Source organism: Streptomyces sp. NPDC032822 (assembly GCF_055578825.1).
Genome location: NZ_JBVIOL010000002.1, coordinates 149,539 through 203,651, shown reverse-complemented (window position 1 = coordinate 203,651; position 54,113 = coordinate 149,539). Strand labels below are relative to the sequence as shown.

Here is a 54,113-nt window from a genome sequence, read left to right as displayed (position 1 = left end):
CTTCAGCCCCGTTCCCTGCCGGAGCCACCCGCAGGGTCCGCGTCCTCACCGTTCCCCGATCGGAAGGCCCCCGATGTCCGGCGCCGACACCACCAGCGAAGAGATCCCCGTCCACGTCCACGGCGGCCCGACCACCCTGATCGAGTACGGCGGGCTCAGGTTCGTCACCGACCCCACCTTCGACCCGCCCGGCGCGTACCCCATGCCTCTTCCCGGCGACCACCAGCTCGTCAAGACCGACCCGTCGCCCGTCACCGCCGCCGACCTGGGCGTCATCGACGCCGTCCTGCTCTCCCACGACACGCACGACGACAACCTCGACATCGCCGGCCGCGCCTTCCTGCCCGAGGTCCCCGTCGTCTTCACCACCGAGAGCGGCGCCGGCCGCCTCGGCGGCAACGCTCACGGCCTCGCCTTCTGGGAGACCGCCGAACTCCGGCGGCCCCACGGCGGCACCGTGACCGTCACGGGCGTACCCGCCCGGCACGGCCCCGTCGGCTGCGAGCCGGTCACCGGCGACGTCGTCGGCTTCGTCCTCACCGCCGACGACCTGCCCTCGGTGTACGTCAGTGGCGACAACGCCGCCCTGGAACACGTCAAGGAGATCGCCGGGAAGTTCGCCCCCCTCGACACCGCGATCCTCTTCCTCGGCGGCGCCCGCATGGCCTTCGCCCTCGACAACGCCCTGCTCACCCTCGACAGCGCCCAGGGCGCCGAGGCCGCGCGGATGCTCGGCGCCCGCCGGGTCGTCCCCGCCCACTTCGACAGCTGGGCCCACTTCAAGGAAGGCCGGAACGAGATCGAGGCCGCGTTCACCGAAGCCGGCCTCGCCGACCGCCTCGACTTCACCCGATAGCCACCACCCCGCCCGAGAAGCCCAAGGAGCAAACGACATGAGCAGCGCGAACATCGACCTCGCCCGCACCTACTTCCAGGCCGTCCAGACCGGAGACATGGCCGCTCTCAGCGAACTCCTCGACGCCGACATCGTCTGGCACCAGCCAGGCGCCCACCGGTTCTCCGGCGAGCACAAGGGCCAGGGCGCCGTCTTCCAGCTGCTCGGCGGCATGATGGAGGCCAGCCAGGGCACCTTCGCCATCGACGAGATCCACACCCTCATGGGCAACGGCGACCTGGTCGCCGCGACCATCCACTTCACCGGCCGCCACGGCGACGCGTCGATGAGCATGGACGGCGTCGACCTCCTGCGCGTCGAGAACGGCAGGATCACCGAGATGTGGCTCTTCTCCGCCGACCAGGCCGCCGAAGACGCCTTCTGGGGCTAGAACCCGTCGTGCCCGGGGCCGACTCGGTCCCGGGCGCCCATGAGCCGATCCGTGCGCCCGCGACAGGCACACCCACGCGGAAGACGACCGAGCGGCCGACCGAGCGGCAGTGGCGAAGGTCCGGGGCCGCGGGCTGTGTCCGTCCGGCCCCGGCCGGTCACCCGGCGGGCACCGCGGAGCCGTCGCGGCTCACGAAGCCGGTCGGCCGGGCCGCTTCGGCGCGCGCCCCGCCGGCGCGGGCGTCCGCGCGGCGGCCTTCCGCTCCGCGTTCAGGGCGCGTCCGGCCGCCCGCAGCGTGCCGAGGACCGCGGTCACCTCGCGGACGGACTGCTCGGAGATCACCGACCCGATCCGCAGGTCCAGCTCCTCCTCGAAGACCTTCAGTGCCCCGTCCACCAGCTTCCGCCCTTCGGGTGTCAGCTCGACGATGGAGGAGCGGCGGTCGTTCGGATTGGCCCGCCGCGCACACAGGCCCGCCGCCTCCAGGCGGTCGACCACCTTGCTCGTGCCACCCACCGTGATCGAGAACTCCTCCGCGATGTCCTGGATCCGCCGCCCGGGCCGCCGCAGCAGCAGGTGCAGCACCTCGAACGAGGTCAGCGGCAGGTCGTACTCGGCCCGCAAGCGCCCCTCGACGCCATCCCACAGCTCGATCTCCAGCGAGACCAACTCCCGGTACAGCAGCTTCAGGTCGGCGTCAGCCATCACTCGTCTTCCGGAGAATCATCTTCCATGGATGGTTGATCGTAGGCCACGGCCCTTCCCGTCGCACGGACCGGAGCCGTCACCCCGTCGGGCTCCCGGGCCTCTCCGCCATGATGTCCGCGTCCCAGTCCAGGAGGCGGGTGAGGGTCTCGTCCTCGCTCCGGGGCGGGGGCGCGCCCGGGGCGGGACGGGCCGGCGCCCGGGTGCCGCGGGAGATGTTTCCGCTGACGGTGGTGTTGTGCTCGGTGCGCGGCCGGCGGAGTGACTCGTAGTGGGCGAGCGCACTGTCGGTGTCGGGTGCGTCGCGCAGCGACTTGGCGAGGACCACGGAGTCCTCCAGCGCCATGGAGGCCCCCTGTCCGGTCGCGGGCGACGCCGCGTGGGCCGCGTCACCGATGAGCAGGACCCTGCCGGTGCGCCAGAGGGACCCGGTCGGGATCTCGGCGGCGTTGGTGACCATGATGCCGTCGGAGGTGGCCGCGACGATGTCCGCGGCCGGGGTGGGGTCCTTGCGCAGCAACGGCACGAGCAGGTCGCGCCACCCGGTGGAGGTGCCCCGCGTGAGCTCGTCGGCGGACAGGGGATCGCCGTTCACCCGGGCGAACCAGTAGGTCTCCCCCTCGGGCGACGCCGTGCAGCCGAAGGCGGCCGTGCTGCCGCGCACCATGGTGATGCACGCGTCCGGTCCGGTCGGGGGCACGGCGGCGGTGTAGCCGTAGAACACCCGCTGGCCCGCGTGGCGCGGCCGGGTGGCCGGGGCGATGATCCGGCGGACGGTGGAGTTCAGGCCGTCGGCGCCGACGAGGAGGTCACCGCTCGCCGTGCTGCCGTCGGTGAAGTGGGCGGTGACGCCGTCCGGGCCGTCCTGGACGGAGGCGAGTCGGGCGCCGTGCCGGACGGTGATGCCCCGGCGGACCGCCTCCGCCTGGAGCGCGGCGTTCAGCTCGCCGCGCCGCAGACACCGGAAGCGCAGCGGCGGGGTGTCCGCCTCGCCCAGCGGTGTGCGGACCAGCTCGGTGCCCGCCGCGTCCAGGACCCGCATCGAGGTGAGTGCGTAGCCGATCGCGGTGACCGCGGTGGAGGCGTCGATCTCCGCGAGGGCGCGCATGCCGTTGCTCGCCAGGGTGAGGAACGCGCCGATGTCCTCGGCCGAGTCCGGGTGCGCCTCGTACACACCGACCTCGAAGCCCGCCTTGTGCAGGGCCAGAGCCGCCCCTGTGCCGGCGATCCCGCCGCCGATGACCAGAATGCGTGCCACGCCCTGCCCCCTTGTCCGGATACGACCATCCTGGCCGTACCTGCCGGTGGGGAAACGTCGGAGCGGCGGCGGGGGTTCCGCGCGAAAACCGGATGATCGCGCGCCCTCGCCTCACCACAATGGATCCCCCTGGACGGCGGTCGCCGTACGTCCCCCGTCCCGCACCGGAAAGGCGGCCGGCCATGACCGTCCCGAACGTCCTGCTGTCCGGCGTCGTCGGCTCCACCGCCTACGGCCTCGCCCACGCCGGTTCCGACGTCGACCGGCTCGGCCTCTTCGCCGCGCCCACCGAACGACTGCACGGCCTGCACGGTCCCAAGGAGTCCCACGTCACCACGGCCCCGGACCGCACCCTGCACGAGGCCGCCAAGTGGTGCCGCCTCGCCCTCGGCGCCAACCCGACGGCCATGGAACTGGTCTGGCTCCCCGACGACCTGTACGAGGTCCGCACCCCGCCGGGCGAGGAACTCATCGGCATCCGCACCTCGTTCCTCAGCGCCCAGCGGGTCCGGGACGCCTATCTCGGGTACGCCACCCAGCAGTTCCGGCGTCTGCAGAGCCGCGGTGACGGCTCGTACTCCGCGGACAGCCGGAAGCGGAGCGCGAAGCACGCCCGGCACCTGAAGCGGCTGTGCCACCAGGGTCTGGTGCTGTACGGCACCGGTCGGCTGGAGCTCCGCGTCGAGGACCCCGAGGAGTACCACGCCTTCGGCGAGCGCGTCGCCGCCGACCCGTCGGCCGCGCTGCCCGTGCTCCGGCACTACGAGGCCGCCTTCGACGAGACCCGGACCGTCCTGCCCGAGGAGCCCGACGAGATCGCCGTCGAGGCGTGGCTGCGCCGGGTCCGCGGCCTCTTCTACGCGGCGGAGACCTCCACGGCGTGCTCGTGCTCGCACGCCTCGTCGATGCCGTAGGTGTCCCAGTCGGGGAACGGGTCGGTGGGCGGCGGACTCTCGCCGGGTGCCAACAGGCAGTGGGCGAGGGCGTCCTGGAGTGCCGCCGCCTCCAACCGGGTTCCGATGAAGACGAGTTCCTGTGCGTACGGGGCCTCGTGGTCGCGGGCGGTGGACGGTTCGAACCGGGCCACCGAGCCGGCCTGCGACCACAGGCCGGTCACGTGCGGACGGCTGGCCAGGGTGAAGAAGCCCTTCGACCGCAGGATCCGCCCGTAGTCGCCGTCGTCCAGCCGCTCCGTCACGAAGTCCCACAATCGGGCCGGGTGGAAAGGCAGTTCGGAGCGGAAGACGGTGGACGACACCCCGTACTCCTCGGTCTCGGGGACATGCTCCCCGTTGAGCTCCCGCACCCATCCCGGCGCCTGCTGGGCCCGCTCCAGGTCGAACAGGCCGGTGCCCAGCACGTCGTGGAGCGCCACCCGGCCGAACGCCGCCGGGACGATCCGCGCGAGCGGGTTCAGCCGGCCGAGCGCGGCCCGCAGCCGGGCCGCCGACTCCTCGTCGACGAGGTCCAGCTTGTTGAGCACGATGACGTCGGCGAACTCGACCTGGTCCACGAGCAGATCACTGACCGTGCGTTCGTCGTCCTCGAAGGGGGCGAGCCCGCGCTCGGCGAGTTCGTCGCCGCTCGCCAGCTCCGGCAGGAAGCCCACCGCGTCCACGACCGTGACCATCGTGTCCAACCGGGCCACCTCCCCGAGGGTGGCGCCGTCGTCGCGGGCGAAGGCGAACGTGGCCGCGACCGGCATCGGTTCGGAGATTCCGCTGCTCTCGATCAGGAGATGGTCGAAGCGCCCCTCACGGGCCAGCCGGTCGACCTCCTCCAGCAGATCGTCGCGCAGGGTGCAGCAGATGCAGCCGTTGGTCATCTCGACCAGGCGCTCCTCGGTCCTCGACAGCGCCGCCCCGCCGCCGCGCACCAGGGCCGCGTCGATGTTCACCTCGCTCATGTCGTTGACGATCACGGCGACGCGCAGGCCCTCGCGATTGCCGAGGACATGGTTGAGGAGGGTCGTCTTGCCCGCCCCGAGGAACCCGGACAGGACGGTGACGGGCAGGCGGTGGTCCTGCGACGTCGGAGGCATCCGCTCAGCCCCCGGGGCGCAGCAGCCCGCGCTCGTAGGCCCTGACCAGGTTCTGCGGGACGAGATGACGCACGCCGTCGATCGTGAGAGGCACCAGCGCGGGCGTGGTGGCCTTCCACTGGGCGCGACGGTGACGGGTGTTGCTGCGGGACATCTTCCGCTTGGGTACGGCCATGACGGTCCTCCTCGGTGGGTGAGCACCGAGGACGCTACATGAAAATGGATCCCATTAACAATTAGGGTGGCCGTCATCACCGGATCGGCCCGCGGTCAGCGCCGGATCGCCGGCACGCTCAGCGCCGGGACCGTACACGCGCGGCCCGGGGCGGTTTGATGAACTGCATCTCCAGCGCGGGCGGCGGCTCGGCGACACCCGGGCCGCCGGCCGCCGCCCACCGCACGACCTCCTCGGTGCTGTCGTCGTCCCCCACGAACCCGATCCAGGCGGCCCGCCCGCCGGCCCGGCGTCCGGCGGCGGAGGGGCGTACGACGATCACGTTCGCCTGGTCGCAGGGGCCCAGGCAGTCGGTCGTCCGCACCTGGAAACCGTGCTCGGCAGCGCCGGCCCGTAGCAGTTCCAGTTGCCACACCGGGTCGGTGCCGGGCTGCTTGCGGGCGTTGCCGCAGCAGCAGCCCCGGCAGACGACGAGGGTGCAGGAACCGGAACCGGCGCCGGTCAGGGAGGTGCGGGGCGTCGAAGGCATGACAGAAGCATGCGGCCCGGGTCGATCACCGGATGCGCCCGGGGTCGCTTTTCCGCCGCCTCCGCCCTCTGCGCCGCCTCCGCCCTCTGTGCCCCTTCGTCGGGCTCCGCGTCAGAACCGTGCCCCGATGCCCGCCCCGTTGCGGGGGACGAGGAACGCCGGTGCCGACGGCAGGGAACCGTTCGCCGGCCGCGCGCCGGTGAGGGGCCCGGGGTCCGTGCTCAGGACCGAGGCCGCGTTCCAGGTGCCGCCGAGATTCCAGGAGTTGCCGCTGGAGACGGTCGCCGAACCGAGGGCCACGGCACGGGCGTCGGCCACGGACAGGTCGGCGGTGAGGACGGCCCGGCCGCCGGAGGCGTCGACGTCGAAGCCCGTACCCCCGTTGCCGTAGGTGGAGTTGCGGGTCAGGGCGAGGGCTCCGGTGTTCCCGTTGTCGGTGATGCCGTGCGCCGCGTTCTTGAACGAGACGCTGTTCCGCACGGTGTGGGCGACGGCGGGCGCCGGGCTGCCGCCGCCGAGCTTGAAACCGTTGCCGTCGCCCGCGAAGTCGGGGAAGCCCCAGCGATTGAAGCCGTTGCCGTACGCGACGGTGTTCTCGATCACGATCGGCGAGGTGAACTTCCAGTTGTCGAAGCCGTCGTCGACGTTGTTCCACAGCCGGGCCCCGCGCACCACGTTGCCGCTCCCGGTGCCCTCCTTGACGGCGAGGCCGTCCGCGCTCTCGCCGTTCTTGCGCGGGTCCCGGTTGGAGTGACTGTCCAGGTTCAGGATCTGGTTGTGGGCGGAGGCGCCCTGGAGCTGGAACCCGGACTCGTAGTTGTCGTGGGTCCTCAGCCGTGCGAACACGTTGTTGTTGCAGCCGTCGCAGTACACGCCGTACGGGCCGTTCACGATCTCCAGGTCGGAGATCCGCCAGTACGACGCCTCCTGGTGGATCGCCCCGCGGTCGGCCCGCGCGATGCTGCCGCCGACCGGAGTGTGGCTCGCGGGCAGTCGCTCGCCGTCGATGACGACCCGCTCGCCCTGGTAGGCGCCGAGGGTGAGGGGCAGGGCCGCGGTGCCCGAGGTGGTGATCGTGATGTTGTCGGTGAGGGCGTACGTGCCGCCGCGGACGGCGATGGTGTCGCCGGGCGCGGCCAGGTCGACGGCCCGCTGGATCGTGCGCAGGGGCTGGGCGAGGGTGCCCGGCGCGGAGTCGCTGCCGCCCGTGGCCACGATCACGGTCGTCGGGGCGGCGGCTGCCCCGCCCACCGGCCCTCCCACCGTCACCAGTACCGCGCTCGCCAGTGCCGCCGTCCATATCGACGTGTTGCGCATCGGGTCTCCCGCCTTCGCCGTGCATGCCATGTCGCACAGCAGTGGCCGCCCGGGACACGAAGGTTGCCGGGGTGCGGGGCCCGCTTAGGGTGGAGGGCGTGACCGAGAGCAACAGGCGGCCGCTCGCCGTCTTCGACCTGGACAACACCCTCGCCGACACGGCCCACCGGCAGCGGTTCCTGGAGAGCAGACCCCGCGACTGGGACGCCTTCTTCGCGGCCGCGCCCGAGGACCCGCCGATCGCCGAGGGCATCGCGCTGGTCCTGAAGAGCGCACAGGAGTGCGAGGTCGTCTATCTCACCGGGCGGCCCGAGCGCTGCCGGCGCGACACCCTCGCCTGGCTCGCCGCGCAGGGGCTGCCCGAAGGGACCGTGCACATGCGGCGCAACGACGACCGCAGGCCCGCCCGGCGCACCAAGCTGGAGATCCTCGGCCGCCTCGCCCGCACCCGCGGGATCCGGGTGCTCGTGGACGACGACGAGCTGGTGTGCGCGGACGCCGAACGGGCCGGTTTCAGCGTCGTACGGGCGCGCTGGGCGGCCCGGTCCGCCGAACTGAAGGCGGCACAGGAGCGGGAGGGCCGGACCTGAGGCTCCCGGGCACGCCCGGGAGCCTCACCCGGGTCAGTCCGACTCGTCGAGCCGGAAGCCGACCTTCAGACCGACCTGCCAGTGCGCGACCTGTCCGTCCTCGATCTGGCCCCGCACCTGGGTGATCTCGAACCAGTCGAGGTTGCGGAGGGTCTGCGAGGCACGGGAGATGCCGTTGCGGACGGCCTGGTCGACGCTGTCGGGCGAGGTGCCGACGATCTCCGTGACCCGATAGGTGTGGTTCGACATGCGGGACTCCTCTCCGAGGTGACGGCAGTGTCACCTGTGTCGGACGTGCCGGGGCGCGTCACTCCACCGTGCCCCAAGCGGTCGCGGAACGCGAGACGGCCGGGGCACCCGTCACCGCGCCACGCTGAGCGAGAGCGCGAACCGGCCCTCCTGGTCCGTCCACCAGTGGGCCAGTTCGAGGCCCGCCGCGGACAGTTCCGTACGGACGCCCTCCTTGCGGAACTTGGCCGACACCTCGGTGCGCAACTCCTCGTCGGCCGCGAAGTCGACCGCCAGGTCGAGCGCGGGGATCTTCACGGTCTGTGCCGTACGGGAGCGCAGCCGCATCTCGATCCACTCGTTCTCGGCGTCCCACAGCGCCACGTGCGCGAAGGCCCGGGGATCGAAGTCGGCACCGAGTTCACGGTTGACGACACTCAGCACGTTCTTGTTGAACGCGGCCGTCACCCCGGCCGTGTCGTCGTACGCCCTGACCAGCACGTCCTCCTCCTTGACGAGGTCCGTGCCGAGCAGCAGCGCGTCGCCGGGGGAGAGCAGACCCCGGACGGCGGCGAGGAACGCGGCGCGCTCGACCGGCAGCAGGTTGCCGATCGTGCCGCCGAGGAACGCCAGCAGCCGGGGCCCGGGCGTGTCCGGCAGCGTCAGCCGCGCGGTGAAGTCGGCGATGAGGGCGTGCACCTGGAGGCCGGGACGCTCGGCGACGAGGGTGTGCCCGGCCTGGGTGAGCGCGCTCTCGCTGACGTCGACCGGGACGTACGTCCGCAGGTCGGTGAGGGCGTCGAGGAGCAGGCGCGTCTTCTCCGAGGAACCGGAGCCGAGTTCGACCAGGGTGCGGGCGCCCGTCGCCGCGGCGATCTCCGCGGCGCGGTCGGTGAGGATCTCCCGCTCGGCGCGGGTCGGGTAGTACTCGGGCAGCTCGGTGATCTGCTCGAACAGGTCGCTGCCGTGGGCGTCGTAGAACCACTTCGGCGGCAGTGTCTTGGGTGTGTGGGTCAGGCCCCGGAGCACGTCGGCGCGCAGGGCGGCGTCCGTGGCGTCCTCGGGCAGGGTGCGGGTGAGAAGGAACGGACTCACGTGCGGGGCTCCTTCGCGGAGGGGGGTCCCGAGGCGGGGCTCGGTTCCTTGAGCGGGGTGAGCAGCACGTCCGTGCGGCTCGCCGCGAGCAGGGTGCGGTCGGGGACCTCCTGCCAGTGCGGGTCGTCGTCGTAGGGCTCGGACGCCACGACCGTGCGGCGGCCGGGCTCCGAGAGGTACCAGAGGGTGTCGCCCCAGGCGGTCGCCGTGATGCTCTCGCCGTTGGTGAGCAGCAGGTTGAGCCGCGACCCCGGGGCCGCCGCGGCGACCTCGACGACCGTGTCGGCGAGCGCCTGGCCCTCCTGGTCGCCGGCCCTCAGCCGGGCCAGCACCAGGGCCCACAGCAAGGCCGAGTCGTTGCGCGCCTCCAGTGAGAGCACGTCGGTGGCGGGCAGGCCCGCCACCAGCGGGGCCAGCGAGCCCGGCCAGCCGGCGACCGCGCCGTTGTGGCTGAACAGCCAGGCCCCCGCGGCGAACGGTGCCGCCGCGGCCTCGGCGTCGGCACCCGCCAGGGTGGCGTCCCGGACCGCGCCGAGCACCGCCCCCGAACGCACCACGCGCGCCAGGTCGGCGAACGACAGGTCCGCCCAGATCGGCCCGGCCCGCCGGTACCGGGCCGGCACCGGATCGCCCTCGGCATACCAGCCGACGCCGAAACCATCGGCGTTGACCGTCCCGTACCGCTGCCGCCGTGGCGCCCACGACTGGCGGTAGAGACTGTGCGGCGGCTCGGTCAGGACCCGGCCGAGCGGCTCAGGCGGGCCCAGATACGCCAGGTGACGGCACATCAGAGGGCCGCCGAGCGTGCCGTGCGGAACCCGGAGAAGATCTGCCGCCGGATCGGGTAGTCCCAGTTGCGGAACGTGCCCCGGCAGGCCACCGCGTCCACGGCGAACGAACCACCGCGCAGCACCTTGCTGTCGGGGCCGAAGAACACCTCCGAGTACTCCTTGTACGGGAACGCCCGGAAACCCGGGTACGGCAGGAAGTCGCTCGACGTCCACTCCCACACGTCACCGATCAACTGGCGTACCCCGAGCGGCGACTCACCCTCCGGATAGCTGCCCGCCGGTGCCGGGCGCAGATGCCGCTGGCCCAGGTTGGCGTGCTCGGGCGCCGGGTCGGCGTCGCCCCACGGATAGCGCGTCGAGCGGTCGCCGGCCGGGTCGTGGCGGGCGGCCTTCTCCCACTCGGCCTCGGTGGGCAGCCTGCGTCCGGCCCAACGGGCGTACGCGTCGGCCTCGTACCAGCACACGTGCACCACCGGCTCGTCGGCGGGCACCACCTCGGTGACACCGAAGCGGCGCCGCAGCCACTGCCTGCCGTCCCGGCGCCAGTACAGCGGCGCCCGGATGGAGTGCTGCCGGATGTGCGCCCAGCCCGCCTCCGTCCACCAGCGCTCGTCGTCGTAACCGCCGTCCTCGATGAACGCCTGGTAGGCGCCGTTCGTCACCGGGGTCGTGTCGATGTGGAACGGCGCCACCTCACGCCGGTGCGCCGGGCGTTCGTTGTCCAGCGCCCAGGGCTCGGTGGAGGTGCCCATGGTGAACGGGCCGCCGGGGACGAGGACTTCGGCCGGACCGGTGAACAGCGGTACCGGATCCGGGTCCGGGGCGGTCAGGGCCGGCGGGCCCTTGCGGAGCTGATGGGTGATCAACATGGTCTCGTCGTGCTGCTGTTCGTGCTGGGCGATCATCCCGAAGGCGAAGCCCGCCTCCGTCAGGCGCGTCCCGTGGAACGCGGTGCGCTCCAGCACGTCCAGCACCCGGCCGCGCACGTCCGCCGCGTACGAGCGGGCCTCGGCGGGCGCCAGCAGGGGCAGGGACGGCCGCTCGGAGCGCGGGTGCTCGAAGGCGTCGTAGATGCTGTCGATCTCGGGCCGTAGCGCCTCCTGCCCGGCGACGGTCCGCAGCAGCCACTGCTCCTCCTGGTTGCCGATGTGCGCCAGGTCCCACACCAGCGGCGACATCAGCGGGGAGTGCTGCGCGGTGAGGTCCGGTCCCTCCACACAGCTGGTCAGCAGGGTCGTCCTGTCCCGGGCGGTGACCAGCGTGGTCAGCGCCCGGTCGCGGAACGCTTCGGCGTCGACGGCACTGTCGGCAGGGGTGCCGAGGGCGGGGTCGGTCATGTGCGGAGGTCCTTCCCGTGGGCGGTGCGGGTGTCCCCGGCCGGGTGGGGCCGGGACGGGGACAGCTCCGTAGCGCGCAGGTGCTCGAGCAGATCGTCGGCGGGGCAGCGGCCGGGGACGACGTACCGGTCCCGGTACGCCCGGACGGCGTCCGTGACCTCGGGGGTGGCGCCGAGCCGGGGCAGGGCCTCCAGGGCGGCCCGGAAACAGGCGACGGCCGCCTCGTGCAGCTCCGGGTCGGTCAGGCCGTACCGGGCCGCGTCGATCCACAGCGGATTGTGCGGCGCGGGCTGGGGCTGAGCCCGCTCGGCCAGCGGTTTCACGATCCGGTAGGCGGTCTCGGCGGCCTCCGGGTCGTCGAACAGGGCCGTCGTCACCGCCAGCGGGACGATCCAGCCGTCCTCACCGGGCTGGGCGTCGATCATGCGCAGTTCGAGATGGCCACGCGGTCTGACCGGCGGGAACAGGGTGCTCACGTGATAGTCGAGATCCTCCCGGGTCGGCGGCCTCGGCGCCCCCGACCTGGTCCACTCCCGGAACGTCAGCTTCTCGGGCACGTCCCACGGGCCGGCGTCCTGCCGTACGCACATCACCGGGGCGTCCAGCACATGTGTGGCCCAGGCGCTGCGCGGGGCCACGTCCAGCGGGGGAGCGCCCGCGCGGTCGGCGCCGATCTCCATCCACAGCAGCTGCCGGGAGGAGAGCCAGCCGGTGGGCTCGTGCCCGGCCGCCGGGGAGTTCGCGAACGCGGCCACCAGGACCGCGCCCAGCTGGTGCGCCAGCCACCAGCGCCGTCCGAGACCGAGCGGGCCGGGCTCCTCGTACCCCGCGTCCAGGCACACCTGGACGGAGGCGGAGGTGCACATCATGGCGCGGCCGGCCGGACCGGTGCGGTCGAGGCAGGTCTCCATGGCGTCGTAGCGCGGCTCGCGCAGGAAGCGGCGGGGTGTGTGCCAGGGGTCCTGGCCGCAGCCGACGAGTCCGAGGCCGTCCTCGGCCAGGACCGCGCGGACGGCGGCGAGGTCGGCGGAGACGGTACCGATGCACTCCATCAGGGAGGCGGCGGGCGGCGAGCTGAGCTCCAGCTGACCGCCGGGCTCGACGGTGAGCGCCGACCTCAGGGGCACGGTACGCAGTGCGGCGTAGAGCGCTTCGAGTCGTTCGGGTGTCACGGGGAGCTGCGGGGTGCGCAGCTCGTGGACGAGCCATTCGACCTCGACCCCGACGGTGCGGGGTGGTCCGGTCTTGAAGCAGATGCCCCGGACCAGGGCCTCCACCTCGGCTTCGGTGACGGCTGTACGGGGCTCCGTACAGCCGCTCGGTATGTCTGACATGTCGGGGATCCTCCTGAGACTCCACCATGCCACCGGCCCGGGTTCGGATGGCCCGGGCAGGCGTCACTCGTCCCACCCAAACCCCTCACGCCCGTCCGCACAAGGGTACAAATCTGCGCAATCAGTTCCGGGAACCTCCGTTTTCCGGGTGTTCTCATGGTGTTCTCCGGTCACGTCCTGGCCCGGAAAACTCCGTTGCACCGCACCACCAGAATCGCTCAGGATGCGGGTATGAGCACGACGGGGGAGGTCGCGCGGCGCGCGGTCATGGCACGTACGGGGGTCGGGCCATGAGCGCGCGTCTGCGGGGCATCGCACAGCAGACACAGCAGATCGTGGCGGCGGGGCGCTACCGCGCGCCGGACGGCCGCGAGGTGACCGTCGCCGCCGGCATCGAGGCGGCCCGCGAGGGCACCCGGATGTACGGGCCGAGCCCGGTCCCGATCCGGCCGGTCCCGCCGCCGGACCCCCTGTCGGAGCCGCCGACGGGCACGCTGTGCGAGGTGACCGGGGAAAGCAGCCTCCAGGCGGCCCGCCGCCTCGCCGGTCCGGTGGCCGTCCTGAACTTCTCGTCCGCCCGCAACCCCGGCGGCGGTTATCTCAACGGCGCCCAGGCCCAGGAAGAGGCCCTGTGCCGGGCCTCCGCGCTGTACACCTGTCTGGTCGGGGTCCGGCAGTTCTACGACCACCACCGCGCGCACCGCGACCCGTTCTACACGGACCGGGTCATCCACTCGCCGGCCGTGCCCGTCTTCCGCGACGACCGCGCCCGTCTCCTGGACGAGCCGTACACCGCCGGTTTCCTCACGGCGGCGGCACCGAACGCGGGGGTCGTGCTGCGCACGGCACCGGAGCGGGCGGCCGACCTGCCGGGCGCCCTCGCGAGCCGCGCGGAGCGGGTGCTGGAGACGGCCGCCGCGCACGGCTACCGGCGGCTCGTCCTGGGCGCCTGGGGCTGCGGGGTGTTCCAGAACGACCCGGCGCAGGTGGCGGGCGCGTTCCGGACCCTGCTCGGCCCCGGCGGCCGGTTCGCCGGGACCTTCGCGCACGTGGTGTTCGCCATCCTGGACCGCACGACGGGGAACGCGACCCGGGAGGCGTTCGTACGGGCGTTCCCGGAGCGCCAGCTGCGGCCGTGAGGTGACCTCCGGGACGGGCCCGTCCCGGAGTCAGGTCCAGCCGTAGCGCTCCGCCAGCCGGTGGCGGACCAGGTTGAACCGCATCCGGTCCAGCGCGCACGCCTCCCGGCGCATGCCGTCCTCGTACAGCCGCAGGACGCGGTCCACGGCGACCCACGAGTCCCGCCCCGTCCGGTCCCAGGGCCCACTGCCGATCGGCACCCACTCCCGGTCGCCGTCGTGCCGCTTGCTCGACAACTGGACGGCGAGGAAGGTGCCGCCGGCCTCGCGGGCGACGACCAGCACGGGCCGGTCCTTGCCGCGGCCGTCGTTCTCCTCGAAGGGGACCCAGGTCCAGACGATCTCGCCGGGATCCGGGTCCCCGTCGTGCGCGGGCGAGTACTCCGTGCGCACCCGGCCCACCTCGCGGGGGTTCGCCTCGACGGTGGCGGAGGGGCCGAAGCGGCCGGGGACGTTCTCATCGGTAGACGCAGTCACGAAGGCAACGGTAGAGCCCGCGTGCGGCGGCCCGTTCGCCCGGCCCCCGGTCCGCCCGCGTGCCGTCCCCGGCCGGCCGCGGTCTCGGCCGCCGGCCCGCTCCGCTCACCCTCCGTCGTTCTCCGCTCAGCCCCCGTCCTTCTCCACCGGGACCTTCTGCACCGGCGGCGGCGCGACCCCGTTCAGGGGCGAAGTCCCGTTCGGGACCGGCCCGTTCTGGTTCATCGAGGCGAGCAGCTGGCGGGCCAGGCCCAGACCGGTACCGCCCATGGTGAGCGCCTTGGCGAGCATCTCCGCCATGCCGTCGGCGCCGTTGAGGACCACCATGTTGTCGACGCTGCCGAAGGCGGACGCGCCGGCCTTGACGATCTCCGGCCAGTTCTCGGCGAGTTGCTGGGCGACGACCGCTTCCTGGTTCTCGGCGAGCGCGGCGGCCCGGGCCTTGATGGACTCCGCCTCCGCGAGCCCCTTGGCCTTGGCGGCCTCGGCCTCCGCCAGGCCCCTGGCCTGGGTCGCGGCGGCCTCGGCCTCACCGGTGGCGCGGGTGGCCGCCGCGGTGGCGGAGCCCCGGGCCTTGGTCGCCTCCGCCTCGGCGCCCGCGGCCACCTTCACCCGGGTCGCCTCGGCCGCGGCGGCCAGCTCCGTCTCCTGCGCCTTGGCCTGGGCCGCGGAGATCCGGGCGTCGCGCTCGGCCTCCGCCAGCGTCCGCTTCTCGTAGGCCTGGGCGTCCGCGGGCTTGCGGACGTCCACCTGGAGCTGCTGCTCACGCCGTTGGGCCTCCAGCTCGGCGACCCGCGTCTCCTGGACGACGACCTGCTGGCGGGCGCCGGCGTCGGCGAGCGGACCGGCCTGGTGGGCCGTGGCCGCCGCCTTGTCGCGCTCGGCCTGGTAGCCGGCCTGGAGGATCTCGCTGTCCCGGGTGGCCTCGGCCATCCGCGCGGCGGCCTGCTGCTCCGCCTCGGTGGCCAGCCGGTTCGCCTCGGCCTGCGCGATCCGGGCGTCCCGCTGCACGGCCGCGGCGTGCGGCATCGCCAGGTTCTGGATGTATCCGGTGGGATCCTCGATCTCGTGGATCTGCAGCGAGTCCACGATCAGGCCCAGCTTCTCCATCTCCGTACCGCAGGCCGCGCGGGTCTGCCCGGTGAGCTTCTCCCGGTCCCGGATCATGTCCTCGACCGTCAACCCGCCCACGATGGACCGCAGATGACCGGCGAAGACGTTGTGGACGCGCTCCGACATCAGCTTCTGCTGGTCGAGGAAGCGGCGGCCCGCGTTGGCGATCGACACGAAGTCGTCGCCCACCTTGAAGATGACCACGCCCCGCACCTTGAGCGGAATGCCCTGGGTGGTCACGCAGTCCACCTGCAGTTCGGTCTCGTTCAGGTCGAGCGACAGCTTGCGCACCGCCTGCACACCGGGCAGCACGAGCGTGCCGCGCCCGGTGACGATACGGAATCCCATCCCCTCCTCAAGGCCCTCCGTCCGATGCTTGGAACCGGAGATGATCAGAGCCTCGTTGGGTTCGGCGACCCGCCACATCATCTTGAACAGACCGATCACAACGAGCACGGCGAGAACCGCCGCCCCCGCAACGACGCCGACAATCATCGGCATACGCCCCCTTTGCATGGTGCCCTTTCGGCACCGAACGAAAGGGAGTGTGCGCCTGCGCGAGCCGAGGATGAAGAAGCCGGCCGATCCTTGTCGCAAACTTGACGCATACGTCTCTCACCTGCGACGTGGCGTGCTCAACTGTCGTAGGCGGGCTGGACGTAGACCGTCCTGGGCGGCAGGTACTCCACGACCATCACCACCGTGCCGTTCTCGATCCGGTCGCTGCCGGTGGCGGGGTAGGCGAGGAAGTGCTCGGCGCCGCCGCGCACCCGGACGATCACCTCGCCGACCAGCCCGGGCCCGATCGTCCCGGTGACCCGCCCCATGAGCCCGACCATCGACGCGTCGTCCATGGTCACAGGGTACGGGGCGAACGCCCCCCGGAGCGTCCCCGCGACCGCCCTCGTGGACATCGTCCACCCGAACTTCCTCACACGGCCGGGGAATCGGTGACCGCGTGCTCCGGCGGCCACGCCTCGTGCCAGCGCAGCTCCGCCTCCAACTGGGCGGCCAGGGAGATCAGCAGCGGCTCGCCGTGCGCCGGACCGAGCAACTGCGCGCCGACCGGCAGACCACCGCCCACGAAACCGGCGGGGACGTTGACGCCGGGCCAGCCCAGCACGTTCCACGGCCAGGCGTAGGGGCAGGCCGCGATCATCGCGCGGTCGGTGGCCAGCCCGCCCAGCTCCAGCAGCGCCCCGACACGGGGCGGGGGAGCGGCCGTCGTCGGCGCGAGGACCACGTCGTACGTGGTGAAGAACGCGCCGATCCGCCGGTGCAGGACGGCCTCCGCGCGCCGCGCCGCGCGCAGCGGAACCCCGCCGAGCAGCCCGCCGAGCCGGGCGGCGCCGAGGGTGCGGCGGTCGAGGAGGGCGGGGAAGGGGGCCTCGCGGACCCGCTCGGCGAGACCGGCCGTGGCGCGGGGGACGAAGGTCAGCCCGATCTGCCCGTACGGGGGATCGGCCTCCTCGACGAGGTGCCCCAAGTCGCTCAGCGTCTCGGCGAGTTGGAGGATCCGCGCCCGTACCTCCGGCTGGAGCCGGGCGGGCAGGGCGGTGAACGGGGGCTTCAGGGAGAGCGCGACGCGCAGTCGGCCGGGATCACGGCCGGCCGCCTCCCGGGCGCCCACGGCCGGGGGCCGGTGCGGGTCGTGGGCGTGGTTGCCTGCCGCCGCGTCCAGGAGCAGGGCCGCGTCGGCGACCGTACGGGCCAGCGTGCCGTTGACCGTGATGCCCTGGAAGGACTCGCCGCGGGGCCAGGTGGAGATCCGGCCGCGCTGCGGTTTGATCCCGATCAGATGGGTCCAGGAGGCCGGGATCCGCACCGACCCGGCGCCGTCCGAGCCCAGCGCGGCGGGCACCAGACCGGCGGCGACGGCGGCGGCCGAACCGCCGGACGAACCGCCCGGGGTGTGCCCGGTGTGCCACGGATTGCGGGTCGCGCCGAAGGCGGGCCCCTCGGTGAACGGCCACTGTCCGAACTCGCAGGTGTTGGTCTTCCCCACGATCACGGCCCCGGCCGCGCGCAGCCGCCGTACCGCCTCCCCGTCCTCGGCGACCGGCGGGAACTCCCCGCGGCACCCGAACGCGGTCGGCTCGCCCGCCACGTCCATGTCGTCCTTCACCGCCACCGGCACCCCGAGCAGCGGCCGGCGCACTCCGGCGGCCAACTCCCGGTCCGCGGCCTCCGCCTCGGCGAGCGCCGCCTCGGCCCGCACGATCCGGAAGGCGTTCAGCGAGGTCCGGGTGGCCTCGATCCGGTCCAGCGTCCGCTCCACGAGCGTCCGGGACGACACCTCCCCGTCGGCGAGCGCACGGGCGGACTCCGCGAGGCCTGCGGAACGGTCGAGCGTCATGCGGGACACCTCCGGGACGACACTGTCTACCGAACGGTAACGTCCGGTGCCGTCCCGCGGAACGCCCCTGGCCGCAGGGCGGTTTCACAGGGCGCGTCCCTGCACGCCACAGCTTTCCCGCGGGGCTCGCGCAGTCGTGCGCAAACCATTGACGCGCCCGTACCCCAGCTCTACCTTCTGACCGACTTTCCGAACCCCGTTCGGGATCTCGCACATCAGAGCCGCATGTGTCCGAGGGAGAGCCGCCCGTGACCACACGTCCCCCCGCTCCGTCGCGCCGCACCCTGCTGCGTGCCATGGCAGTCCTGCCCGTCTCGGCGCTCGTCCTGGGTGAGGCGCCCGGACTGCTCGGTACGGCCTCTGCCGCCGCCCCGCCGAGCGGCTCCGCCACCCGCTACACGATCGTGCCGTTCCTCAACAGCAACGACGGCACGGTGAACGTCTACCAGTCCGACGACGCCACCGACTTCCGGCTCGCGCGGTCCTCGGCCTACACCCCGCCCGCCAACCGCATCCGCGACGCGAGCGTCCTCAAGCACACCAACGGCTACTACTACGTCACCTACACCACGCACACCTGGCAGGACACCAGCACCACCATCGGCTTCGCCCGCAGCTCGGACCGCGTCAACTGGACCTTCCTGTACGACTACACGGTCCCGATCGCCAACCTGTCGCGGGCGTGGGCGCCCGAGTGGTTCGTCGACAGCGACGGCAGCGTGAACGTCATCGTGTCCTGCTCGGTCACCAGCAACGAGTGGATCTTCACCCCGTATCTGCTCAGGGCGACCAACTCCGCGCTCACCGCCTGGAGTGCACCGGTGGCCCTGTCCGGCATCGGGGCGAACCACATCGACACGGTCATCGTGAGGATCGGCTCGACCTACCACGCCTTCCCGAAGAACGAGACGACGAAGTACATCGAGTACGCCACCGCCACCAGCCTCGCCGGCCCCTACACCATCTCGAAGACCGGCAACTGGGCGGGCTGGGGCAGTTACCGCGAGGGCCCGTCCGTGATCCAGCTCGACAACGGCGGCTGGCGGATCTTCTTCGACGGCTACGGCGACGGGAACTACTACTACAGCGACAGCTACGACACGTTCGCCACCTGGACCGCTCCCAAGGCGCTGCCCGTGGTCTCCGGCACGGCACGCCACTTCACCGTCATCAAGGAGACGGTCGGCGGCGGCCCGAGCCTGGCGAAGGGCGTCACCCGCTCCTTCCGGTCGGTCAACTACACGACGCGGCACTGGACGGTGGAGTCCTCCCTGCTCAACCTCCCCGTGGTGAGCGGCTCCAGCACCACCGCGGTCAAGCAGGCGGCCACCTTCAGCGTCGTCGCCGGTCTGGCCGACGCCAACGGCTTCTCCTTCCGCGACAGTTCGGGCAACTACCTGCGCCACTACAACTACCGCGCCCGGTTCGACGCCAACGACGGCACGTCCGCCTTCGCGAGGGACGCCACGTTCATCGCCCGGACGGGCACGGCGTCGGGCTCGCTGCGCTTCGAGTCGTACAACTACCCCGGCTCCTACCTGCGCCACTACAACTACCAGTTGCGCGTGGACGTGACGGACGGCACGGACACCTTCCGCCAGGACAGCTCCTTCGTACCGGTGACGGCCTGGGCCTGAGCCGCACACCCGCCGACCCGGCCCGGCGCCGCGGAAACCAGGGCCGTCAGGTCGGGAAGGCCGAGGGGGCACCGGAGGCGAGGGCCGCGCCGTCGGTGGTGCGCGGGCCGTGGGCCCGGGCGCGCGGCACTCGTACCCGAGGGGCGAGTGCGTCCAGCCGTAGCGTGACCGTCTCCGGCGACACCCGCCACGCCGGACGCGGCTCGGCCACGGGGGTACCGCACCAGCGGCGGCCACCCCGGCGCACGGACCGCCACCGGGTGCGGGCGGCCGGGCGCCCTTCGGTGCCGTCGCGCCGCGGGCCTCCCGGGGGAGGTCTCGGCCCCGCGTACCCGGGATGGCATAGTGGCGCCCCGGTGACGTGCGGGTTCGAGACCGGGGTGATCCGCATGTCGCGGCCCAAGTCCCTTACCCCGAGGCCGTGTCGGACCCGCGATCGGAGAGCGACGGATGCCGAGTGGACTGATCGCGCTGGCACTCGGCGGCTTCGGCATCGGCCTGACCGAGTTCCTGATCGCCGGGCTGCTGCCCCAGGTGGCGTCGAGTTTCGCGGTGTCCGAGGCGGTGGCGGGCCGGCTGATCTCCGGGTACGCGCTGAGTGTCGCGATCGGCGCGATCGCCCTGACCGCGGCGACGGCCCGCCTGCCCCGCAAACAGGTCCTGGTGGGCCTGGTGGCGTTGTTCGTGCTGGGCAACCTGCTGAACGCCGTCGCGCAGACCTACTCGGTGATGATGCTCGGGCGGATCGTCGCGGCGCTGTGCCACGGTTCGTTCTTCGGCATCGGCTCGCTGGTCGCGCGCTCGCTGGTCGCGCCGGAGAAGAAGTCCCGTGCGGTGGCGGTGATGTTCGCCGGGCTGACGCTCGCCAACGTACTGGGCGTGCCGTTCGGCGCGCTGGTCGGTGAACGCTGGGGCTGGCGGGCGGCCTTCTGGGCGGTCACCGCGATCGGCGTACTCGCACTGGCGGGGATCGTCGCACTCGTCCCCGGCGAGGCGGCCCGACCTCGGCCGGCGGCCGTGGGAGCCCCCGCGGAGCCGGCACCGCCCAGCGGCCTGCGGGACCAGTTCCGCGCGTTCCGGTCCTGGCAGGTCTGGCTGACCCTGACGGCCACCGCACTCGGCTACGGCGGGATGTTCGGCGCGTTCAGCTACCTCGCCTACACGTTCACCGAGGTCGGCGGTTTCTCCTCCGGCGATGTCGCCTGGCTCCTGATGGTGTACGGCGTCGGCCTGGTCATCGGGAACCTGATCGGCGGGCGAGCGGCCGACCGCGACCGTGACCGGACCCTGCTGATCGCCCTGAGCGGCCTCACCGTCACCCTGGCCGTCTTCGGTCTGCTGGCGGAAAGTCCCACCGCGTCGGTGCTTCTGGTGTTCCTGATGGGGATGTTCGGGTTCGCCAGTGTGCCCGGCATGATCACCCGCGTCACCGACCACGCCCAAGGGGCGGCCCTGGCCGCCGGCGCCAATGTGTCCGCGTCCAACATCGGCAACGCGCTGGGCGCCTGGCTCGGCGGCCTGGCCATCACCGCGGGACTCGGCTACACCGCACCCCTCTACGTCGGAGCCGGGATCGCCCTGGCGTCCGTCCTCGTCATGGCGGTCGCCGCCCGCCGGGCCCGGTCACCCGAGCGGCGGACCGAGCCCGTGTGAGGGGACGTCCGCGGAGGCCGGTGACGCCCCGAGCCGTCGCCGGGGACCGTCCCATCTCACGTGGAGGGTGGGTGGCTTGCGGAAGACCAGACCGTACGGAGCGGCGGGGAGCTCCGGGTCGAGGCGGAGCGCGGGGAGCCGTTCGAGCAGGGCCTTGAGGGCGATGCGGGTCTCCAGACGGGCGAGATGGGCGGCGAGGCAGTAGTGCGGGCCGTGTGCGAAGGCCAGTTGGAGACGCGCGTTCTCGCGGCGGACGTCGAACCGATCGGGGTCCGCGAAGACTGCGGGGTCACGGTTGGCGCCCGTCAGGGAGACGGTGACCAGGTCACCCCGGCGGATCGTGGACGGGCCGAGAACCGTGTCCCGGGTGGCGTACCGGTCCACGACCGCCGCCCCGGGTTCGAGGCGCAGGGACTCCTCGATCGCACCGTCCAGCAGCGCGGAGTCGGCCCGGACGAGGGCGAGTTGGCCGGGGTGCCGCAGCAGATGCAGCAGCGCGTTGGTGATCATCGCCTCGGTGGTCTCGATGCCTCCGAACATCAGCACCGCGGCGTTGGACGCCACCTCGGGCACCGTGAGCCGCCCGGCGGCGGAGCCGAGGAGGGAGGAGGTGCCCGGGGCGCCGACGGTGGTCTCCACCGCCGTCCGCAGCTCCGCGTACGCCGCGGCGCCGGCGGTGCCCGCCGCGAGACCCGCGGTGATGTCCGAGACCGACCGCACGATGGCGTCGTACCAGGAGAGCACCGTCTCCGCCGAGGTACCGGCCAGCCCCAGCGCCTCGGTCACGACGGCGACCGCGAGCGGTCCGGCGAAGGCCCGCCGCAGTTCGGCGCCGCCCGCCGGTTCCAGCGCGGTGACGAGCCGGTCGGTCTCCCGCTCGATGAACGGGGCGAAGCCCTCACGGACCTCCCGGGGGCGGAAGGGAGCGGTGAAGGGCTCACGGTGGCGGGCGTGCCGGTCGCCGTCCAGGGACAGCATGCTCGGCCCGACCACCCGCGCCGTGGAGAACCGGGGGTCGTCGACCGTGAAGGTCGCGGCATCCCGCATCACCGTCAGCGCGAGATCCCGACGGGTCACCAACCAGCCGTCCAGCTCGGGTATCCAGGACACGGGCTCCCGCGCCCGGAGCAGCGCCAGTCGCGGATGCGGATCCTTCGCCAGATCGGCGAGCGTCGTCGTACGGCCGAGCGGGAAGGACTCGACGACGCTCATCGCGTACGCCGGCGGGGCACAGGGGAACCGGTCACCTTCCGGAGACTAACAACCGCTCGGGCGGTCCGGTCTCGCCCTGGTCACCGGAGTCAGGACCGCCGCGCGCCCATCTCCGTGGCGAACGCCGTCGGGTTGCCGTCGAACCCTTGGACCGTCTCGCGGAACTCCCATGCCCCGGAGGCCTCCCGGACGAACTCCGCGACCGTCCCGGCAGTGGACCCGGCGATCCCCGCGAAGTCGTCCACCAGTAGTTCCCTGTACTCGGCGACGACCACCACGCCGGTGTTGGGCACGTCGCCGAAGGTCTTGGGGCCGCTGTTCTGGTGGATCGCGACCCCGACGACGACCCGGGCGAAGGAGGAGGCGAGGCGATCCAGTTCCAGGACCATCACCTCGACGAAGCCGAGGCCCTGACCGGTCTCGCTGTGCCGGGTCATGGTGATCGTGCCGTCCGGTGAACGGCTCTCGGTGTGGACGATGTGCACGGGTGGTCCGTAGGGGGAGTCCGCCGAGTAGGTCGCGGCCATGATGTCGAGATGGTGGGGCGGCTGATTCCACGCGTTCGGGCTCCACTTGAGCCGTACCTCGACCTTGCTCAGCCCACTGCTTCCACTGCTCACGGAATCGCTGCCTCCCCGCCGGGCCACCACGGGAGGTCGCCCCACATGGTCAAGTATGGCTCTCCGTCCTCCCGTTGAAGCCCTCCGTGGCGGCATGCCCGACGAACGGGCGCTTCCCTCCGGCACGACGTGGGGCCAGGACGGGCCTTCCGGCACGCAGACCCCGGTGAACACTGCCGGGAACCGGCAGTGCGGGGCCGGGACCGGATCGTGCAGCATGGTTCGCGGGGAGCACGGAGAACGGTCGGGGTGCCGGACACGAAGAGTGTCCGGCACCCCGACCCGACGGCCCCGCACCTCTCCGGCTCCTCCGGCCGGGAGCGGGCCGGAGCGGCCACGCAGTACGGCACGAGCGTTCGCGGTGGCCGCCGGATCGACGGGGCGCCGTACCCTGACGGGCGAACGTGCCCGGGCCACTGAAAGCGGGTCCATGGGCGGGGAAAGGTGCTGGTCAGGCGCGGCCCGGTGCGGCGGGGGCGGCGGTGTCGGGCCGTGGACCGGTTGCGGTGGGGCGAGGGGCTTTTCACGGTGGGCGCAGGAACAGCGTTTTTGGAAAGGAACGTGCATGCGCCCCCTGGTATCCCGCGGTCTCCTCCTGCCGCCCCTGCTGTGCTCGGCCCTGCTGCTCGTGCCGGCCGGCACCGCAGCGGCCGCGAGCGACATCCATGGAGAAGTCGCGGAGCGGACCGCCGTGGCGTGGTCCGCCCCCGCGGCGGACGCCGTCGTGGAACGGCTCGACGCGCTGGAGAGAGCGGACCGTGCCGACGTCTTCGCCCCGTTGGTCGAGGCGGTGAACTCCATCGCCGTGACGGAGGGCGGCCATCTCGACCCGGCCGAGGCCGCCGCGTACGAGCAGACGGTACGGACGGCACACGCCGCCGTGCAGCAGCGGCTGGCCGCCTCCGTCGCGGCGGTCGCGGCGGCCGACCCGGTGGCGGACCTGCTGGCCTCGCTCCAGTCGGCGGTCGACGGGCTGCTCAGCGCGCTCACCTCGCTCGACCTGGGCGCGCTGCTCGGCGCGGTCACCGGACTGCTCACGCCGGTGATCGGTCTGGTCACGGGCCTGCTCGGCGGGGGACTGCCCGAACTGCCGGCGCTGCCGGCCGACCTTCCCGCGGATCTCCCGGCGGCACCGGTGACCGGCTGAGCCGCCGGCCGGACACGGCAACCCGTCGGGCGTCGGCGGCGACCTGAAGGTGAAATCCCGCACCCCACCAAGGGAGTTCACCATGCGCACCCGCATTGCGCGGCTGGTCGCCGTCCTCGCCGCCCTGGCCGCGGTGGTCGCCGCGCCGGGCCTCTCGGTGAGCCCGGCGCAGGCCGCGGCCCGCCCCGCCCCGGCGACGGCAACCGATGACACAGGACAGTCCGCGGCGACCGGCACCCCACCGGCCGTGGCGACCGGGACCGCCCGGGCCGCCGCGGACTGGAATCCGCCCGCCAACCTGGTCCAGCCCCTGACCGAGGTCTGGAACCACGTTCAGTCGACCTACCCGGACCTCTACGGCTTCCGGAACTACGGCTGGGACCAGGTCATGGCCAACAGGGGCAGCATCAACTACTGCGTCCGCTGGGAGTCCGACGCCCCCGTCAGCACCGCCCTGCGCGACCGGATCCACACCGCGCTCAAGAAGCAGTTCGGCAAGTGGACGGCGGCGATGGTCGAGAACGGCACCGGGCACAACGCCTGGCCCTACACCACCGTCCCCGTCAACATCGTCGGCTGGGCGGTGAAGAACCGGTCGACCCTCCAGTGGACCGACAACTCCGTCGACATCTACGCCGGCAACCTCGACGGCGGCGGCGCACCGCAGTGCGCGCCGGACTGTGGCCGCTTCTTCCACCAGGACGGCAACTACTCCAGGTGTCCGGGCGGTGCCGCCCGCCACTACGACCAGTCGCTGTGGCTCACCAAGGGCTTCCAGGGCGGAGCCGGCGGCGACTGGGGCCAGCGGGTCGGGCAGGAGTACTTCACCGGCGTGCTGGAGCAGGAGAACATCCACATCTACCTGCACGAGGTCGGCCACACCTTCGGGCTCGACGACTTCTACGACTGGACTCCGACCGGGCAGTGCTGCTTCCTCATGAAGGCGGGCAGCGCCGCGCAGATCACGGAGTTCGACAAGTGGATGTTCCGCGACTTCTGGCGCCATGTGAAGAACCGCTACGGGCTCTGAGCCGGGCGGACGCGAAGAGTGGCCGGTTTTTAAGTCAGTTGCTTGACTTCACTCCTGTGGGGTGGGTTGGCCGGGCATCCGGAGCCCTGCATTCCCCCCACAGGAGGCGCACCGTGAGCGACGTACGCATCGAACAGCCGCTGGACTACCCCCTCACCGCCCCCGCCGCCCTCGAACCACCCGCGGAGTGGGCCGAGTTGAGGCAGCGATGCCCGGTGGCCCGGGTGAAACTGCCCAGCGGCGACGAGGCGGCCCTGATCACCCGGTACGAGGACGTCCGGAGCGTGCTCGCCGACCCGAGGTTCACCCGCGAACTGGGCGCCCCCGGCGCGGCCCGCCTCATCGACACCGAGTCGGGCGGACTGTTCAACAGCCCCGTGGCGAACACCCTCGCCGCCGAGGGCCACGAACGCTGGCGCCGGATGGTCGGCAAGTGGTTCACCGCCCGCCGGATGGCCGCCCTGCGCCCCGGCATCGAGGCGACCGCCGAGCGGCTGATCGACCGCATGCTGGAGCACGGCCCACCGGCCGACCTCATCACGCACCTGGCGTTCCCGCTGCCGGTCCGGGTCATCTGCGACATGCTCGGCGTCCCGGAGAGCGACCGCGACAGGTTCGCGCACTGGTCCGACGTCAGCCTCAGCCTCACCGGGTACACCGGCGCCGAGATCGACCGGTCGCAGGAGGAGTTCACCGCCTACCTCACCGGTCTCGTCGACGGGAAACGCGAGCGGCCCGGCGACGACCTGCTCAGCGAACTCCTGGCCGCCACCGACGCCGAGGGACGGCCGATGACCGACGCCGGCCTGGTCGCCACCGCGCAGGCACTGCTGGTCGCCGGGCACGAGACCACCGCCGGCATGATCGCCAAGATGGTGGTCCTGCTGCTGGCCGACCGCGGACAGTGGGAGCGGCTGCTCGCCGACCGGTCCCTGGTGCGTACGGCCGTCGAGGAGATCCTGCGCTTCGACCCCAACGGCGGCTTCGTGCTGCCGCGTTTCCTGCACGAGGACGCCGAGGTCTCCGGCGGCGTGCTGCCCTCCGGCACCACCGTGGTGTGCAGCATGGCCGCGGCCAACCGTGACGACCGCGCGTTCGACGGGGCCGGCGAACTGGACCTGGGCCGCAGCCCCAACCCGCATATCGCCTTCGGCGCCGGAGCGCACTCCTGCCTCGGACAGCCGCTGGCCCGCACCGAACTCCAGGCCGTGCTCGACGTTCTGCTGCGCCGCCTGCCCACCCTCGACCTGGCCGTCGCGCCGGACGCACTGCGCCGCGTCGAGGGACTCCTCGTCGGGCGGCTGCACGAGCTGCCGGTGCGCTGGTGACGGCCGGGCCGAGCCATGTCGCACCGCACGGGGACCGAGGAGTCCGGGCTGTGGAGATCACTGTCGACGAGGCGAGGTGCTGTGGCGCGGGGCAGTGCGTGATGGTCGCGCCGGACGTGTTCGACCAGCGCGAGGAGGACGGCGTGGTCGTCCTGCGGGACGCGGAGCCGCCGGAGCGGCTGCGTCCGGCGGTCAGGGAGGCGGCGAGCGTCTGCCCGGCCGCGGCGATCACGCTCGACGAGACCGGCTGAGGTCCCGGCGGGGCCGGTGAGATCATCCGCGTATGACTGTGAGCGCGGACATCGCGATGATCGCCGTCCCCGCCGGGCAGGTCACGCTGGCCGACCGGCGGACCGAACGCCGGTGGGAGGTGACACTCCCGTCCTACCGGATGGCGACCCACCCGGTCACCCAGGAGCTGTACGCCGAGGTGACCGGGGAACGCCCGGGCAGCACGCCGGGCGACCGGCTGCCCGTCGAGGGAGTCTCCTGGTGGGACGCGGTCCGCTTCTGCGACACGCTGTCCCGGCGGGCCGGGCTGCGGCCCGTCTACCGCGTCCACAGCGACGGCGAGGGCGTCGACCGGGACACGGGCGCCGACGGCTACCGGCTGCCGACCGAGGCGGAGTGGGAGCACGCCTGCCGCGCCGGCACGACCGGCCCGCGCTACGGCCCCCTCGACGAGATCGCCTGGTACCGCGCCACCTCCGAGGAACGCCTCCACGAGGTGGCCGGCAGGCAGCCCAACCCGTGGGGTCTGTACGACATGCTCGGCAACGTCTGGGAGTGGTGCTGGGACCTCTACGACCCCGAGGTGTACGGCGGTTACCGGGTGCTGCGGGGCGGCGGCTGGTTCGACGAGCACTGGAGCTGCCGGGCGTCCGTACGGCGCCGCAGCCATCCGACGTTCCGGGTCGACGACGTGGGCTTCCGTGTCGCGCGCTCCACACCGGCCCGGTGACCGACCGACGGGCGTCCGGGTGCCGAGCACCGAGAGGAGCTTGAGGCGCTCGGCGTCCTCCGTGCCGGGCCCGGCGGTGTACACGATGACCCGCAGGTCGCTGCCCACCACGCTGAGCACGTCGCGGTCCAGCCTCAGAGAAAGGGACTCCTGGCTGTCCGCGGCACGGCGCGGGAAGCTGGGACGCATGACGACCACACTCATCACCGGAGCCAACAAGGGCCTGGGCTTCGAGACCGCCCGCCGACTCGTCGCAGCGGGCCACACCGTCTACATCGGCAGCCGCAACGCCGAGCGCGGACGCCGGGCCGCCGAGGAACTCGGCACCCGGTTCGTCCTCCTCGACGTCACCGACGACACCTCCGTCGAGGCCGCGGCGAAGACGATCGAGGCCGAGGGCGGACTCGACGTCCTGGTCAACAACGCCGGAATCGAGGCGCGGGGCGAGGGCAACAGCGTGCTCGGCGCCGCCGACCTGACCGCCGACCACCTGCGCACCCTGTTCGAGACGAACGTCTACGGCGTCGTCCGCGTCACCCACGCCTTCCTGCCGCTGCTCCGACGCTCGCCCGCGCCCGTCGTGGTCAACGTCAGCAGCGGTCTGGCCTCACTGAGCGCGCTCTCCGACCCGGCCCACCCGGCGTACTTCTACCCGGGCGTCGCCTATCCGACGTCGAAGACCGCCGTCAACATGCTCACCGTGCAGTACGCGAAGGCGTTCCCGGAGCTGCGGATCAACGCCGTGGAACCCGGCTACACCGCGACCGACCTGAACGGGAACACCGGCACGCAGACCGTCGAGGAGGGCGCCGAGATCATCGTGCGGATGGCGCGGCTGGGACCGGACGGCCCGACCGGCGGCTACTTCGACGCGGACGGCCCACTGCCCTGGTGACCGGACGCGCCCGCCCGCGGCCGCTCAGATCACGGAGCCGGCGCGCAGTGCCTCGATGTCGTCGGGGCCGCGGCCGAGCTCCGTGAGGATCGCCTCGGTGTGTTCGCCCACGGCCGGCACCCCGTCCATGCGCGCGGGCACCCCGCCGAGATCCGCCGGCGGCAGCAGTGCCTGGACGGTCGCCCCGCCGGGCACCCCCACCTCGCGCCAGCGGTCACGGGCCGCGAGGACCGGGTGGTCGAGGAACCCGGCGACGTCGTTGACCCCCGCGCACGCGATGCCGATGCCCTCCAGGTCCTTCAGGATCCCCCCGGCGTCGGAGCGCGCGATCCGCTCGGCGACGACGGCGTTGAGTTCCTCGCGGTGGGCGACCCGGTCGGAGCCGGTGGCGAAGCGCGGGTCCTCGGCCAGCTCGGGCCGCCCGAGGAAACCGGCGCACAGGACGACCCACTCGCGCTCGTTCTGGATGGAGAACAGCACGTCCCGGCCGTCGGCGGCGGTGTAGGTGCCGTACGGCGCGATGGTGGCGTGCTGGGTGCCCAGGCGCGGGGGCTGGCTGCCGCCGTAGCGCGTGTAGTAGGCGGGCTGGCCCATCCACTCGGCCAGCGCCTCGAACAGCGACACCTCCACGGGGTGCGCCGTCCCGGTGGTGGCGCGGGTGAACAGGGCCGTGAGGATGCCGCTGTAGGCGTACATGCCGGCCGCGATGTCGGCGACGGAGACACCCACCCGGGCGCTCTCCTCGGGCGTGCCGGTCAAGGACACCAGGCCCGTCTGGCACTGGACCAGGAGGTCGTACGACTTCCGGTCGGCCCACGGCCCCGAGGTGCCGTAGCCGGAGATCGTGCAGGGGATCAGCCGCGGCCACCGCTGTGCGAGGACGTCCACGCCGAGCCCGAGCCGGTCGACGGCTCCCGGCGCCAGGTTCTGCACGAACACGTCGGCGCCGTCCAGGAGTTCACGCAGGATCTCCAGACCCCGGGGGTCCTTGAGGTCCAGGGTGAGGGACTCCTTGGAGCGGTTGAGCCACACGAAGTAGCTGGAGTGGCCGTGCACCGTCGTGTCGTAGCGGCGCGCGAAATCGCCGTCGCCCGGCCGCTCCACCTTGATCACCCGGGCGCCGAGGTCGGCGAGCTGCCGGGTGGCGAAGGGGGCGGCCACCGCCTGCTCCAGGCTGACCACGGTGACCCCGGACAGGGGAAGCGGGGGCAGGCTCATACGGCCCTTTGTACGGCGACCGCCGGGAGATCGTCAACGCCGACCGCGCCCACCTCCACCCCCGTGCCCGGAGCGGCACCCCCGGCCCGTCCGTCGACGGTTCCTTCGTCAGGTCCGACGTCAGTTGAGCGTGTCGGGGTCCGGGCCGGTGCGCAGGCCGCGGTCGACGGTGGCGACGGCGGCCATCTCGTCGTCGCCGAGGACGAAGTCGAAGACGTCGAGGTTCTCCCGGATCCGGGCGGGGGTGACCGACTTGGGGATCACCACGTTGCCGAGCTGGAGGTGCCAGCGCAGGACCACCTGGGCGGCCGACCTGCCGTGCCGCTCGGCGATCTCCGTCAGGGCCGGCTCGGCGAGCACCGCGCCCTGGGCGAGGGGGCTCCACGCCTCGGTGGCGATGCCCAGTTCGGCGTGCAGGGCGCGCAGCTCGTCCTGCTGGAGGCCGGGGTGCAGTTCGATCTGGTTGACGGCCGGTACCAGCGAGCTGTCGTCCAGCAGCCGGCGCAGATGGGCGGGCTGGAAGTTGGAGACACCGGCCGCCCGGATCCGCCCGTCGGCGGCCAGCTTCTCGATGGCCTTCCAGGAGTCCCGGTACAGGTCGCGGGCCGGGGTCGGCCAGTGGATCAGGTACAGGTCGACGTGGTCCAGGCCCAGCGCGGCGAGGCTCGCGTCGAACGCCCGCAGGGTGGAGTCGTAGCCCTGGTCGGCGTTCCACAGCTTGGTGGTGACGAAGAGGTCCTCGCGGGCGAGACCGGAGTCGGCGAGCGCCCGGCCGACGCCGGACTCGTTGCCGTAGACCGCCGCGGTGTCGATGCTGCGGTAACCGGCTTCCAGGGCCGCGGTGACGGCGGCGGTGGTCTCGGCGTCCGGCACCTGGAAGACGCCGAAGCCGAGCTGGGGGATCTCGACGCCGTTGTTGAGCGTGACGGAGGGGACGGGGGTGGTCATGCCGGAGACACCTCGATGAGATTGCATGCAGCGTGTACAAGCGAAGACAATAATTGCATACGCGGGTTAAATGCAAACGCCTGGCCGTCGCGGCTGCCGTCGACGAGGCGCGGACCGTACGCGGTCCGGCGGGCGGGTGTCCGCGCTCTCCGTCGCACCTCGGTGTGACCTGCTGTTCTTTGCCAGGACATGACTTGTTCTTCATCTGATGTCGGTAGAAGGGATCGGAAGCTGTGACAACGCTGTCGAAGCCCCCCACGTACCAGGAGTATCAGTGAACGTCTCTCTCGCCGGCTGGCTGCTGACCATCGTGGCCCTGTGCCTGCTGGTCGCCGTCGACTTCTTCATCGGCCGAAAACCCCATGACGTGTCGATCAGAGAGGCGGCGACCTGGACGGTCGTCTGGGTCGTCCTGGCCTGTCTGTTCGGAGTCGGGGTGTTCGTCTACGGCGGCGGCAAGCCCACCGGTGAGTTCTTCGCCGGGTACATCACCGAGAAGTCGCTCAGCGTCGACAACCTCTTCGTGTTCGTCCTGATCATGGGCAAGTTCGCGGTGCCGTCCCAGTACCAGCAGCGGGTGCTGATGGTCGGCGTGATCATGGCCCTGGTGCTGCGCGCGGGGTTCATCGCGGCCGGCGCGGCGATCATCTCCACGTTCTCGTGGGTGTTCTACCTCTTCGGGGCCTTCCTGATCTGGACCGCCTGGAAGCTCGTCCAGGACGCCCGCAAGGAGGGGCACGAGGAGGAGTACCAGGAGAACAAGCTGCTGAAGGCGGTGGAGAAACGCTTCGGCGTGGCCGACCGCTACCACGGCACCAAGCTGTTCATCACGGAGAACGGCAAGCGGATCATGACCCCGATGCTGGTCGTGATGCTCGCGATCGGCTCCACCGACGTCCTCTTCGCCCTGGACTCGATCCCCGCCATCTACGGCCTGACCCAGGACCCGTACATCGTGTTCACGGCCAACGCGTTCGCGCTGATGGGCCTGCGGCAGCTGTACTTCCTGATCGGCGGCCTCCTGAAGAAGCTGGTCCACCTCAGCTACGGCCTGTCGATCATCCTGGGCTTCATCGGCGTCAAGCTGGTCCTGCACGCGCTGCACGAGTCCGGCGTCCACGTCCCGGAGATCAGCATCCCCTTCTCCCTCGGCTTCATCGTGCTCGTGCTCACCGTCACCACGCTGACCAGCCTGCGGGCGTCGAAGAAGCAGGAGTCCGCCGAGGCCGAGCGGCACGCGGGCTGACGTAGGCGGCCCGGGTGGCCCTCCTCCGGCCGCACCCACGCAGAGCCGGCCGCACCCACGAGAAGGGTGCACCCACGAGAAGGGTGCACCCACGAAGAGCCGGTCGCACCCACGGAGAGAAGGGTGCGACCGGCTCTTACCCGGGCGGGCCCGCCGCAGAGGGCGACCGGGCGTCTTCGCCGGTGACCCGGCCGCTCGCGGCGAGCCCGGCACCGACACGGTGATCGGGGCTCCGCGCATCGGGGCTCCGCGCATCGGGGGTCCGGCCGAGCGGGCCCGGGCGCTTCGCCGCCCGGCCGTTCAACGGCCCGCCGCACTCGACCGCGCCTCGGCCGGGCGGCTGCGGGAGACGATCCGGGTGCCCCGGCCGTCGACGATCCGGACCTGCAACGAGCCGCAGCCGCAGCGCGTCCACACCGTGCCGCCGGCCGCCGTGGCGTGCCGGGACACCACCTGGAAGGGCTCGGCGCCGTCGGGCCAACCGCAGTGCGGGCAAACGGCGCCGGTCGTGCCGGTCATGGGGAACTCCTTCGTACGGAGGGCTGATGGGCCGTCGCGACACACCCAGGGTGCGCAGGAGTCTTCGTACGCGTCCAGGTTGACTTTCCGGATCGGACCTTGAAGCGTGGGCTTCATGATTGACCTGCGCCGGCTCCATGTCCTGCGGGCGGTCGCGCACTACGGCACGGTCACCGCCGCCGCGGGCGCGCTGCACTTCACGCCCTCCGCCGCCTCCCAGCAGATCCGCCAGCTCGCCCGCGACCTGGGTGTCGACCTGCTCGAACCGCAGGGGCGCGGGGTCCGGCTGACCCCGGCCGCCGAGAGTCTGCTGGCGCACGCCGACGCCATCCAGGCCCGCTGGGAAATGGCCGAACTCGACCTCCGCGCCGACCACGGCGAACCCACCGGGCCGCTGCGGGTGAGCGGCTTCCCCGTGGCCATCTCGGTGCTGCTGGCCCCGATGGCGGTCCGGTTGCGCGAGCGGCATCCGCGGCTCGCGGTCCGCATCCAGGAGGCGGCGGTGCCGGAGAGCTTCGACCTGCTCTTCGAGGGGGAGACCGATCTCGCGGTCGTCGAGGCGACGCCGTACAACCCGCCGCTCGGCGACGCGCGCTTCGACCAGCAGCCGCTTCTGGACGACCCGTTCGACCTGGTCGTCCCCGCGGACCATCCGCTGGCCGGGCGCGGCCGGGTCGACCTCGCGGAGGCCGCGCGCGAGGACTGGATCGCCCCGGTGCCGGAGAGCCCCTGCCGTCCGCATGTGCTGTCGGCGTGCGGCGAGGCCGGGTTCACGCCGGACGTCGTCCATCACGCCCTGGACTGGAACGTCACCGCCCACCTGGTCGCCAACCGGCTCGGCGTCGCCCTGATCCCGCGGCTGGCCCATCTGACCCCGCATCTGCCGATCACACGCGTGCACTGCACGCGCAACCCGCACCGCAAGCTGCTGACCTGCACCCGCACCGGCGGCCGGGCCCGCCCCGCGGTGGTCGCCGCACTGGCCGAGCTGCGCGAACTGGCGCCCACGGCGGTGGCGTGACGCGCGGGCCGACAACGCCTGAGCGTGCCTGGTCCCGCCGCGTGGAGCCCGGCCTCGCGGAACGTCGGCACGTGGAGCCCAGCCGTGCCGAGCGCGGCTGTGTCGAGTCCGGCTTCGCGGAATCTCGGCGCGTGGAGTCCGGCTTCGCGGAACGTCGGCGCGTGGAGCCCGGCCGTGCCGAGCCCGGCCGTGCCGAGCCCGGCTTCGCGGAATCTCGGCACGTGGAGCCCAGCCGTGCCGAGCCCGGCCGTGCGGGGCCTCGGCACGCGGAAGGGGTCGCGCGGAATCTCGGCATGCGGGACCCGGCCGTGCGGACTCTCGGCATGCGGAAGGGGCCGGAGCGCGGTGTGCGCTTCGGCCCCTTCCCGGGTCCTGCGGTGTCCGGCGGTGCCGGCCCCTTTCGGGTTCCGGGACGCGTCAGGCGGCGGCGGCCTCGCCGGCGTGGCCGTGCAGGCGGGTGACGACCTCGGTGAGCTGCGTGGCGACCTCGGTGTCGTCGGCCGGGTGGGTCTCGGCGAAGCGGGTGAGGGAGCCGGGGATGGAGAGCTTGAGGTCCTCGATCACCTTGCCGCCGGCGATGCCGACGGCCTTGCGGGCCTCGTCCTGCGCCCAGACGCCGCCGTACTGGCCGAAGGCGGTACCGACCACGGCGGCGGGCTTGCCGGCGAAGGCGCCGGCGCCGTAGGGGCGGGACAGCCAGTCGATGGCGTTCTTCAGGACGGCGGGGATGGTGCCGTTGTACTCGGGCGAGAAGAGGAGGAAGGCGTCGGCGGCGGAGGCGGCCTCGCGCAGCTTGGCCGCGGCGGCCGGGACGCTGCCCTCGACGTCGATGTCCTCGTTGTAGAAGGGGATGTCGGCCAGGCCCTCGAACAGCACCACATCGGCGCCCTCGGGCGCGTGCTTGGCGGCCGCCTCGGCGAGCTGACGGTTGGTCGAACCGGCGCGAAGGCTGCCGACGAGCGCAAGGATGCGAACAGACATGGTGGAAACTCCCGGGTGCTGAAACACTGCCGTAACGATCCGGACCGAGGTCCGTTTATTGTTCTAGCAGTCTAACCGGACCGCGGTCCAGTTTTGTTCCGGATGCTTTACGCTGAATTCATGTCCGCCGTCCTGCCGCCCGTCCCGCAGTCTCAGGAATCTCTCGCACGGCCCGAGTTGCCGCAGGTGGGGACCGTTGAGGAGGCGGAGCCCTGCCTGCGCGCCGACGCCGCGCGCAACCGGGCCCGGCTGCTGGAGGCCGCCGCCCGCCTGGTCGCGGAGAAGGGGGCGGCCGGTGTCACGATGGAGGCGGTGGCCGCGGCGGCCCAGGTCGGCAAGGGGACCGTCTTCCGGCGCTTCGGCGACCGCACCGGCCTGCTGAACGCGCTGCTCGACCACTCCGAGAAGAAGTTCCAGGCCGCCTTCCTCAGCGGCCCTCCGCCGCTCGGCCCCGGGGCGCCCCCCACCGACCGGCTGCGGGCGTTCGGCCGTGCCCTGTTGCGCCGCACGGTCGACGAACTCGAACTGCAACTCGCCGCCGAGCCGAGTCCAGCCCGCCGGTACTCGAGCCCGCCCCGCCAGGTGCTGCGCAGCCATGTGGCGCTGCTGCTGCGGGAGGCGGCGCCGGGCGCGGACAGCGACCTGCTCGCCCATACGCTCCTGGGCTATCTCAGTCCCGTCCTGATCCATCACCTGGTCAGGCAGTGCGGGATGCCGCTGGAGCGGCTGGAGGCTGGCTGGGACGACCTGGTAGGGCGGGTGACGGCGGCCGAGTCCTCCCGGTGACCGCCGCGCGGGCCGGTCAGGCGTGGCCGCGAACATCACGAGGCCGGGAGGCCGGTCCGGTGTCCAGCTCCTGGGACGGCCGCCGCACGGCCGCCTTCCGCAGGCCCTCGGTGCGTGGCACAGCGACGGCCGCGGCCACGATGCCCTCCCTGGTGAGAGGTGGCTTGGCGGGGCGCTCGCGGCGGCTGCGCGGAGGGTCGGGGCGTTCGGTCCCGACTCCACCGTCACGAACCTGTCCGCTCCGAACAGGTTCGTGACGAACGCGTTCGTCGCCTGGTTCGGTAGGTGGATACCACATTCAACTCGCCCTGAAGTTCCCCCAGTCGAAAGCTTCCGCACAGGTTCTGCAAAGATGCGGTACCTCATGGTGCAGATACCGAAAACGCCCACGCCCGTGTCGTCCGTGCCGCGCTCCGTGCCCACGAGCGCCGATGTGGCCCGCCTGGCCGGCGTGTCGCGGGCCACCGTCTCCTACGTCCTCAACAACACCAGCGCCGTCCGGATCAGTGAACCCACCCGCCGCCGTGTCCACGAGGCCGCCAAGGAACTCGGGTACGTGCCGCACGCGGCGGCCCGCAGCCTGCGCGCCGGGCACAGCCGGATGGTCCTGATGCCCGCGCCGAGCTTCCCGGTCGGTCCGCTCTACAGCCAGTTCATCGGCGAACTCCAATGGGCGCTGGGGCGCCTCGACTACACCGTCGTGCAGTACGGGACGGTCGGCGTGCAGGGCGACGAGGCCGCCCGCGCCTGGGCCGAACTGCGCCCGGTCGCCGTCCTGGTGCCCGGCTCCGGCCTCGGCCCGAACGGCGTCACCGTACTCAAGCGCTCCGGAGCCCGGGCCGTGGTCACCCTCGGCCCCGAGACCGTCGAGGGCGCCCACGCCCTGCTCATGGACCACGAGGCGGTCGGCCACTGCGCGGCGACCCACCTGTATGCCCGCGGCCGGCGCCGCATCGGCGTGATCGTCCCCGAGGAACCCGGACTGGACGACTTCTCCGCGCCCCGCCTCGAAGGCGTCCGTCGGGCCCTGCACGCCACCGACGCCACCGTCACCGCCCTGCGTCTGGGCTATGAGGAGACCGCCGCCGCCCGGCTCGCCACCCGCTGGCGTGAACGCGACCTCGACGCCGTGTTCGCGTACAACGACGAGTACGCGATGCTGCTGATGCGCGCCCTCCAGGACGAGGGTGTCGACATCCCGGGGGAGACGGCGGTGATCGGTGCCGACGACCTGATGCTCGGGCGGCTGTTGCGGCCCAGACTGAGTACCGTGCACATCGAACTGCCGTCCGGCCGCGACCTGGCCGAACTGGTCGACCGCGCGGTGCGCAACCCCGGCGCCGCGACCGAGACGTACACGGTGCTCGGAGCCACGGTGGTGCACCGCGACTCCAGCTGAGCCCAGGGAGGCGGCCATGCGCACGAGGGCCGGCGTCATCGGCTGCGGCCCCACCGGACCGCTCCTGCCCCGTCCGCCGCACCGGGCGGGCATCGGCCGCGTCCCGTCGGGGAGCGGGACGTGCGCCTGCGCCGAACAGCGTCGAGCCGTCACGGGCTACGCCGGACCGAGGTGGTGAAGCACCTCGTCGTGCTCCAACCGGCCCCCGGGGCAAGGCTGTTGTTCGAGGCGAAGTCGGGGGTGGAGGTGGGGGTGGAGATGACGGCGATCGAGAAGCCGGGGAGCGAGTGGCCCGCCGTGCGGCCACGACCGTCCGTACCCCTGGCCGGGCTGCGCCACCGGGGATCCGCTCAACTGCCCGGCCATTGTGCGGAGTTGGATCTCACGCGCGTGCGGCGGGCGACCCGGTCCCCGTGTGACATGACTAGGATGTTGCATGCTCAACCAAACGGGGATGCGTTCGAGAGCCGGATGCAGCTCGCACGGCTGCGCCGGATCACCGCATCCCGCCATGCCGCGGCCGAACCGGCCGCGAACCACTCGGGACCTCCGCTCGCCCGGTGAGTCCCTCCGGTGACCGAAACGGAGAGCCGTCATGCCGTTGCTCGACCCCAAGACCTGGCAGTCCCGCCCCCTGTCGGGGCCTGAACACGCCGTCACCGAGCCCGCCACGGGCGACACGCTCGGCACGGTCACCCTCGCCGGCGCCGAGGACGTCGGGACCGCCGCGGAGACCGCCCGCACCGCGCAGGCCGAGTGGGCGCGCGTCCCCCACTTCGTCCGTGCCGGAGTGCTGCGCAAGGCCGGTGACCTGTTCGCGGCACACGCCGACGAACTGCGCGAGTGGCTGGTCCGCGAGTCGGGATCCATTCCCGGCAAGGCCGACTTCGAGCTGCACGTCGCCGCCCAGGAGTGCTACGAGGCCGCCGCGCTCGCCTCCCGCCCGGCCGGACAGGTGCTGCCCAGCGAGGCACCCCGGCTGTCGTACACGCGGCGGGTCCCGGTCGGGGTCGTCGGCGTGATCTCGCCGTTCAACGCCCCGCTGATCCTCTCCATCCGCTCGGTCGCCCCGGCGCTCGCCCTGGGCAACGCGGTCCTCCTCAAGCCGGACCCGCGCACGGCGGTCTGCGGCGGCCTGTCCCTCGCCGCCGTGTTCGCCGAGGCGGGGCTGCCGGAGGGCCTGCTGCACATCCTGCCGGGCGGCCCGGACGCCGGCCAGGCCCTGGTCGCCGACCCGCGGGTGCCCGTCATCTCCTTCACCGGGTCGACCGCGGCCGGCCGGGCCGTCGGCGAGGCGGCCGGCCGCCACCTCAAGCGCGCGCACCTGGAACTGGGCGGCAACTCGGCCCTGATCGTGCTGGAGGACGCCGACCTCGACGCGGTGATCTCCACCGCCGCCTGGGGCTCCTTCTTCCACCAGGGCCAGATCTGCATGACCACCGGCCGCCACCTCGTCCACCGGTCCCTGTACGCGGAGTACGTCGAGCGGCTGGCGGCGAAGGCCGACTCGCTCGCCGTCGGCGACCCGTTCCGCGGCCAGGTCCACCTCGGCCCGGTCATCGACTCCGGCCAGCTCGCCAAGGTGCACGGCCTGGTCGAGGCGAGCACCGCCCAGGGCGCCAAACTGGCCGCGGGCGGCACCCACGAGGAGCTGTTCTACCGGCCGACGGTCCTCGCCGACGTCGACGACGGCACACCCGCCTACGCGGAGGAGGTCTTCGGCCCGGTCGCGCCGGTACGCGCCTTCGGCACCCCCGAGGAGGCCGCCGCGCTGGCCTCGGAGGGCCCGTACGGCCTCTCGCTCGGCATCATCACCCGGGACACCGCCCGCGGGCTCGACCTGGCCGAGCGGATCCCGACCGGCATCGTCCACATCAACGACCAGACCGTGAACGACGAGGCCGTCGCGCCCTTCGGCGGGATCGCGGCGTCCGGCACCGGTGCCCGCTTCGGCGGCGAGGCCAACCTGGAGGCCTTCACCGAGGTGCGCTGGACGACGGTGCGCGGGGACGTGGCGCCGTACCCGTTCTGAGCGCGGCGGCGCCGTCCCGTCCGGAACGCGGGGAGGGGCCCCGGGGGAGGGGTCCTACTCGCCGTTCTGCTCGGACTGCGCCTGCTGTTCGGCGACGGACTTGCGGACCTCGTCCATGTCGAGCTTGCGGGCCTGCCCGATGACGTCCGTCAGGGCGGCCTCGGGCAGGGCGCCCGGCTGGGCGAACACGGCGACCTGGTCCCGCACGATCATCAGCGTCGGGATCGACTGGATACCGAAGGCCGCGGCCAGCTCCGGCTGCGCCTCGGTGTCCACCTTGCCGAACACCAGGTCCGGGTTCTCCTCGGCCGCCTTCTGGTAGACCGGCGCGAACTGACGGCACGGACCACACCATTCCGCCCAGAAGTCGATCAGAACGAACTCGTTCTCCGTGACCGTCTGGTCGAAGTTCTCCTTGGTGAGCTCCACGGTGCTGGTCATGGCGTAATCCCTACTTCCTGGTGTGGGGGCGAAGCCGTCGGCACAACACGGCCGCCCCGGTACATATTCCGCGCGCTTACCCATGTGGCCTCCGCGCACACCACCGACCAGACTGACCTCATGACGGAAACGGAATCCATCGCCTACGACGTCGTGGTGCTCGGTGCCGGACCCGTGGGGGAGAACGTCGCGGACCGCACCCGTGCGGCCGGCCTCTCCACCGCGGTCGTGGAGAGCGAACTCGTCGGAGGCGAGTGCTCGTACTGGGCGTGCATGCCCAGCAAGGCCCTGCTGCGCCCGGTCATCGCCCGCGCCGACGCCCGCCGCACGCCCGGCCTGAGCCAGGCGGTGCAGGGCCCCCTCGACACGGCCGCGGTGCTGGCCCACCGCGACTACTACACCTCCCACTGGAAGGACGACGGCCAGGTCGGCTGGCTCGACAGCATCGGCGTCGACCTGTACCGCGGCCACGGCCGCCTCGCCGGGCCCCGCACGGTCACGGTCACCGGCCCCGACGGCGAGCGGAAGGTGCTCACCGCCCGGCACGCCGTGGCCGTCTCCACCGGCACCCGCGCCGTCCTGCCCGACCTGCCCGGCATCGCGGAGGTCGGGCCCTGGACCAGCCGCGAGGCCACCAGCGCCCAGGCCGCGCCCGGCCGGCTGGTGGTCGTCGGCGGGGGAGTGGTCGCCACCGAGATGGCCACCGCCTGGCAGGCCCTCGGCTCGCAGGTCACGCTCCTGGTCCGCGGCAAGGGCCTGCTGAACCGTATGGAGCCCTTCGCCGGCGAACTGATCGCCGAAGCTCTCGCCGAGGCCGGCGTGGACGTGCGCACCGGGACCTCCGTCGCGTCGGTCACCCGCGAGAACGGCACGGTCGTCGCCGTCACCGGCAGCGGCGACCGCATCGAGGCCGACGAGATCCTCTTCGCCACCGGACGCGCCCCGCGCACCGACGACATCGGCCTCGACACCGTCGGCCTGGCGCCCGGCTCCTGGCTGGACGTCGACGACAGCCTGCGCGTCACCGGCAGCGAATGGCTCTACGGCGTCGGCGACGTCAACCACCGTGCCCTCCTCACCCACCAGGGCAAGTACCAGGCCCGGATCGCGGGCGCCGCCATCGCCGCACGCGCCTCCGGCGTCCCGATCCTGGAGTCCGACCCGTGGGGCGCCCACACGGCGACCGCCGACCACGACGCCGTCCCGCAGGTCGTCTTCACCGACCCCGAGGCGGCCTCCGTGGGCCTCTCCCTCGCGGAGGCGGAACAGGCCGGCCGCCGCGTCCGCGCCGTCGACTACGACCTCGCGAACGTCTCCGGAGCGGGTCTGTACGCCGACGGCTACCGGGGACGCGCCCGCATGATCGTCGACCTGGAACGCGAGATCCTGCTGGGCGTCACCTTCGTCGGCCCCGGCGTCGGCGAACTCATCCACTCGGCCACGATCGCGGTCGCCGCCCAGGTGCCGATCAGCCGGCTGTGGCACGCGGTGCCGTCGTATCCGACGATCAGCGAGGTGTGGCTGCGGCTGCTGGAGGCGTACCGGGACAACTGACCCGCCCCGCCGGGGTCGTTCACCGGGGCGGCCCGAGTCGTGCATCGGGGCGGTCCGGAGCCGGCCGCCGGGCGGTCGGAAGCCGGCTACCGGGGCAGTTCGAAGCCGAGGGAGGCCGCCGCCTCCTCCGGCGTCGGCTGCGCTCCCCACCGGGCCATCGCCTCGTTCGAGGACAGGGAGCGCAGCTCCGCACGGTCTAGGTACAGCGTGCCGTCGAGGTGGTCGGTCTCGTGCTGGACGATCCGGGCGGGCCATCCGGTGAACACCTCGTCCACCGGGTGGCCCGTCTCGTCCTCGCAGGTCAGCCGTACCTCGACGGGCCGCGCCACCACCGCCTGCCAGCCCGGCACGCTCAGACAGCCCTCGAAGAACGCGACACGGGCGGTGCCGACGGGCTCGTAGGACGGGTTCACCAGGACCCGGAACGGCTGCGGCACCCGTCCGCGCACCAGCCGTACCTCCTCCGGCACCGGCGCGGGATCCTCGACGACCGCGATCCGCAGCGGGACGCCGACCTGCGGCGCGGCCAGGCCCACGCCCGGAGCGGCGTGCATCGTGACCCGGAGAGCCTCGACGAAACGGGCGAGCAGGACGGGCCCCAGCTGTCCCTCGAAGGGCACGGTGGCGTGCCGCAGCACCGGATGACCGGCCGCGACGATGGGCAACGGGCCGTCCGTGGCCAGGAGTTCCTCGACCAGTTCGGCCAGGGGTGCGTGATCACGGGAGGAAGCCATCGCGCCAGAATGCCACGGCGCCCCGGCACACCCCTCCCCTTCCTGTGTGACGCACGACACATTCGATGCCGGGAACTCGACGCCCCTCTCTCCCGACTTCTGGACCGCCACACCTGAGAAACGTCCCCTGCCCCGGGAGAAGCCCGCCGATGTCCATCGCTCCCTCGACCACCACGGACGAGGCCCCGCAACCCGCCGCCGCCCCGGCGCCGCCGTCACCCAGTAGCTGGGCCCCGCTGCGCCCGCTGATCCTGCGCCTGCACTTCTACGCCGGCGTCTTCGTCGCCCCGTTCCTGTTCGTCGCCGCCGTCACCGGCTTCCTCTACGCCGGCGCGTTCCAGGCCGAGAGGATCCTCTACGCCGACGAGATGACCGTCTCCGTCGTAGGCGACGCCAAGCTGCCGATCTCCGAGCAGGTGGCGGCGGCCCGCGCGGCCCACCCCGACGGCACGGTCTCCGCCGTCCGGCCCTCGCCCGAGGACGACGCGACCACCAGGGTGATGCTGTCCGGCGTCGAGGGCGTCGACCCGAACCACTCGCTGGCCGTGTTCGTCGACCCGTACACCGCCAAGGTGCAGGGCGCGCTGGAGCAGTACGGCTCGACGGGCGCGCTGCCGCTGCGCACCTGGATCGACGAGTTCCACCGCGACCTGCACCTCGGTGAGAACGGCCGTCTCTACAGCGAGTTCGCCGCGAGCTGGCTCGGGGTCATCGCGCTCGGCGGTGTGGTCCTGTGGCTCTCCCGCCGCCGTGCCCTGCGCAAGGTGCGCGGCACCGGCGGGCGGCGCCGTACGCTCGGCCTGCACGGCACCATAGGTGTCTGGGCCGCGCTCGGCTTCCTCTTCCTGTCGGCGACCGGCCTCACCTGGTCGACCTACGCCGGTGCCTCCATCGACGAGCTGCGCACCTCGCTCGGCCACTCCACCCCCTCGGTCACGGCGACCGCGGGCGGCGACCACTCGGGCCACGGCGCGTCCACCTCGGCCGGGGACGCCGAACACGGCGTGGGCCTCGACAAGGTGCTGGCCGCCGCCCGCGCGGAGGGGCTCGGCGACCCGGTCGAGATCGTCCCGCCCGCGGACGCCTCGTCGGCGTACGTCGTGAAGCAGGTGCAGCGCAGCTGGCCCGAGAAGCAGGACGCGGCGGCGATCGACCCGACCACCGGTGAGGTCACCGACGTCCTGCGGTTCGACGACTACCCGCTGCTGGCCAAGCTGACCCGCTGGGGCATCGACCTGCACACCGGGGTTCTCTTCGGCCTGGTCAACCAGATCGCGCTGATGCTCCTCACGGCTTCGCTGATCCTGTTGATCGTGCTCGGGTACCGCATGTGGTGGCAGCGCGGCCGGGGTTCCTCCTTCGGCCGCCCGATCCCGCGCGGCGCCTGGCAGCAGGTGCCCCCGCAGATCCTTCTGCCGTGCGTCGCGGTGATCGCCGTGCTCGGCTACTTCGTTCCCCTGCTGGGCATCCCGCTGGCGGCGTTCATCGTCGCGGACGTCCTGGTCGGCGAAGTGACCCGGCGGCGCAAGCGGAAGAGCGGGGCCGGTGTGGCATAGGGGTCCTCGGTCACCGAGGGCGGTGTGACACGGTTCGGGCCCGGCCCCCCTCGTGGGGGCCGGGCCCGAACCGTGTTCCGTCTCCGTGTCGTTCGAAGTCGCCCGCGAGGGCCGAGGCGAGGCGCAGGTGCGGCTCCGCCCCCTCGTGCCGGCCCCGGCGCCGCAGCGTGCGTCCCGGCATCAGCCGCGCGTGGAGCTCGACCGGGTCCCGCTCGACGATCACGCGCAACTCGGTCTCCGCACACCGTGGTTGGGCGGAGTGGGCGTTCCCCTACCTCTCGCCCCGCTCGGCGACCGCGGCCAGCTCCGCGTTCGCCCGCTCGGCGACCAGGGCGAGGACCCGCCCCGCGGTCGCCAGGTCGGCCGCGGAGATGCCGGCGTAGATCCGCGCGGTGATCCTCCCGGTCTCGGCACTCGACTCCGCGTACAGCTTGCGTCCGGCGTCCGTGACGACCAGCCGCGGGCCCTCGGCCGCCACCAGCCGCCGGGAGATCAGGGCCTCCACGGTGCCGTGCGCCTCCGCCGCCGGGATCTTGAGGCTGTCGCAGATCTGCCGGACGACCTCGTCGCGCTCGACGGGGGTGTCGGCGACCGCGACCGGTCGCAGGGTCACTCCCTGCTGGAACGTGAGGTCGTGGCGGGTCAGCACGCTCTCCAGGACCGCGCGGGCGGCGTAGTGGGTCAGGCCGATGACACGGCTGTCCAAGGGGGGTGCGGTGATGGTCATGACTGCTCCTCTGTTCCGCGGTTCTCGGCCGCCTGCTCCGACAGATACATTACATGGCTACTATATCCATGGCTACTAAAACGGTCGGGGGCGAACGGCGATTCGTCGACCTGACGAGGCGGCCCGCACAGGGCTAGGTTGAGCGGCATGAGCAATCTTGATCGCGAGGCGGTTCCCGCTCTGTGCGGCGGCCGCGGCTTCGTGGTGGCCGAGCCCGTCCGGGAACTCCTCAGCCCGCGTCATGTCAGGCTCGGGGAGTCCACCGAGGTCCGCCGCCTGCTGCCCAACCTGGGCCGCCGCATGGTCGGCGCCTGGTGCTTCGTCGATCACTACGGCCCCGACGACATCGCCGACGAAGCCGGCATGCAGGTGCCGCCGCACCCCCACATGGGCCTGCAGACCGTGAGCTGGCTGCACCAGGGCGAGGTGCTGCACCGTGACTCCACCGGCAGCCTCCAGACGATCCGCCCGCGCGAGCTGGGCCTCATGACCTCCGGCCGGGCCATCAGCCACTCCGAGGAGAGCCCCCGCTCGCACGCCCCGTTCCTGCACGGCGCCCAGCTCTGGGTCGCCCTCCCGGACAGCGACCGCCACACCGACCCGCGCTTCGAACACCACGCGGAACTGCCGCTGGTTACGGCCCCGGGCCTGACGGCCACGCTCCTCCTCGGCGCCCTCGACGGCTCGGCCTCGCCCGGCACGACGTACACCCCGATCGTCGGCGCCGACCTCGCCCTCACCCGCGGCGCGGACGTACGCCTGCCGCTGGAACCCGACTTCGAGTACGCCGTGCTGTCCATGTCCGGCGAGGCGCACGTGGACGGGGTGCCGGTGCTGCCGGGCTCGATGCTCTACCTCGGCTGCGGCCGCACCGAACTCCCGCTGCGCGCCGAGTCGGACGCGGACCTGATGCTCCTGGGCGGTGAGCCCTTCGACGAGGAGCTCATCATGTTCTGGAACTGGATCGGACGGACCCAGGACGAGATCGTGCAGGCCCGCGAGGACTGGATGTCAGGGGTGCGATTCGGTGAGGTGAAGGGGTACGACGGCGCCCCGCTGCCCGCCCCGCGGTTGCCGGCGGTGCCGCTGAAGCCGCGGGGGAGGCTGCGCTGACCTGCGGGGAGGAGGCGCCACGGCTACGAGAACAGGGCGTCCAGATCGGGCTTCTTGTCGCCGAACAGGCCGTCCTGCTCGCCGAGTGAGGCCAGTTTCTCCAGGGAGGGCATGTCGATCTGCGGCGGCCAGCCGGGGAGGATGAGGTCCTTGAGGACGTCGCCGCTGATCTTGGTGTAGGCGGTGAGGATCTGGCGGGCCTCGTCCGGGTGGTCGGTGGCGTACCGCAGTGACTCGGTCATCGCCTCGACGAACCTCTTCACCAGGTCGGGGTTCTGCCGGGTGAGCTGCGTCGAGGTGAAGTACGTGGCGACGGTGAGCTTCGGGTCCGTCCCGGCGAACGGCGAGGCCACGACGCGGGCGCCCTGTGCCTTGGCGATCGTCTGCGCGGGCTCGCCCATCCAGGCGGCGTCCACCCGGCCCTGGTCCAGCGCGGCCGGCATCTGGTCGAACGGGATCTCCACGAACTTGACCTCGGACGGGTCGCCGCCGTCCTGGCGGACCGCCTCGCGCACCGTGGTGTCCCCGATGTTCTGCAGGGTGTTCACCGCGACCGTGTGTCCGGCGAGGTCCTTGGCCGACTTGATCGGGCTGGTCCTCTTGACGGACACGCCGGTGACGTCGGCCCCGACCTTGCCGTTGGAGGCCGCGCCGTTGACCACGGACTTGACCGGAACTCCCTTGACCTGGGCCAGCATCAGCGACGTCGTGTTGCTGAACCCGAACTGGAACTGGCCGCTCACCACGCCGGGGATGATGGCCGCGCCGCCCTGGGCGCTCACCATCTCCAGCTTGATGCCGCGACTCTCGAAGAACCCCTTCTTCTGCCCCAGGTAGAGCGGTGCCACGTCGACGATCGGGATGATGCCGACCTTGACCGTGGTGCCGCTGCTCCCGCCCGAGGACGGCGACCCGCTCGCTCCGGAGTCCGGAGAGCCGCAACCGGCCACGCCGGCAAGGGTGATGAGCAGTGCCGCAAGACCAGGAACGCACCTTCGCATGGGCCCCTCCGGATCGACAGCCCGCTGAAGTTGTGCAGTTAAATGACGGCCGCAATCTACACGCCAGGGTTCCCGCTGTCAGTACTCCGGACCGTGATCGAGGTCCCCGCGCCCGGCACACGCGCCCCGCGGAGAGCGGCGGCGGCGATATCCGGGCCTTTTCGCACACGCGGGCTTCGATTTCCTTCGGGCCGCCGAACGCGGGCAGGGCTTCCCTCGGTCTCGTGATATCGAGGACGGGTCGGCATTCCGCCGACCGGAACGCGGGAGGGAGATGAACGGACGGTTCAGCGCTGAGAAAGTGCCGGTTCCGGTGCGGGACTTCCGGTGGTGCTGGGTGGGGCGGACGCCAGGGTGGTGGGGTATCAGATGGCCATATTCCTCTTCCCCACCATCGCCATCGTCGTGTTCCACACCTCCGGCCTCTGGGTCGGCGTGCCGAATGCCGTGGGAACCGCCGCATACCCGTATTCGGTCTGTTCGCCGGGGTGTTGATGGACCGGCGGCGACGCGGACCCGCCATGGTGCTGTCGACCGTCGGCACCATGGCGGCGCTCGCCTGGATTCCCGCGGCCGACGCGCCGGGGGCGCTGGGCATGGCCGACCTGTGCGGGGCCGCCCTCGCCGCCGGCGCGTTCGGCGTCCTGACCCTCGGACTCACCTCGGGGACCGGTACGGCACTGGTGCCGACCGGGCTCACCGCACCGGTGGCGGTCGCGGTGCTGTACCGCTCGGGCCTGTGCTCCGTACGGGACCTCCCCGACGCCCCCGAGGAAGAGCCCGGCGTCGCGGCCTGAGACCGGTCGGCGGGGTCAGCCCTGCCGGACGCCGACCGCCTGCGTGACCGCCACCGAGGCCGCCAGCATCCCGGCGGCGACGCCCAGCAGTACGCCCGTGGACCCGAGCAGATCGGCCGAGTTCGAGGCGTTCTGCAGGTCGGAGAGGAGGATGTTGACCGGGGAGACGCCCTTGCCCAGCATCACGGTCAGCAGCAGTGCCAGGGCGACCACCAGTGCGTAGCCCTGTCGCCTGAAGACCAGCCGGGAGCAGACCAGGCCGATGCCGACGCCGGTGAAGGCACAGACGAGTTGGGCCTCGGTGCCGAGCACCAGGTCGGCGACGGTGAGCGTGTGGGAGCCGAACAGCAGCGGCAGCACCAGGCCGGCCGCGGCCAGCAGCAGGCACCACAGCAGGGCCGTACCGACCGAGCCGAGCAGTACCCGCAGCGCGCTGCCCGCGTTGACGACGACGATCGAGCGGTGCGGCCGGTCCTCCAGACCCACCAGCGCCATGGTCAGCCAGACGGAACAGACGAGGATGGCCCCGGCGGCCGATCCGTAGGTGGCGGCCAGCGGCCCGGAGTCGCTGCTGGTCAGTACGGCCAGCAGGCCGACGAACAGCAGCACCGGCGCGAGATGGCGCTGCGAGAGCAGCATCACCGTGAACAGGTAGCGGACCAGGGCGATCACAGGGCGGCCCTCCTGGTATCCGGGCGGGAACCGCGTCCGTGGGCGACCGCGGTGAGACCGGCCACCGACCAGTTGTGTCGCAGTGCCGTCAGCAGGACGACGTCCGAGTGCTCCCGCGCCACCCGCAGGACGATCGACGCCTCCCGGCGGGAGGCGTCGAGCACACCCGGCAGGGTGCACCAGTTCACCTCGATCGGCATGATGCCGGTGGCCGGCGCGGTCAGCTCCAGGTCGACGGCGCGCGCGGCCCCGGCGTGCCCACCGCCCCGCCAGGTGATCCGGCCGTCGGCGATGGCGTAGGCGCCGCCGGCCCGGGTCTCGGTGATCGCCTCCCGGTGGTCGGTGAAGACGACCGCGCCGCCGCGGTCGGCGACCTCGTCGATGAACTCGGCCAGGACGCTGTGCGCGGAGGTGTCCAGACCCGACCAGGGCTCGTCGAGGACCAGCAGATCGGGTTCGACGAGCAGGGCCTGGGCGACGGCCACCTTCTGGGCGTTGCCCTTGGACAGCGTGCGCAACGGCGAGTTGTGGCCGCCGACCAGGGACAGCCGGTCCAGGAGGCGCAGTCCGCGGGAGCGGGCCGCGGCACCCGACAGGCCGCGGATCCGCCCCATGTGGGTGAGGTAGGAGAGCGCCGAGAGGCGGTCGTGCGCGGTGAAGCGGTCCGGTACGTACCCGATGCGTGCCGGGCGGCCCGACACCGTCCCGGACGTGGGCTGCGAGAGCCCCACCAGGATTCTCAACAGGGTCGACTTCCCGGAGCCGTTGCCGCCCACGACGGCCAGGACGTCACCGCCCGAGACCTCCATGTCGACGCCGTCGAGGATCCAACGCCCTTTGCGGTAGCGCTTGCTGACCGCCTCGCACCGTAACAATCCGACTCCTCAATGTAATGTACACGCTCACGCTCCCACACTCAGGCACCGAGTCGCCGCCCACGTCAACACCCTTGTCTGCGAAGAGGTTCACAAGCCTGTCCAATCCCTCTTCCACCGGTGTGCCGTCAAGGGAACTGCAGGACAACCGGATTTGTTCTTCGCCGCCCTTTCCGTCATCGAAGTGCGACACCGGAGTCCACGGCACACCGAAGGAACGCGCCGACCGTTCGAGCAATTCGCCGTCGGCCGTGAACGGCACCGTGAGAACGGCGAAGAAGCCTCCTCCCGGGGGGTTCCCGGACGAGCTGGACGCCGGTGCCGAGCCGCTGCCGCAGCCGGGAGACGTAGGTGTAGAGCTGGGCGCTCACCGTCGCGGGGGGCCGCTGCCCCCACAACAGGGCCGTCAGGCGCTCGTCGGACAGGACACCGCCGCGGGCCAGCAGCAGCGCGGCGAGCAAGGTCCGCTGCTTACGGCCGGGGATCGGGATCTCCCGTCCCTCGGTACACACCCGCAGCGGTCCCAGGATGCCGAATTCCACTCTTTCTCCCACCCGTTGGTCGTGCGGGCCGGCCTCGCGGAGACGGCCGGCCATTGGCGGTCGCTCAGCGTAGGTCGCCCCGTGTCCCGGGAGCCCGGGACGGCCGACCCGATGCCGTCCTGGGAGCGGGACGGGACCGTGGTCCCGGGACTTGGGGACCGCACCGCTCCTACGCTGAGCCCCTGTTGATCCCTTGCAGCGAGAGGTCGTCCATGCCTCAGGACCAGGACGAGCGGCAGCACACGCCCCCGCCGGGCGACGACGAGGCCCGCCGGGCCAGGCTCGCCGCGCTGCGCGGCCGGGACGCCCGACGCGCGGGCCGCGCCAGGCGGCTGCGCACCGCCGCCACGATCGGCATCCCGCTGGCCGCCGCCGCGGTCGTCGCCTCCGTGGTGCTGAGCCTGCACGGCCGGTCCGCCGAGAAGACGACCGACGACTCCGGCGTCGACCCGACCCGCGCCAACGTCCGCGGCGAACAGGTCTACCAGGACCTGGAGCGGGGCCACGTCAGGCGGAGATCGAGCTGATGGAGTCCCTGGCCCGGCGGATCGCCACCGGGGACGGCGCACGGTCCGATGCGGCCGGTCGGACGGCCCCCGACGGCTGACCGGCGGTGTCGTACGCCATGGCCCCGGGCCGCTTCCCTGACTACGCTGCTGTGCGTCGGGGTCGTGGTCGGGAGCTGTGGTGCGGAGCAAGATCCTCGGGGTCGTCGTGGGCATGGCCGTCGTGGTCGTGCCCTTCGTCCTGATCACCCATCGCCTCACCACCACGGAGTCCACCACCGCGCTGAACCGGTTCAGCGCGGTGACGCTCGACGGCCACCGGGCGCTGAAACCCGGCATCGTCGCGGGGCGGACGCTGAGCCTGTACCACCCGCTGCCCTGGGTCGGCACCTCGCTGAAGGACATGTCCTGCCCGACCGCCCTGAAGGCCGTCGCCGGCACCACCCTCACCTGCCACGGCGTCCGCCCGAACGGCTCACGGATCACCGTCCCGGTTCAGGTCGTCACGGCGAGCGACGACTCCGTCACCTGGACGTTCGACCGCTAGGGCCCGGTCGCCGCACGCACCCCTGCCGGGCCCCGGGCACGCCCCGCCGCGCGCGGTGGCCGTGCCTCGGCCGAAAGGCCGAGACCCGAGGCCCCCGCCGACCCGGCCCCGGGCCGATCGGCCGATGCCCGGCCCCGGTCCCGCGTCGAAGAATGAGAGCGCAGCCGACGACCGCTCCGACCTGCTGACACTCCCGTACGGCACCGACGCCGTGGTGTCCCCGTCGCTCTCCACGCCGTGTCCGGCACCGGCCAGGCTGCACCTCCTTCCCGATCGGAGTCGCCGCCCTCATGACCGTTGCCGCCGTGCCGGCCCTCGCACCGGCGGAGGACGCCAGCGCGCCGGGCAGGCCGCCCTACCGCCGCGTCCGGGCGTTCGCGCGCCGCCACCGCGTCCCGCTCGCCACCCTGACGATGCTGCCGCTGTACCTGGTGTGGGCGGTGTTCCGCGCCAACGGCGGCGGTGACCTCGCCGCCCAGGACACCTGGGCGCGTTTCGCCGCCGAGCACGGCGGTTCGGCGTACGGACTGTTCTGGTTCGGCGGGGTCCACACCGTCAACTACAGCGTGCTCTCCCCGTACCTGATGGGGTTCTTCGGCGTGCGGACGATCGCCGTCGCCTCCGGGCTGGCCGCCGGCTGGCTGAGCGCGGTCCTGTTCGTCCGGTCCGGGATCCGCCGCCCGCTGGCACCGGCGCTGCTCGCCGCCCTGGGGTTGTGGGTCGACGTGGCGGCGGGGCGGGTCACCTTCGCCCTCGGTGTCGCCTTCGCGCTGGCGGCCTGTGTACCGCTGGTGGGGGAGCGGCGGTTCGCCACGGCCGCCGGGTACGCGCTGCTCGCGACGCTGGCGAGCCCGGTGGCCGGCCTGTTCCTGGTGGTGGCGGGCGCCGCGTACGCCCTGCTCCGGGACGGGCGACGGGCCGCCGCACTGACCCTCCCGCCGTTCGCGGTCGTGGGCGCGACCACCCTGCTCTTCCCCTTCCACGGCGAGGAACCGATGGCCGCGGGCCGCATTCTGTGGCCCGCCCTGCTCGGCGTGGCCGTGGCGCTGTGCGCGCCCCGCGGCTGGCGGGTGCTGCGACGCGCCGGGGCCGTGTACGCGGTCGGAGTCGTCCTGACCTATCTGGTCCCCTCGCCGATCGGAGCCAACGTCGAGCGGCTCGCGATGCTGTTCGGTCCCGCCGTGCTCCTCGCCGCGCTGCTCTCGGCGGAGCGCCGCCCCCGCCACGGACGGGCCGTCCTCGCCCTGGCACTCGCCGGGTCCTTGTTCTGGGTGGGGTCGGGCACACCCACCTCCTTCGTGCGCGGGACGGGGCGGCTCCCCGCGTGGGCGGCCGACACCCACGCGGTCGTCCGGGCCCTGGACCGGCTCGGCGCGGACCGCGGCCGCGTGGAGGTCGTGCCCGCCCACGACCACCGCGATGCCGCCCTGCTCGCCCCGCACGTCAACCTGGCGCGCGGCTGGAACACCCAGCTCGACGTCTCCCGCGGCCGTCTCTTCTACGACGGCACCCTCACCCCGGCCACCTACCGGGCCTGGCTGGACCACTGGGCGGTCGGCTTCGTGGTGCTGCCCGCGACCGAGCCCGACCGGTACGGGCAGGCCGAGGCGCGGCTGCTGCGCGGCCGGGTCGACTGGCTGGAACCGGCGTGGAGCGACGCTCACTGGAAGGTCTACCGGGTGCGCGACGCCGTACCGCTGGTGTCGGCCCCCGCCACCGTGGTCCGCACCTCGGAGGCCGAACTCGACCTGCGGATGCCGGCCGCCGGCTCGGTGACCGTACGGATCGCGTACTCGCCGTGGCTGCGCGTCGAAGGCGGTTGCCTGAGCGAGCGGGACGGGTTCACGCGGCTGACGGTCGGTGCCGCGGGCCTCTACCGGATCGGGTCGTCGTACCTTCCGACGTCCTCGCCGCCGGCCTCGGTGTCCTCCGGGTCGGGCGGCTGCTGATCCGTCAGCGCGGAGCCGGTCCGCTGCTCCCGCGGACCACGAGGTCGACCGGGACGAGCGACGCGGGCCGCGCGGGCCCGGCCGTCCTGTCGATCCGGTCGAGCAGGAGCCGCAGCGAACGGGTGCCGATCTCCGCGAAGTCGGTGCGCACGGTGGTCAGCGGTGGCAGCAGATGTGCGGCCTCCGGAATGTCGTCGTAGCCGACCACACTGACGTCGCCCGGCACGGACCGGCCGGCCTCGTGGAAGGCGTGCAGGACACCGAGGGCCATCTGGTCGTTGGACACGAACACCGCCGTGACGTCCACGCGCGCGGCCAGCCGCCGCCCCAGCTCGTACCCGGAGTCGGCGCTCCAGTCGCCGACCAGCGGCTCGGGGATCTCGGCGCCGAAGGCGCGCAGGGTCGACCGCCAGCTGTCCAGCCGGTGATCGGCGGAGGTCCAGCCCGTCGGTCCCGCGAGATGCCGGACGGTCGCGTGACCGAGCCCGAGGAGATGCTCGGTGGCCTTGCGGGCACCGACCCGGGAGTCACCGGTGACCAGCCCGGTGGCGTCGTCCAGGCCGTTCTCCAGCACCACCAGCGGGGTGTCCACACGGGTGTCGGCCAGCGCCCGGCCCACCCACAACTGCGGAGCGATGGCGATCACCCCGTCCGCGCCCTCCGCCGACAGCCGGTTCACGGCCTCGACGACCGTGTCGTGGTCGGCCGTGTCGAGGGCGATGGAGCTGACCAGGTAACCGGCCTCCTGAGCCGCCGTGTTGATCGCGGTGAGGATGGAGGCCGGGCCGTAGCGGGCGGCGTCGAAGGAGATCACCCCGAGCATCCGGGTCCGTCCGCTGGCCAGGGACCTGGCACTGCGGCTGGGCCGGTAGCCGAGCGTGCGCATGGCCACCAGGACACCCTCGCGGGTCTCCGGGCGGACGGAGGGGTGGTCGTTCAGCACGCGCGAGACGGTCTGCTTGGAGACACCGGCCAGCCGGGCCACGTCGTCCATCACGGGACGCGAGCCCGCGAAGTTCCGTCTGCTGCGCCCCTTCGGGACGGCCCCGTCGGCGGCGCTTGGGGTCATGGTGGCGGTTTCCTCGGCGTCGGTGCGGCGGTCCGGTCCCGCCCGGCTGGAGCACAGCATAGGCGGGCGGCCGGGAGGGCCCGGGTGCGCCGGGCCCTCGGGGATCTCCTGGTGAGGAGGGGCGGCTCAGCCGGCCCGGACGGACCGGGCGCGGGCGGTGACCCACTCGGCGCGCACGATCGCCGCCGTCTTCGCGGCACCGACCGCCTCCGCCGGTACGTACACGGGGGCGTCGGGGTGCAGGGGCAGCACCCGCAGCCGCAGACCCCGCGCGCGCAGCGCGTCGGCGGGCAGCCGGTCGAGGCCGATGTCCCACACCCGTCCGGAGAAGAACTGGTCGGCGACGAGCACGTCCCCCACGTACGCCCGCCCCACGTCACCGGTCCAGTGCAGGCGCAGCAGGGTGCCCGGCGGCAGGTCGTCCGGCACGTCGACGCGGTACTCGGCGGCGACCGCGTCGACGTCCTTGTCGGCGGGCGCGCTCGCCCGCCTCTGTACGCCGGTCGTGGTCACGGGCGCCGGTCCGGCGGGCCGGACCGGGGTGACCCGGGGCGGGTCCTCGCCGCCTCCGGGGGACGGGACCGCGTAACGGGTGAACACCCCGTCCGGCTCCGCGCTCACCGGTACGCCGTCCACCACCGGCGGGCGCTCCGGCGCGGGCAGCACCGCGAACGACCCCGGCGCCCCGGACCCGTGCAGCCGTACCTCGTCGTGGTCGAAGACGACACCGTCCGCGGACAGGACGAGCCGCTCGGCGCCCCAGGCCTCGCCCCGGTAGAGGGTCCGAGCGGTGCCCGCGTCCAGGACGAGCAGCCCCACCCGGCCTCCGTCCACCGTGTCCACCTCGACCAGGGCGTCGGTGCCGGGACGCAGACCGGTCACCAGCAGCCGGTCGCCGACCGGGGTGACGTCCCCGCCCGGCACGCTGACGGACGCCACCGAGGCCGCGTCCAGGGCGAGTTCGGGCGTGATCCCGTCGGTCGCGGCGAGCACCAGCACCGTACGGCCGGCCATGTCTACCGTGCACACCGGTTGGGCGGTCGCCCACTCCAGCCGCAGTCCCGCCACGTCGAGCCTGAGCGGCCAGCAGAAGTAGGCGCCGCGCGGCACGGTGACGGGGGTGCTCGGCAAGGTCAACTCGCCCGAACCGTCCGGGAACACGACCGTGAAGGCGGTGTCCGGGTGGTCCGGCAGCGGCTCGTGCGGCTGGTGGTTGTTGACGAACAGGAACCCGGACGCGCCGTCGCTCCGCACGGCCCAGCGCAGGGTGTCCCGGTCGCCCTGTCCGTCCGGCCGCCGCTCGGGCAGCACGGACGCCATGGGGGCGACGCGGTCGCCGAACTCCGCCAACAGCAGGTGCTGGAGCCGCAGTTCGTGGTAGGTCGGCCGGTACTGGCCGTACTCGCCGAGCGGTGCCTGGAAGTCGTACGTCAGGACCGGCAGGTCGTTGGGGTAGCCGGTGGCGTGGGACTCCTGGAGGGTGGTGAGTTCACCGGCCGGGTTGGTGCCGCCGTGGAACATGTAGAAGCCCTGCCATACCGAACCGCAGCCGATCTTGGTGAGGCCGAGGGCCCCGATGTCGTCCGGTTCGACCCGTGGCCGACGGTGGTACGACACCGCCATCCC

At 72.6% G+C, this 54,113-nt stretch carries 56 protein-coding genes and 3 pseudogenes (1 of these 59 running past the window's edge); 25 read left to right on the top strand and 34 right to left on the bottom strand.

The genetic code is table 11. The annotated features are described in order from the left end of the window. Positions 1-73: 73 nt before the first annotated feature. Both ACZ5VD_RS06650 and ACZ5VD_RS06645 read left to right on the top strand, forming a co-directional pair. Entirely contained in the window at positions 74-856 is a 783-nt protein-coding gene (locus ACZ5VD_RS06650; protein WP_468681174.1) for an MBL fold metallo-hydrolase, read from the top strand. Positions 857-893: 37 nt separating this feature from the next. Beyond that, complete coding sequence (locus ACZ5VD_RS06645) at positions 894-1,286, top strand: nuclear transport factor 2 family protein (protein ID WP_468548497.1); 393 nt, start codon at positions 894-896, stop codon at positions 1,284-1,286. 189 nt (positions 1,287-1,475) lie between these two features. Here ACZ5VD_RS06645 and ACZ5VD_RS06640 read toward each other — a convergent pair whose 3' ends face one another. Beyond that, positions 1,476-1,991: a MarR family winged helix-turn-helix transcriptional regulator gene (locus tag ACZ5VD_RS06640; RefSeq protein ID WP_468681171.1), complete on the bottom strand. Its 516-nt coding sequence runs from the start codon at positions 1,989-1,991 to the stop codon at positions 1,476-1,478. Between the two features lie 79 nt (positions 1,992-2,070). Then, positions 2,071-3,249 (bottom strand): FAD-dependent monooxygenase, encoded by a 1,179-nt coding sequence (locus tag ACZ5VD_RS06635; protein WP_468681169.1) that lies wholly within the window; start codon positions 3,247-3,249, stop codon positions 2,071-2,073. A 182-nt stretch (positions 3,250-3,431) separates the two neighbouring features. On the opposite strand from ACZ5VD_RS06635, the gene ACZ5VD_RS06630 reads away from it, so the two are divergent. Next, positions 3,432-4,163: a nucleotidyltransferase domain-containing protein gene (locus ACZ5VD_RS06630; protein ID WP_468681167.1), complete on the top strand. Its 732-nt coding sequence runs from the start codon at positions 3,432-3,434 to the stop codon at positions 4,161-4,163. Here ACZ5VD_RS06630 and ACZ5VD_RS06625 read toward each other — a convergent pair. The 4 genes from ACZ5VD_RS06625 to ACZ5VD_RS06610 form a co-directional block, all read right to left on the bottom strand. After that, positions 4,106-5,290 (bottom strand): GTP-binding protein, encoded by a 1,185-nt coding sequence (locus ACZ5VD_RS06625; RefSeq protein WP_468681166.1) that lies wholly within the window; start codon positions 5,288-5,290, stop codon positions 4,106-4,108. The genes ACZ5VD_RS06630 and ACZ5VD_RS06625 overlap by 58 nt on opposite strands. A 4-nt stretch (positions 5,291-5,294) precedes the next feature. Next, the gene (gene rpmF, locus ACZ5VD_RS06620; protein WP_468548502.1) at positions 5,295-5,465 is read right to left on the bottom strand and encodes a 50S ribosomal protein L32; all 171 of its coding nucleotides are present in this window, start codon (positions 5,463-5,465) and stop codon (positions 5,295-5,297) included. 118 nt (positions 5,466-5,583) lie between these two features. Then, positions 5,584-5,994, bottom strand: coding sequence for a (2Fe-2S) ferredoxin domain-containing protein (locus ACZ5VD_RS06615; protein ID WP_468681164.1), 411 nt, complete (start codon positions 5,992-5,994; stop codon positions 5,584-5,586). A gap of 111 nt (positions 5,995-6,105) precedes the next feature. Then, on the bottom strand, positions 6,106-7,311 hold the full coding sequence (locus ACZ5VD_RS06610; RefSeq protein ID WP_468681162.1) for a right-handed parallel beta-helix repeat-containing protein: 1,206 nt from the start codon (positions 7,309-7,311) through the stop codon (positions 6,106-6,108). 98 nt (positions 7,312-7,409) lie between these two features. Here ACZ5VD_RS06610 and ACZ5VD_RS06605 point away from each other — a divergent pair, with 98 nt between their 5' ends. Continuing rightward, on the top strand, positions 7,410-7,901 hold the full coding sequence (locus ACZ5VD_RS06605; RefSeq protein WP_468548505.1) for a phosphatase domain-containing protein: 492 nt from the start codon (positions 7,410-7,412) through the stop codon (positions 7,899-7,901). A 33-nt stretch (positions 7,902-7,934) separates the two neighbouring features. Here ACZ5VD_RS06605 and ACZ5VD_RS06600 read toward each other — a convergent pair whose 3' ends face one another. From ACZ5VD_RS06600 to egtA, 5 genes are all read right to left on the bottom strand, one after another. Continuing rightward, complete coding sequence (locus tag ACZ5VD_RS06600; protein ID WP_468548506.1) at positions 7,935-8,150, bottom strand: dodecin; 216 nt, start codon at positions 8,148-8,150, stop codon at positions 7,935-7,937. A 111-nt stretch (positions 8,151-8,261) separates the two neighbouring features. Further along, a complete protein-coding gene (gene egtD, locus ACZ5VD_RS06595; RefSeq protein ID WP_468681160.1) occupies positions 8,262-9,224 on the bottom strand; it encodes an L-histidine N(alpha)-methyltransferase in 963 nt (320 codons plus the stop codon). Continuing rightward, positions 9,221-10,012, bottom strand: a complete 792-nt coding sequence (gene egtC, locus ACZ5VD_RS06590; RefSeq protein ID WP_468681158.1) for an ergothioneine biosynthesis protein EgtC — start codon at positions 10,010-10,012, stop codon at positions 9,221-9,223. Before egtC ends, egtD begins: the two co-directional genes overlap by 4 nt. Continuing rightward, positions 10,012-11,352: an ergothioneine biosynthesis protein EgtB gene (egtB, locus tag ACZ5VD_RS06585; RefSeq protein ID WP_468681156.1), complete on the bottom strand. Its 1,341-nt coding sequence runs from the start codon at positions 11,350-11,352 to the stop codon at positions 10,012-10,014. Before egtB ends, egtC begins: the two co-directional genes overlap by 1 nt. Then, on the bottom strand, positions 11,349-12,686 hold the full coding sequence (egtA, locus tag ACZ5VD_RS06580; RefSeq protein ID WP_468548510.1) for an ergothioneine biosynthesis glutamate--cysteine ligase EgtA: 1,338 nt from the start codon (positions 12,684-12,686) through the stop codon (positions 11,349-11,351). Before egtA ends, egtB begins: the two co-directional genes overlap by 4 nt. Before the next feature lie 290 nt (positions 12,687-12,976). On the opposite strand from egtA, the gene ACZ5VD_RS06575 reads away from it, so the two are divergent. Next, positions 12,977-13,825, top strand: coding sequence for a TIGR02452 family protein (locus tag ACZ5VD_RS06575; RefSeq protein WP_468681154.1), 849 nt, complete (start codon positions 12,977-12,979; stop codon positions 13,823-13,825). Between the two features lie 30 nt (positions 13,826-13,855). On the opposite strand, the gene ACZ5VD_RS06570 is transcribed toward ACZ5VD_RS06575, so the two are convergent. From ACZ5VD_RS06570 to ACZ5VD_RS06555, 4 genes are all read right to left on the bottom strand, one after another. Continuing rightward, entirely contained in the window at positions 13,856-14,302 is a 447-nt protein-coding gene (locus ACZ5VD_RS06570; RefSeq protein WP_468548512.1) for a type II toxin-antitoxin system PemK/MazF family toxin, read from the bottom strand. A 126-nt stretch (positions 14,303-14,428) separates the two neighbouring features. Continuing rightward, positions 14,429-15,916, bottom strand: a complete 1,488-nt coding sequence (locus ACZ5VD_RS06565; protein ID WP_468681152.1) for a flotillin family protein — start codon at positions 15,914-15,916, stop codon at positions 14,429-14,431. A gap of 134 nt (positions 15,917-16,050) precedes the next feature. Continuing rightward, on the bottom strand, positions 16,051-16,269 hold the full coding sequence (locus ACZ5VD_RS06560; RefSeq protein ID WP_468548514.1) for a hypothetical protein: 219 nt from the start codon (positions 16,267-16,269) through the stop codon (positions 16,051-16,053). A gap of 77 nt (positions 16,270-16,346) precedes the next feature. Further along, positions 16,347-17,771 carry an amidase gene (locus ACZ5VD_RS06555; protein ID WP_468681150.1) on the bottom strand — a complete coding sequence of 475 codons (1,425 nt, stop codon included), beginning with the start codon at positions 17,769-17,771 and terminating at the stop codon, positions 16,347-16,349. Positions 17,772-18,019: 248 nt separating this feature from the next. On the opposite strand from ACZ5VD_RS06555, the gene ACZ5VD_RS06550 reads away from it, so the two are divergent. Continuing rightward, positions 18,020-19,408: a glycoside hydrolase family 43 protein gene (locus ACZ5VD_RS06550; RefSeq protein ID WP_468548516.1), complete on the top strand. Its 1,389-nt coding sequence runs from the start codon at positions 18,020-18,022 to the stop codon at positions 19,406-19,408. 46 nt (positions 19,409-19,454) lie between these two features. Here ACZ5VD_RS06550 and ACZ5VD_RS06545 read toward each other — a convergent pair whose 3' ends face one another. After that, positions 19,455-19,619: a hypothetical protein gene (locus tag ACZ5VD_RS06545; RefSeq protein WP_468681148.1), complete on the bottom strand. Its 165-nt coding sequence runs from the start codon at positions 19,617-19,619 to the stop codon at positions 19,455-19,457. Between the two features lie 239 nt (positions 19,620-19,858). Here ACZ5VD_RS06545 and ACZ5VD_RS06540 point away from each other — a divergent pair, with 239 nt between their 5' ends. Further along, the gene (locus ACZ5VD_RS06540; protein ID WP_468681146.1) at positions 19,859-21,061 is read left to right on the top strand and encodes an MFS transporter; all 1,203 of its coding nucleotides are present in this window, start codon (positions 19,859-19,861) and stop codon (positions 21,059-21,061) included. Here ACZ5VD_RS06540 and ACZ5VD_RS06535 read toward each other — a convergent pair. After that, positions 21,032-22,273: a cytochrome P450 gene (locus ACZ5VD_RS06535; RefSeq protein WP_468681144.1), complete on the bottom strand. Its 1,242-nt coding sequence runs from the start codon at positions 22,271-22,273 to the stop codon at positions 21,032-21,034. The genes ACZ5VD_RS06540 and ACZ5VD_RS06535 overlap by 30 nt on opposite strands. A gap of 89 nt (positions 22,274-22,362) precedes the next feature. Beyond that, positions 22,363-22,920 carry a TerD family protein gene (locus ACZ5VD_RS06530; RefSeq protein ID WP_468548771.1) on the bottom strand — a complete coding sequence of 186 codons (558 nt, stop codon included), beginning with the start codon at positions 22,918-22,920 and terminating at the stop codon, positions 22,363-22,365. A gap of 538 nt (positions 22,921-23,458) precedes the next feature. Between ACZ5VD_RS06530 and ACZ5VD_RS06525 the strand changes: the two genes are divergently transcribed. The 5 genes from ACZ5VD_RS06525 to ACZ5VD_RS06505 all read left to right on the top strand — a co-directional run bounded on the left by ACZ5VD_RS06525 (position 23,459) and on the right by ACZ5VD_RS06505 (position 27,359). Continuing rightward, positions 23,459-24,040, top strand: coding sequence for a hypothetical protein (locus ACZ5VD_RS06525; protein WP_468548520.1), 582 nt, complete (start codon positions 23,459-23,461; stop codon positions 24,038-24,040). 82 nt (positions 24,041-24,122) lie between these two features. Continuing rightward, complete coding sequence (locus ACZ5VD_RS06520; RefSeq protein ID WP_468548521.1) at positions 24,123-25,070, top strand: hypothetical protein; 948 nt, start codon at positions 24,123-24,125, stop codon at positions 25,068-25,070. Between the two features lie 113 nt (positions 25,071-25,183). Then, positions 25,184-26,398, top strand: coding sequence for a cytochrome P450 (locus ACZ5VD_RS06515; protein ID WP_468681142.1), 1,215 nt, complete (start codon positions 25,184-25,186; stop codon positions 26,396-26,398). A 50-nt stretch (positions 26,399-26,448) separates the two neighbouring features. Further along, positions 26,449-26,649: a ferredoxin gene (locus ACZ5VD_RS06510; protein WP_468548523.1), complete on the top strand. Its 201-nt coding sequence runs from the start codon at positions 26,449-26,451 to the stop codon at positions 26,647-26,649. A 32-nt stretch (positions 26,650-26,681) separates the two neighbouring features. Then, positions 26,682-27,359, top strand: coding sequence for a formylglycine-generating enzyme family protein (locus ACZ5VD_RS06505; protein ID WP_468548524.1), 678 nt, complete (start codon positions 26,682-26,684; stop codon positions 27,357-27,359). A gap of 12 nt (positions 27,360-27,371) precedes the next feature. On the opposite strand, the pseudogene ACZ5VD_RS06500 reads toward ACZ5VD_RS06505, so the two are convergent. Further along, positions 27,372-27,491 (bottom strand): annotated as a pseudogene (locus ACZ5VD_RS06500) (transcriptional regulator); the annotation flags it as partial. A 55-nt stretch (positions 27,492-27,546) separates the two neighbouring features. Between ACZ5VD_RS06500 and ACZ5VD_RS06495 the strand changes: the two are divergent. After that, positions 27,547-28,254 (top strand): SDR family oxidoreductase, encoded by a 708-nt coding sequence (locus tag ACZ5VD_RS06495; RefSeq protein ID WP_468548525.1) that lies wholly within the window; start codon positions 27,547-27,549, stop codon positions 28,252-28,254. Positions 28,255-28,278: 24 nt separating this feature from the next. On the opposite strand, the gene ACZ5VD_RS06490 is transcribed toward ACZ5VD_RS06495, so the two are convergent. Then, entirely contained in the window at positions 28,279-29,472 is a 1,194-nt protein-coding gene (locus ACZ5VD_RS06490) for a CaiB/BaiF CoA transferase family protein (RefSeq protein ID WP_468681140.1), read from the bottom strand. A gap of 120 nt (positions 29,473-29,592) precedes the next feature. Continuing rightward, positions 29,593-30,420, bottom strand: a complete 828-nt coding sequence (locus ACZ5VD_RS06485; RefSeq protein WP_468548527.1) for an aldo/keto reductase — start codon at positions 30,418-30,420, stop codon at positions 29,593-29,595. 274 nt (positions 30,421-30,694) lie between these two features. On the opposite strand from ACZ5VD_RS06485, the gene ACZ5VD_RS06480 reads away from it, so the two are divergent. Further along, positions 30,695-31,666, top strand: coding sequence for a TerC family protein (locus ACZ5VD_RS06480; RefSeq protein WP_468548528.1), 972 nt, complete (start codon positions 30,695-30,697; stop codon positions 31,664-31,666). A 300-nt stretch (positions 31,667-31,966) separates the two neighbouring features. On the opposite strand, the gene ACZ5VD_RS06475 is transcribed toward ACZ5VD_RS06480, so the two are convergent. Then, a complete protein-coding gene (locus tag ACZ5VD_RS06475; protein ID WP_468548529.1) occupies positions 31,967-32,185 on the bottom strand; it encodes a hypothetical protein in 219 nt (72 codons plus the stop codon). A 115-nt stretch (positions 32,186-32,300) separates the two neighbouring features. Here ACZ5VD_RS06475 and ACZ5VD_RS06470 point away from each other — a divergent pair, with 115 nt between their 5' ends. Continuing rightward, a complete protein-coding gene (locus ACZ5VD_RS06470) occupies positions 32,301-33,206 on the top strand; it encodes a LysR family transcriptional regulator (protein ID WP_468548530.1) in 906 nt (301 codons plus the stop codon). 417 nt (positions 33,207-33,623) lie between these two features. Here the strand turns inward: ACZ5VD_RS06470 and ACZ5VD_RS06465 are convergent, their stop codons facing one another. Then, positions 33,624-34,187, bottom strand: coding sequence for an NAD(P)H-dependent oxidoreductase (locus ACZ5VD_RS06465; protein WP_468548531.1), 564 nt, complete (start codon positions 34,185-34,187; stop codon positions 33,624-33,626). A gap of 120 nt (positions 34,188-34,307) precedes the next feature. Here ACZ5VD_RS06465 and ACZ5VD_RS06460 point away from each other — a divergent pair, with 120 nt between their 5' ends. Next, on the top strand, positions 34,308-34,973 hold the full coding sequence (locus tag ACZ5VD_RS06460) for a TetR/AcrR family transcriptional regulator (RefSeq protein ID WP_468681138.1): 666 nt from the start codon (positions 34,308-34,310) through the stop codon (positions 34,971-34,973). A 46-nt stretch (positions 34,974-35,019) separates the two neighbouring features. Here the strand turns inward: ACZ5VD_RS06460 and ACZ5VD_RS06455 are convergent. Further along, positions 35,020-35,184 (bottom strand): annotated as a pseudogene (locus ACZ5VD_RS06455) (TetR/AcrR family transcriptional regulator); the annotation flags it as partial. A 153-nt stretch (positions 35,185-35,337) separates the two neighbouring features. Here ACZ5VD_RS06455 and ACZ5VD_RS06450 point away from each other — a divergent pair. Both ACZ5VD_RS06450 and ACZ5VD_RS06445 read left to right on the top strand, forming a co-directional pair. Beyond that, a complete protein-coding gene (locus ACZ5VD_RS06450) occupies positions 35,338-36,372 on the top strand; it encodes a LacI family DNA-binding transcriptional regulator (RefSeq protein WP_468548533.1) in 1,035 nt (344 codons plus the stop codon). A gap of 595 nt (positions 36,373-36,967) precedes the next feature. Next, positions 36,968-38,404, top strand: coding sequence for a benzaldehyde dehydrogenase (locus ACZ5VD_RS06445; RefSeq protein ID WP_468548534.1), 1,437 nt, complete (start codon positions 36,968-36,970; stop codon positions 38,402-38,404). 54 nt (positions 38,405-38,458) lie between these two features. Here the strand turns inward: ACZ5VD_RS06445 and trxA are convergent, their stop codons facing one another. Then, positions 38,459-38,845: a thioredoxin gene (gene trxA, locus ACZ5VD_RS06440; protein WP_468548535.1), complete on the bottom strand. Its 387-nt coding sequence runs from the start codon at positions 38,843-38,845 to the stop codon at positions 38,459-38,461. 120 nt (positions 38,846-38,965) lie between these two features. On the opposite strand from trxA, the gene ACZ5VD_RS06435 reads away from it, so the two are divergent. After that, entirely contained in the window at positions 38,966-40,399 is a 1,434-nt protein-coding gene (locus tag ACZ5VD_RS06435; RefSeq protein ID WP_468681136.1) for a dihydrolipoyl dehydrogenase family protein, read from the top strand. Positions 40,400-40,485: 86 nt separating this feature from the next. Here the strand turns inward: ACZ5VD_RS06435 and ACZ5VD_RS06430 are convergent, their stop codons facing one another. After that, entirely contained in the window at positions 40,486-41,133 is a 648-nt protein-coding gene (locus ACZ5VD_RS06430) for a peptide deformylase (RefSeq protein ID WP_468548537.1), read from the bottom strand. Between the two features lie 149 nt (positions 41,134-41,282). On the opposite strand from ACZ5VD_RS06430, the gene ACZ5VD_RS06425 reads away from it, so the two are divergent. Then, positions 41,283-42,689, top strand: coding sequence for a PepSY-associated TM helix domain-containing protein (locus ACZ5VD_RS06425; RefSeq protein ID WP_468681134.1), 1,407 nt, complete (start codon positions 41,283-41,285; stop codon positions 42,687-42,689). Positions 42,690-42,777: 88 nt separating this feature from the next. Here the strand turns inward: ACZ5VD_RS06425 and ACZ5VD_RS06420 are convergent. Further along, a pseudogene (locus ACZ5VD_RS06420) lies at positions 42,778-42,951 on the bottom strand (tetratricopeptide repeat protein); the annotation flags it as partial. Between the two features lie 9 nt (positions 42,952-42,960). Next, positions 42,961-43,416, bottom strand: a complete 456-nt coding sequence (locus ACZ5VD_RS06415) for a MarR family transcriptional regulator (protein ID WP_468681132.1) — start codon at positions 43,414-43,416, stop codon at positions 42,961-42,963. A 147-nt stretch (positions 43,417-43,563) separates the two neighbouring features. Between ACZ5VD_RS06415 and ACZ5VD_RS06410 the strand changes: the two genes are divergently transcribed. Further along, positions 43,564-44,529, top strand: coding sequence for a pirin family protein (locus tag ACZ5VD_RS06410; protein ID WP_468548540.1), 966 nt, complete (start codon positions 43,564-43,566; stop codon positions 44,527-44,529). 23 nt (positions 44,530-44,552) lie between these two features. Here ACZ5VD_RS06410 and ACZ5VD_RS06405 read toward each other — a convergent pair whose 3' ends face one another. Further along, complete coding sequence (locus ACZ5VD_RS06405) at positions 44,553-45,530, bottom strand: ABC transporter substrate-binding protein (RefSeq protein ID WP_468548541.1); 978 nt, start codon at positions 45,528-45,530, stop codon at positions 44,553-44,555. A 521-nt stretch (positions 45,531-46,051) separates the two neighbouring features. On the opposite strand from ACZ5VD_RS06405, the gene ACZ5VD_RS06400 reads away from it, so the two are divergent. After that, positions 46,052-46,327 (top strand): hypothetical protein, encoded by a 276-nt coding sequence (locus tag ACZ5VD_RS06400; protein ID WP_468681130.1) that lies wholly within the window; start codon positions 46,052-46,054, stop codon positions 46,325-46,327. Between the two features lie 15 nt (positions 46,328-46,342). Here ACZ5VD_RS06400 and ACZ5VD_RS06395 read toward each other — a convergent pair whose 3' ends face one another. The 3 genes from ACZ5VD_RS06395 to ACZ5VD_RS06385 all read right to left on the bottom strand — a co-directional run bounded on the left by ACZ5VD_RS06395 (position 46,343) and on the right by ACZ5VD_RS06385 (position 48,416). Beyond that, complete coding sequence (locus ACZ5VD_RS06395) at positions 46,343-46,999, bottom strand: hypothetical protein (protein ID WP_468681128.1); 657 nt, start codon at positions 46,997-46,999, stop codon at positions 46,343-46,345. Beyond that, positions 46,996-47,874 (bottom strand): ATP-binding cassette domain-containing protein, encoded by an 879-nt coding sequence (locus tag ACZ5VD_RS06390; protein ID WP_468681126.1) that lies wholly within the window; start codon positions 47,872-47,874, stop codon positions 46,996-46,998. Before ACZ5VD_RS06390 ends, ACZ5VD_RS06395 begins: the two co-directional genes overlap by 4 nt. 176 nt (positions 47,875-48,050) lie before the next feature. Next, positions 48,051-48,416, bottom strand: a complete 366-nt coding sequence (locus ACZ5VD_RS06385) for an AfsR/SARP family transcriptional regulator (protein ID WP_468548545.1) — start codon at positions 48,414-48,416, stop codon at positions 48,051-48,053. Positions 48,417-48,628: 212 nt separating this feature from the next. On the opposite strand from ACZ5VD_RS06385, the gene ACZ5VD_RS06380 reads away from it, so the two are divergent. From ACZ5VD_RS06380 to ACZ5VD_RS06370, 3 genes are all read left to right on the top strand, one after another. Next, on the top strand, positions 48,629-48,943 hold the full coding sequence (locus tag ACZ5VD_RS06380; RefSeq protein WP_468548546.1) for a hypothetical protein: 315 nt from the start codon (positions 48,629-48,631) through the stop codon (positions 48,941-48,943). A gap of 160 nt (positions 48,944-49,103) precedes the next feature. After that, complete coding sequence (locus tag ACZ5VD_RS06375) at positions 49,104-49,469, top strand: hypothetical protein (RefSeq protein WP_468548547.1); 366 nt, start codon at positions 49,104-49,106, stop codon at positions 49,467-49,469. 290 nt (positions 49,470-49,759) lie between these two features. After that, a complete protein-coding gene (locus ACZ5VD_RS06370; protein WP_468548548.1) occupies positions 49,760-51,418 on the top strand; it encodes a hypothetical protein in 1,659 nt (552 codons plus the stop codon). A 4-nt stretch (positions 51,419-51,422) separates the two neighbouring features. Here the strand turns inward: ACZ5VD_RS06370 and ACZ5VD_RS06365 are convergent, their stop codons facing one another. After that, complete coding sequence (locus ACZ5VD_RS06365) at positions 51,423-52,487, bottom strand: LacI family DNA-binding transcriptional regulator (protein ID WP_468548549.1); 1,065 nt, start codon at positions 52,485-52,487, stop codon at positions 51,423-51,425. Between the two features lie 126 nt (positions 52,488-52,613). Further along, positions 52,614-54,113: the 3' portion of a beta-galactosidase gene (locus ACZ5VD_RS06360; protein ID WP_468681124.1), read on the bottom strand. 882 nt of this gene lie beyond the right edge of the window; 1,500 of the gene's 2,382 nt are visible here — the last part of the coding sequence; the start codon falls outside the window, past its right edge — the gene reads right to left on this strand; the stop codon is at positions 52,614-52,616.

Excerpts from the sequence above, each read along its gene's own strand:
- ACZ5VD_RS06650 (WP_468681174.1), top strand. The coding sequence starts at position 74 with ATGTCCGGCGCCGACACCACCAGCGAAGAGATCCCCGTCCACGTCCAC.
- ACZ5VD_RS06645 (WP_468548497.1), top strand. The coding sequence starts at position 894 with ATGAGCAGCGCGAACATCGACCTCGCCCGCACCTACTTCCAGGCCGTC.
- ACZ5VD_RS06640 (WP_468681171.1), bottom strand. The coding sequence starts at position 1,991 with ATGGCTGACGCCGACCTGAAGCTGCTGTACCGGGAGTTGGTCTCGCTG.
- ACZ5VD_RS06630 (WP_468681167.1), top strand. The coding sequence starts at position 3,432 with ATGACCGTCCCGAACGTCCTGCTGTCCGGCGTCGTCGGCTCCACCGCC.
- ACZ5VD_RS06625 (WP_468681166.1), bottom strand. The coding sequence starts at position 5,290 with ATGCCTCCGACGTCGCAGGACCACCGCCTGCCCGTCACCGTCCTGTCC.
- rpmF (WP_468548502.1), bottom strand. The coding sequence starts at position 5,465 with ATGGCCGTACCCAAGCGGAAGATGTCCCGCAGCAACACCCGTCACCGT.
- ACZ5VD_RS06615 (WP_468681164.1), bottom strand. The coding sequence starts at position 5,994 with ATGCCTTCGACGCCCCGCACCTCCCTGACCGGCGCCGGTTCCGGTTCC.
- ACZ5VD_RS06610 (WP_468681162.1), bottom strand. The coding sequence starts at position 7,311 with ATGCGCAACACGTCGATATGGACGGCGGCACTGGCGAGCGCGGTACTG.
- ACZ5VD_RS06600 (WP_468548506.1), bottom strand. The coding sequence starts at position 8,150 with ATGTCGAACCACACCTATCGGGTCACGGAGATCGTCGGCACCTCGCCC.
- egtC (WP_468681158.1), bottom strand. The coding sequence starts at position 10,012 with ATGTGCCGTCACCTGGCGTATCTGGGCCCGCCTGAGCCGCTCGGCCGG.
- egtB (WP_468681156.1), bottom strand. The coding sequence starts at position 11,352 with ATGACCGACCCCGCCCTCGGCACCCCTGCCGACAGTGCCGTCGACGCC.
- egtA (WP_468548510.1), bottom strand. The coding sequence starts at position 12,686 with ATGTCAGACATACCGAGCGGCTGTACGGAGCCCCGTACAGCCGTCACC.
- ACZ5VD_RS06575 (WP_468681154.1), top strand. The coding sequence starts at position 12,977 with ATGAGCGCGCGTCTGCGGGGCATCGCACAGCAGACACAGCAGATCGTG.
- ACZ5VD_RS06565 (WP_468681152.1), bottom strand. The coding sequence starts at position 15,916 with ATGCCGATGATTGTCGGCGTCGTTGCGGGGGCGGCGGTTCTCGCCGTG.
- ACZ5VD_RS06560 (WP_468548514.1), bottom strand. The coding sequence starts at position 16,269 with ATGGACGACGCGTCGATGGTCGGGCTCATGGGGCGGGTCACCGGGACG.
- ACZ5VD_RS06555 (WP_468681150.1), bottom strand. The coding sequence starts at position 17,771 with ATGACGCTCGACCGTTCCGCAGGCCTCGCGGAGTCCGCCCGTGCGCTC.
- ACZ5VD_RS06540 (WP_468681146.1), top strand. The coding sequence starts at position 19,859 with ATGCCGAGTGGACTGATCGCGCTGGCACTCGGCGGCTTCGGCATCGGC.
- ACZ5VD_RS06535 (WP_468681144.1), bottom strand. The coding sequence starts at position 22,273 with ATGAGCGTCGTCGAGTCCTTCCCGCTCGGCCGTACGACGACGCTCGCC.
- ACZ5VD_RS06525 (WP_468548520.1), top strand. The coding sequence starts at position 23,459 with ATGCGCCCCCTGGTATCCCGCGGTCTCCTCCTGCCGCCCCTGCTGTGC.
- ACZ5VD_RS06520 (WP_468548521.1), top strand. The coding sequence starts at position 24,123 with ATGCGCACCCGCATTGCGCGGCTGGTCGCCGTCCTCGCCGCCCTGGCC.
- ACZ5VD_RS06505 (WP_468548524.1), top strand. The coding sequence starts at position 26,682 with ATGACTGTGAGCGCGGACATCGCGATGATCGCCGTCCCCGCCGGGCAG.
- ACZ5VD_RS06495 (WP_468548525.1), top strand. The coding sequence starts at position 27,547 with ATGACGACCACACTCATCACCGGAGCCAACAAGGGCCTGGGCTTCGAG.
- ACZ5VD_RS06490 (WP_468681140.1), bottom strand. The coding sequence starts at position 29,472 with ATGAGCCTGCCCCCGCTTCCCCTGTCCGGGGTCACCGTGGTCAGCCTG.
- ACZ5VD_RS06485 (WP_468548527.1), bottom strand. The coding sequence starts at position 30,420 with ATGACCACCCCCGTCCCCTCCGTCACGCTCAACAACGGCGTCGAGATC.
- ACZ5VD_RS06475 (WP_468548529.1), bottom strand. The coding sequence starts at position 32,185 with ATGACCGGCACGACCGGCGCCGTTTGCCCGCACTGCGGTTGGCCCGAC.
- ACZ5VD_RS06470 (WP_468548530.1), top strand. The coding sequence starts at position 32,301 with ATGATTGACCTGCGCCGGCTCCATGTCCTGCGGGCGGTCGCGCACTAC.
- ACZ5VD_RS06465 (WP_468548531.1), bottom strand. The coding sequence starts at position 34,187 with ATGTCTGTTCGCATCCTTGCGCTCGTCGGCAGCCTTCGCGCCGGTTCG.
- ACZ5VD_RS06460 (WP_468681138.1), top strand. The coding sequence starts at position 34,308 with ATGTCCGCCGTCCTGCCGCCCGTCCCGCAGTCTCAGGAATCTCTCGCA.
- ACZ5VD_RS06450 (WP_468548533.1), top strand. The coding sequence starts at position 35,338 with ATGGTGCAGATACCGAAAACGCCCACGCCCGTGTCGTCCGTGCCGCGC.
- ACZ5VD_RS06445 (WP_468548534.1), top strand. The coding sequence starts at position 36,968 with ATGCCGTTGCTCGACCCCAAGACCTGGCAGTCCCGCCCCCTGTCGGGG.
- trxA (WP_468548535.1), bottom strand. The coding sequence starts at position 38,845 with ATGACCAGCACCGTGGAGCTCACCAAGGAGAACTTCGACCAGACGGTC.
- ACZ5VD_RS06435 (WP_468681136.1), top strand. The coding sequence starts at position 38,966 with ATGACGGAAACGGAATCCATCGCCTACGACGTCGTGGTGCTCGGTGCC.
- ACZ5VD_RS06430 (WP_468548537.1), bottom strand. The coding sequence starts at position 41,133 with ATGGCTTCCTCCCGTGATCACGCACCCCTGGCCGAACTGGTCGAGGAA.
- ACZ5VD_RS06425 (WP_468681134.1), top strand. The coding sequence starts at position 41,283 with ATGTCCATCGCTCCCTCGACCACCACGGACGAGGCCCCGCAACCCGCC.
- ACZ5VD_RS06415 (WP_468681132.1), bottom strand. The coding sequence starts at position 43,416 with ATGACCATCACCGCACCCCCCTTGGACAGCCGTGTCATCGGCCTGACC.
- ACZ5VD_RS06410 (WP_468548540.1), top strand. The coding sequence starts at position 43,564 with ATGAGCAATCTTGATCGCGAGGCGGTTCCCGCTCTGTGCGGCGGCCGC.
- ACZ5VD_RS06405 (WP_468548541.1), bottom strand. The coding sequence starts at position 45,530 with ATGCGAAGGTGCGTTCCTGGTCTTGCGGCACTGCTCATCACCCTTGCC.
- ACZ5VD_RS06400 (WP_468681130.1), top strand. The coding sequence starts at position 46,052 with ATGGTGCTGTCGACCGTCGGCACCATGGCGGCGCTCGCCTGGATTCCC.
- ACZ5VD_RS06380 (WP_468548546.1), top strand. The coding sequence starts at position 48,629 with ATGCCTCAGGACCAGGACGAGCGGCAGCACACGCCCCCGCCGGGCGAC.
- ACZ5VD_RS06370 (WP_468548548.1), top strand. The coding sequence starts at position 49,760 with ATGACCGTTGCCGCCGTGCCGGCCCTCGCACCGGCGGAGGACGCCAGC.
- ACZ5VD_RS06365 (WP_468548549.1), bottom strand. The coding sequence starts at position 52,487 with ATGACCCCAAGCGCCGCCGACGGGGCCGTCCCGAAGGGGCGCAGCAGA.